28 protein-coding genes and 1 pseudogene (1 of these 29 running past the window's edge) are annotated in these 57,671 nt (G+C 45.2%); 6 read left to right on the top strand and 23 right to left on the bottom strand.

The features are described 5' to 3' along the window. A protein-coding gene (ligA, locus tag PSI23_RS09885; protein WP_273554932.1) for an NAD-dependent DNA ligase LigA crosses the window boundary here: on the bottom strand, positions 1-937 show its start. Its footprint begins 1,082 nt before the window's first position; 937 of the gene's 2,019 nt are visible here — the first part of the coding sequence; the start codon lies at positions 935-937; its stop codon lies beyond the left edge, outside the window. 60 nt (positions 938-997) lie between these two features. Then, positions 998-1,933, bottom strand: a complete 936-nt coding sequence (gene zipA / locus PSI23_RS09880; RefSeq protein WP_273554931.1) for a cell division protein ZipA — start codon at positions 1,931-1,933, stop codon at positions 998-1,000. Between the two features lie 220 nt (positions 1,934-2,153). On the opposite strand from zipA, the gene cysZ reads away from it, so the two are divergent. From cysZ to crr, 5 genes are all read left to right on the top strand, one after another. Then, complete coding sequence (gene cysZ / locus PSI23_RS09875; RefSeq protein WP_273554930.1) at positions 2,154-2,930, top strand: sulfate transporter CysZ; 777 nt, start codon at positions 2,154-2,156, stop codon at positions 2,928-2,930. A 277-nt stretch (positions 2,931-3,207) separates the two neighbouring features. Further along, the gene (cysK, locus tag PSI23_RS09870) at positions 3,208-4,161 is read left to right on the top strand and encodes a cysteine synthase A (RefSeq protein WP_273554929.1); all 954 of its coding nucleotides are present in this window, start codon (positions 3,208-3,210) and stop codon (positions 4,159-4,161) included. Between the two features lie 592 nt (positions 4,162-4,753). Further along, positions 4,754-5,011, top strand: a complete 258-nt coding sequence (gene ptsH, locus PSI23_RS09865; RefSeq protein WP_273554928.1) for a phosphocarrier protein Hpr — start codon at positions 4,754-4,756, stop codon at positions 5,009-5,011. A 127-nt stretch (positions 5,012-5,138) separates the two neighbouring features. Further along, positions 5,139-6,866, top strand: a complete 1,728-nt coding sequence (gene ptsI / locus PSI23_RS09860) for a phosphoenolpyruvate-protein phosphotransferase PtsI (protein WP_273554927.1) — start codon at positions 5,139-5,141, stop codon at positions 6,864-6,866. Positions 6,867-6,913: 47 nt separating this feature from the next. Beyond that, positions 6,914-7,423 (top strand): PTS glucose transporter subunit IIA, encoded by a 510-nt coding sequence (crr, locus tag PSI23_RS09855; protein WP_273554926.1) that lies wholly within the window; start codon positions 6,914-6,916, stop codon positions 7,421-7,423. Positions 7,424-7,584: 161 nt separating this feature from the next. Here crr and PSI23_RS09850 read toward each other — a convergent pair whose 3' ends face one another. The 21 genes from PSI23_RS09850 to PSI23_RS09750 form a co-directional block, all read right to left on the bottom strand. After that, the gene (locus tag PSI23_RS09850) at positions 7,585-8,436 is read right to left on the bottom strand and encodes a 3-hydroxyacyl-CoA dehydrogenase family protein (RefSeq protein ID WP_273554925.1); all 852 of its coding nucleotides are present in this window, start codon (positions 8,434-8,436) and stop codon (positions 7,585-7,587) included. A gap of 82 nt (positions 8,437-8,518) precedes the next feature. After that, positions 8,519-9,265, bottom strand: a complete 747-nt coding sequence (locus tag PSI23_RS09845; protein ID WP_273554924.1) for a GNAT family N-acetyltransferase — start codon at positions 9,263-9,265, stop codon at positions 8,519-8,521. A gap of 70 nt (positions 9,266-9,335) precedes the next feature. Next, positions 9,336-14,390: a beta-ketoacyl synthase N-terminal-like domain-containing protein gene (locus tag PSI23_RS09840; protein ID WP_273554923.1), complete on the bottom strand. Its 5,055-nt coding sequence runs from the start codon at positions 14,388-14,390 to the stop codon at positions 9,336-9,338. A gap of 6 nt (positions 14,391-14,396) precedes the next feature. After that, positions 14,397-21,035, bottom strand: coding sequence for an AMP-binding protein (locus PSI23_RS09835; RefSeq protein ID WP_273554922.1), 6,639 nt, complete (start codon positions 21,033-21,035; stop codon positions 14,397-14,399). A gap of 46 nt (positions 21,036-21,081) precedes the next feature. Then, on the bottom strand, positions 21,082-27,837 hold the full coding sequence (locus tag PSI23_RS09830; protein WP_273554921.1) for a non-ribosomal peptide synthetase: 6,756 nt from the start codon (positions 27,835-27,837) through the stop codon (positions 21,082-21,084). 17 nt (positions 27,838-27,854) lie between these two features. Further along, positions 27,855-29,366: a serine hydrolase domain-containing protein gene (locus PSI23_RS09825; RefSeq protein ID WP_273554920.1), complete on the bottom strand. Its 1,512-nt coding sequence runs from the start codon at positions 29,364-29,366 to the stop codon at positions 27,855-27,857. Beyond that, on the bottom strand, positions 29,359-36,114 hold the full coding sequence (locus PSI23_RS09820; protein ID WP_273554919.1) for a type I polyketide synthase: 6,756 nt from the start codon (positions 36,112-36,114) through the stop codon (positions 29,359-29,361). Before PSI23_RS09820 ends, PSI23_RS09825 begins: the two co-directional genes overlap by 8 nt. After that, positions 36,111-39,611: an AMP-binding protein gene (locus PSI23_RS09815; protein WP_273554918.1), complete on the bottom strand. Its 3,501-nt coding sequence runs from the start codon at positions 39,609-39,611 to the stop codon at positions 36,111-36,113. Before PSI23_RS09815 ends, PSI23_RS09820 begins: the two co-directional genes overlap by 4 nt. A 2-nt stretch (positions 39,612-39,613) precedes the next feature. Next, on the bottom strand, positions 39,614-40,870 hold the full coding sequence (locus PSI23_RS09810) for an ACP S-malonyltransferase (protein ID WP_273554917.1): 1,257 nt from the start codon (positions 40,868-40,870) through the stop codon (positions 39,614-39,616). Then, positions 40,867-45,726 (bottom strand): AMP-binding protein, encoded by a 4,860-nt coding sequence (locus PSI23_RS09805; protein ID WP_273554916.1) that lies wholly within the window; start codon positions 45,724-45,726, stop codon positions 40,867-40,869. The genes PSI23_RS09810 and PSI23_RS09805 overlap by 4 nt, the downstream gene beginning before the upstream one ends. Beyond that, positions 45,719-47,377 (bottom strand): amino acid adenylation domain-containing protein, encoded by a 1,659-nt coding sequence (locus PSI23_RS09800; protein ID WP_273554915.1) that lies wholly within the window; start codon positions 47,375-47,377, stop codon positions 45,719-45,721. The genes PSI23_RS09805 and PSI23_RS09800 overlap by 8 nt, the downstream gene beginning before the upstream one ends. A gap of 63 nt (positions 47,378-47,440) precedes the next feature. Continuing rightward, positions 47,441-48,604 (bottom strand): acyl-CoA dehydrogenase family protein, encoded by a 1,164-nt coding sequence (locus tag PSI23_RS09795; protein ID WP_273554914.1) that lies wholly within the window; start codon positions 48,602-48,604, stop codon positions 47,441-47,443. Then, positions 48,597-48,848: an acyl carrier protein gene (locus PSI23_RS09790; protein WP_273554913.1), complete on the bottom strand. Its 252-nt coding sequence runs from the start codon at positions 48,846-48,848 to the stop codon at positions 48,597-48,599. Before PSI23_RS09790 ends, PSI23_RS09795 begins: the two co-directional genes overlap by 8 nt. A 671-nt stretch (positions 48,849-49,519) precedes the next feature. Further along, positions 49,520-50,401 (bottom strand): cysteine synthase CysM, encoded by an 882-nt coding sequence (cysM, locus tag PSI23_RS09785; protein ID WP_273554912.1) that lies wholly within the window; start codon positions 50,399-50,401, stop codon positions 49,520-49,522. Positions 50,402-50,538: 137 nt separating this feature from the next. Then, the gene (gene cysA, locus PSI23_RS09780; protein WP_273554911.1) at positions 50,539-51,627 is read right to left on the bottom strand and encodes a sulfate/thiosulfate ABC transporter ATP-binding protein CysA; all 1,089 of its coding nucleotides are present in this window, start codon (positions 51,625-51,627) and stop codon (positions 50,539-50,541) included. A 10-nt stretch (positions 51,628-51,637) separates the two neighbouring features. Next, positions 51,638-52,516: a sulfate/thiosulfate ABC transporter permease CysW gene (gene cysW, locus PSI23_RS09775; RefSeq protein ID WP_273554910.1), complete on the bottom strand. Its 879-nt coding sequence runs from the start codon at positions 52,514-52,516 to the stop codon at positions 51,638-51,640. Further along, a complete protein-coding gene (gene cysT / locus PSI23_RS09770) occupies positions 52,516-53,349 on the bottom strand; it encodes a sulfate/thiosulfate ABC transporter permease CysT (RefSeq protein ID WP_273554947.1) in 834 nt (277 codons plus the stop codon). The genes cysW and cysT overlap by 1 nt, the downstream gene beginning before the upstream one ends. Further along, entirely contained in the window at positions 53,346-54,383 is a 1,038-nt protein-coding gene (locus PSI23_RS09765; protein ID WP_273554909.1) for a sulfate ABC transporter substrate-binding protein, read from the bottom strand. Before PSI23_RS09765 ends, cysT begins: the two co-directional genes overlap by 4 nt. Positions 54,384-54,563: 180 nt before the next feature. Then, complete coding sequence (locus PSI23_RS09760) at positions 54,564-54,905, bottom strand: DUF1131 family protein (protein ID WP_273554908.1); 342 nt, start codon at positions 54,903-54,905, stop codon at positions 54,564-54,566. Then, entirely contained in the window at positions 54,835-55,137 is a 303-nt protein-coding gene (locus PSI23_RS09755) for a DUF1131 family protein (RefSeq protein WP_273554907.1), read from the bottom strand. Before PSI23_RS09755 ends, PSI23_RS09760 begins: the two co-directional genes overlap by 71 nt. A 699-nt stretch (positions 55,138-55,836) precedes the next feature. Continuing rightward, on the bottom strand, positions 55,837-56,259 hold the full coding sequence (locus tag PSI23_RS09750) for a GNAT family acetyltransferase (protein ID WP_273554906.1): 423 nt from the start codon (positions 56,257-56,259) through the stop codon (positions 55,837-55,839). Between the two features lie 319 nt (positions 56,260-56,578). Here PSI23_RS09750 and PSI23_RS09745 point away from each other — a divergent pair. Continuing rightward, positions 56,579-57,527 (top strand): annotated as a pseudogene (locus PSI23_RS09745) (tyrosine-type recombinase/integrase). Positions 57,528-57,671: the final 144 nt, after the last annotated feature.

Below are 57,671 nucleotides of genomic sequence, written 5' to 3'. Positions count from 1 at the left end.
AAGCTGTCGCCCAACGTGGTGCTCTGGCAACAAAACCCAATCTTTCTTGTAATCCGAGGGAGTCGACTTTGATTACAACCCCATCAATATCAAAGCCCAGCGTCGGTCGTTGCTGTTCAATGTCATGGTAAAAATCCATCACCTGCTGAGTACCCTGACATAACTTCATTTTGTCACTGACAGGCAGCCCCCACCGTTTGAATTGTATCAGACGTTCGTAGTGACTTGCCGGTAACTCTCCGCCCTCCAGAACACCAACACCATAGCAATAGAAAGTCAGTGGGCGTTTGGCAGTAATACGAGGGTCAAGTTGACGCAATGATCCGGCAGCCGCATTGCGGGGATTAGCGAATACTTTATTTCCTGTGCGGCGCGCTTCTTCGTTGAGTTTTTCAAATCCGCCTTGTTTCATGAAAACCTCACCGCGAATTTCAACGCGGGCAGGAATATTGTCACCTTTCAAGCGCAAGGGAATCGCGCAAATGGTACGGACATTGGCAGTAATATTCTCCCCTGTTGTCCCATCGCCACGGGTCGCAGCCTGTACCAATTCCCCATTTTCATACAGCAAACTGACCGCCAAGCCATCGAGTTTTAGTTCGCAACAAAATACCAAGTCCTGACTGTCTTTCAGGCGATCACGCACACGCTTGTCAAAGGCAAGATAACTTTCTTCATCAAATACGTTATCCAGAGACAACATCGGGATCACATGGCGTACCTGTTCAAACGCCGTTAATGGTGCTGCACCCACACGTTGGGTAGGGGAATCAGCGGTAATTAGCACGGGATGTTGCTCTTCCAGTGCTTTTAATTCCCGCATCAAACGATCATATTCTGCATCAGGGATCTCTGGCGCATCCATAACATGATATAAATATTCATGATGACGTAATGTTGTTTTTAATTCGTTGATTTTTTGAATAATATTTTCCATGACTTCTCACCAGAAATAAAAAAACCCCCGACTGGCGGGGGCTGATACTAAAAAGAGGGGTTATTCACCGACGTTGAGCGTATTGCGGATACGCGCTTTATAGAGTTCGATCATCTGTGGTGTAAGCATTTTGCGTTCACCATCCAGAACTACGCCTCCTACATCAGCAGCGATACGCTGCGCTGCCTGCAACATCAGTTTAAAATTCTGATTGGAATCACCATATGAAGGCACAAGCATAAACATGGAGATCCCAGGAGTAGTGAAATCTGTCATTTGGTCTGGATCAAATGAGCCAGGTTTTACCATATTAGCTAAACTGAACAACACAGCACCACTACCTGATGGATTCAAGTAACGATGGAAGATATTCATGTCACCAAACCGGAAGCCTGCCTGCAAAATGCTTTGAAACAAGACTTCGCCATTCAGTTCCTGCCCATGATGAGCGGCAACATGCAATACCAACACTGTTTCTTTCTGGGGGTGTTCAGATTCAGAAAGCACTTTACTTTCTTCTGTTTTTAACTGCTCTGCCACAACTTCAGAGCCTGACTCCGCTATTCCAGCTTCTTTTGATTCAGCGGATTCAACCAGATCGAACAACCCAAGCTGCGGTTCTTCCTGTTGATCATCGACACCCTTCACTTTGGTTTCGGCTACATCAGATTGATGCTTTGCAAGTAAAGGATCCAAACCATCATCAGGCACTACTGATGACGATTCAGGCGCACGATGTTTGATAACTGGCTCAGCACAATGTTCAGTATGCGGTTTTGCCGACTCCTGAACATTCGATTTTGACGTATTATCAAACAACTCATCGCCATCATTATCCCCTGACTCTTCCTGACGCCCCTGTTTATGACGTTTAACTGGGCGATCACGAAAGAGTGATGAACGCTCTTTACGGCTGGTCCACAACCCATGTAATAGCAAAGCTATTATGGCTATCGCACCAACAACGATTAATATCAGACGCAAATCCTGCATCATTGCTATCTCTGTTGTTTAAATTAATTGCCACCACGGCGGAATATTCTTTAGATAAGAGTATTTGCCAAATAAGACAAGTGCAAGTCTCTACCTACTTTTCTTACCATAAAGTGATATTTCCTCTGTTTTTTCGGATATTTTTTGCCCACAAAACTGCTGGTCAGTAGAAAATCCTGCCTATATCATACCGTTTCAATCATCCAGGAGAGAATAAGAAAATATGACGAATTCGACAAAGTTGCCAAAACATCCAAATGGATTCCATTATATTATGCAAGGTTGGCAACTGATAACCCGCCCTGGTATTAAGCGATTCGTTTTATTACCGTTATTAGCCAATATCTTATTGCTAGGTGGTTCATTTTGGTGGCTATTCCATAAACTGGATGGCTGGATACAATGGACTCTCGATAAAATACCAGATTGGATGCAATGGTTAAGCTATTTAATTTGGCCGCTTGCGCTTATCTCCATTTTATTGGTTTTTACCTATTTTTTCAGCACACTCGCTAATTTTATCGCTTCACCATTTAATGGATTGCTGGCAGAAAAACTGGAAGCTGATCTGACAGGCATTCCAGCACCAGATACTGGCGTTATCGACTTACTCAAAGACACTCCCCGTATTCTGAAACGTGAAATGGTAAAAATTCTTTACTATATTCCTCGTGCATTTGTCTTATTGTTACTTTACTTCATTCCGGTAATAGGCCAAACCATTGCCCCTATCCTTTGGTTTATTTTCAGTGCCTGGATGCTGGCGATCCAATACTGTGATTATCCGTTTGATAACCATAAAGTCAGTTTCACCACAATGCGCAATACCTTGCGCCAAGACAAAATAGGTAACCTTCAATTCGGCGCAACAGTAAGTGTACTGACCATGATACCTATTGTGAATCTGTTTATTATGCCCGTTGCTGTTTGCGGGGCAACAGCGATGTGGGTTGATCGCTACCGTGCTCAGCATGCCCTGAATCACAGCTCATCAAGCTAATTTAGCTTCTGCCGACTAGTTTTTCTTCATCAGCTATTTCTATCAACTATTTTTATCAACTATTTCTATGAACTACAGCAAAGCCCCTGACAGACTATAAATATGTCAGGGGCTTTGCCTAAAAAGTTACACCAATAATTTTAAATACTCCAAATAATATAAAATAGCTATTAAATATTCTTTTATATAATAAGAATAGATTGAAACTTTATTTCCATAAATAAGATGTTAGCGTATGGTTGATCAGTATTTACGGTATTTTAGGGGCAATCGAACAATGAGCAAAATTTATGAAGATAATTCGTTGACTATTGGTCACACTCCGCTGGTACGTTTAAAGAATTTCGCAAATGGTCGCATCTTGGCAAAAATAGAATCCCGTAACCCCAGCTTCAGTGTAAAATGCCGCATTGGTGCCAATATGATTTGGGATGCTGAAAAACGAGGCATCCTGACCCAAGATAAAGAACTTATCGAGCCGACCAGTGGTAATACAGGGATTGCACTGGCCTATGTTGCAGCTGCCCGTGGTTATAAGCTGACATTAACCATGCCTGAAACGATGAGTATTGAGCGCCGTAAGCTACTGAAAGCTCTGGGCGCAAATTTGGTGTTGACCGAAGGCGCAAAAGGCATGAAAGGTGCTATTGATAAAGCTAATGAAATTCGTGACAGCGATCCTGACCGTTTTATCCTCCTGCAACAATTCAGCAATCCAGCCAACCCAGAAATTCATGAAAAAACCACTGGCCCTGAAATTTGGGAAGACACTGATGGCAATGTAGACGTTTTCGTTGCTGGCGTCGGAACTGGCGGTACAATCACCGGTGTTGCCCGTTACTTGAAAAATACATGTGGTAAACAAGTAACTATCGTTGCGGTAGAACCAGAAGACTCACCTGTTATCAGTCAAAAATTAGCAGGCGAGGAACTGAAACCAGGCCCGCATAAAATTCAGGGAATCGGCGCTGGCTTCATTCCTGATAACTTAGATTTAACATTAGTTGACCGTGTATTCAAAATCAGCAATGAAGAAGCAATTCAAATAGCACGCGAAGTTACTGAAAAAGAAGGAATTCTCTCTGGTATTTCTTCAGGTGCTGCTGTTGCGGCTGCCATCAAAATATCCCAAGAGGATGAATACAAAGACAAAAATATCGTGGTAATTCTACCTTCTTCGGCTGAACGTTATTTGAGTACAGCGTTATTTGCTGATCTAAATAGCGATTGAAAACTACTCTATAGAATTTTTCATTACATTGATAAATATTGACAAAAAAGCACCTCAAGGGTGCTTTTTTGTGCATCAGATCAAAGTTTAAAACTTTCCTAGATGATTTATTCAAGTAGCTTTAGTATTTAACCAGTAATTATTTTGATGCACGAAATTAATCGCCAAACAGACAGTAGAAAGGTTATTCAATCCGACCATTATTAGGATAGCGTGTATTAACACCAAATCAACAATTGAGTGCATCAAATATGTTAATTTTTTGATAATGATTATTATAGGCCCAATAAATTTCGAGTTACATTTAACAAAACAATAACTTGAAAGTCGAAGGGAATACGCTTTATATCATTATCATTTTAATGGTTGTACAAGTCGAAGCGAATTCAACTATCCCCAATGGATTTCGAGTTGCAGCGCGACGGCAAGGGAACGAATCCCCAAGAGCATAGCCAACTATGTAGCCACTAACTATGTGGCCGGGATGAGTGAGCGTAGCCAGCAAAGCTGCAATTTAAAAGACGAAGGGTATACACTAACTTTAGAATTCTCTTAGCTTATCAACGAACATTTAAGTTATTGAGGAAATACTATGTTCCAGCAAGAAGTTACCATTACTGCACCAAACGGCCTCCACACTCGCCCTGCTGCACAATTTGTCAAAGAAGCGAAAGGCTTTGCTTCTGACATCACATTAACTTCTGGAGGCAAGTCTGCCAGCGCAAAAAGCCTGTTTAAACTGCAAACGCTGGGATTGACTCAAGGTACAGTTGTAACGATTGCTGCTGAAGGCGAAGATGAGCAACATGCTGTTGAGCATTTAGTTAAATTGATGGGTGAATTGGAATAATCGCCTGCTCAATCAAACCAATCTATTTCATTCAGTTCATCCCCGGGTTTTATTGATCCGGGGATATTCAGAGCCTCCTCCCAAAAGGCTTAATGAAAGGTAATTACCCGCAGTAAGGCCATATAATATGATTTCAGGCATCTTAGTATCACCAGGAATTGCTTTCGGTAAAGCGCTATTACTGAAAGAAGATCCCATCATTATCAATCAGAAAAAAATTATTCCTGAACAAGTCGAACAAGAAATTTCCCGTTTTAAGCAAGGCCGCGATAAATCTTCCGCACAATTAGAAATAATTAGAAAAACAGCCGAAAAAAATCTAGGTGCAGAGAAGGCCGAAATCTTCGAAGGCCATATTATGTTGCTGGAAGATGAAGAGCTAGAACAAGAAATTATCACTCTTATTAAAAAAAATCTGGCAACAGCAGATGCAGCCGTTTATTCCGTAATTGAAGATCAGGCCAAAGCACTGGAAGAACTGGATGATGAATATTTGAAAGAGCGAGCTGCCGATGTCCGTGATATTGGCAAGCGCTTACTGAAAAATATTCTGGATATGCCAATTATCGACTTAGGCACCATTGACGAAGAAGCCATTTTGGTTGCCAATGATCTAACCCCCTCAGAAACCGCACAACTCAATCTGGACAAAGTCCTCGGTTTCATCACTGATCTTGGCGGCCGAACTTCCCACACCTCCATCATGGCTCGCTCTTTGGAATTACCCGCCATTGTTGGTACAACCAACGCGACCAAACAAATCAAAAACGGCAGTTATCTGATTCTGGATGCAGTCAATAACCACATTTATGTGAATCCATCCGATAGCGAAATCGAGAAACTAAAAACCGCGAAAAGTGAGTATCTGACAGAAAAATCCGAACTGGCGAAACTGAAAGACTTACCAGCCATCACATTGGATGGTCACCAAGTTGAAGTTTGCGCCAATATCGGTACGGTACGTGATGTCCTGGGTGCTGAACGCAATGGTGCTGAAGGTGTCGGTTTATACCGTACTGAATTCCTGTTTATGGATCGCGATTCCCTGCCAACTGAAGACGAACAATTTGAAGCCTACAAAGCAGTTGCGGAAGCCGTAGGTAATCAAGCCATCATTATCCGGACGATGGACATTGGTGGGGATAAAGATCTGCCTTACATGAACCTGCCAAAAGAAGAAAACCCATTCCTTGGCTGGCGTGCGATCCGTATTTGCCTTGACCGTAAAGAAATCTTACATTCTCAATTACGTGCTATCCTGAGAGCTTCTGCATTTGGTAAACTTCGCATCATGTTCCCAATGATTATTTCAGTTGAAGAAATACGGGAATTGAAAGCCGAGCTTGCGTTACTGAAAGAACAGCTATGCAATGAAAGCAAGGTATTTGATGAATCGATTGAAGTCGGCATCATGGTGGAAACACCTGCTGCTGCAACCATTGCTAAACATCTTGCAAAAGAAGTTGACTTTTTTAGTATTGGGACAAACGATCTAACTCAGTATACTCTTGCGGTAGACCGTGGTAATGAGCTGATTTCTCATCTTTACAACCCAATGTCACCAGCAGTGCTGAGCCTAATCAAGCAGGTTATTGATGCCTCACACGCGGAGGGTAAATGGACTGGCATGTGTGGAGAATTGGCCGGTGATGAACGCGCTACACTGTTGCTCTTGGGCATGGGGTTGGATGAGTTCAGCATGAGTGCAATATCAATTCCACGCATTAAGAAGATCATCCGTAATACGACTTACGATGATGCAAAAGCGCTGGCAGAACAAGCACTAACTCAGCCAACCGCACAGGAATTGATGGATTTGGTTGATACCTTTACCAGAGAAAAAACACTCTGCTAAAAAATTAGCCAGAATACGGTCCCATTAAAACAATTAGGAGAAGATTCATGGGTCTGCTTGATAAATTAAAATCTCTGGTTTCAGACGATAAAAAAAACAGCGGCAGTATTGAAATTATCGCCCCATTGTCAGGTGAGATAGTCAATATCGAAGATGTTCCGGATGTTGTTTTTGCCGAAAAAATCGTTGGGGATGGTATCGCCATCAAACCAACCGGTAACAAAATTGTCGCTCCTGTTGATGGCACCATTGGTAAAATCTTCGAAACTAACCATGCTTTTTCTATCGAATCAGATAGTGGCGTTGAGCTATTTGTCCATTTTGGTATTGATACCGTTGAACTGAAAGGTGAAGGCTTTAAACGCATTGCCGAAGAAGGTCAGCGGGTACAAAAAGGCGATTTGGTTTTAGAGTTTGATTTGGCATTTCTGGAAGAAAGAGCTAAATCAACCTTAACTCCTGTTGTTATTTCTAACATGGACGAAATTAAAGAGTTAACTAAAGTAAGCGGATCAGTTGTTGTAGGTGAATCAGTCATCATGCGAATTAAGAAATAACAGAAAAAATCATTGAGGGGATATTTCCCTCTTTTTTCTGTTAGACGATTCATTTTAATTGATGAGCTATTTGTGAATCGCCACTGTTTTATCAGGCTGGGCAGTCGAATGTCTGATAAAACAGGGCGGTTATTCATAGATAAATCAAATAACAACAAAATTTAATACGTATAAAAACCCTTACCTGTTTTCCGCCCTAAGTGCCCTGCATCGACCATTGTTCGCATCAACGGACAAACACGATATTTTGAATCCTGAAACATCTGGTAGAGCACATCAAGAGAATTAACGACAGTATCGATTCCAATCAAATCAGCCGTTTCCAGTGGTCCCATTTTATGACCAAAGCATTCCTTAAATATCGTGTCCACATCCACTGGCTGAGCTATGCCATCCTGCACAGTGAACGCCGCCTCATTCATAAATAAATGGGAAATTCGGTTGGAAACAAAACCAGGACCATCTTTCACTACGACAGCATTTTTACCCAGTATCACCAGAATCTCCAAACATCGCTTCTGAGTCTGTTCAGCAGTATTAAGGCCGATAATGACCTCAACCGTCGGTTTCAAATACACTGGGTTCATAAAATGTACGCCAATCACCTGAGACGGTTCATTATGAAACGAACCCAGTTTAGTGATGGGAATGCAGGAAGTATTTGCTGCCAATACAGTATGAGGAGCAATAAATGCCGCCATATTCGCATATAACGCTTGTTTCAGTGCAATATTCTCAGTGATGTTTTCTACTACAAACTCACAATCGGACACAGCCTGTAAATCCTGCGACCAAATGATATTTTGCAGGATCATTTCAGAAGTTTTTCCCTTGGCAAGCGGACTGAACAGTGGAGCATAACTGGCGGTTTCCACAATACTCTCTCTGCTCTGCTGGCAAGAAGGTGTATCTTTTTCGATAACAACTACATCATGCCCCCGCAGAGCGCAGTCGAAGGCAAGGCTGGAACCGATATTGCCGCCACCAACCACAGCTATTTTAAGTTTTGACATAGTGACTATTTTCTTATTGAGTTTAAAATTTGTTGATAAACAACGGATTTCAAGTTGCAGGCTTTATTTAGTACAAGACCGCTTAGTTATTCGAATCAGGGGAAACCAGCTCCCACTTGCCAAACAACACCATACCCGCTGCTTTTGCCAACGCCGAAGACGCAAGGTTATCGAGCTGGCATCGGTATTGAGGTTCATATCCTTGAGCACAGGCATATTTACTGATTGTTCGCACCACTTTTCTGGCATGGCCTTTGCCTCTAAAAGGCGCTAATGTCAGTACCCCCATATCCGCAATTTGTACATCATCCCACGGATACATACTGGCAGCACTAATCAGGTGGTTTTGCTCAAAAGAACCAAATACCGCCCAATGATCCAATTCTACATAAGCACTATCCAAATCCTGCTCAGAAGCGGAAGATTGGAACTCAGCGAAAATATCTTCATCTTCCGCTTCTGTTAACTGGCGCAACTCACCAGCCAGATTTTCTGCTGACAACTTTTCTTGCAACAACCTATTTTTTTCAGCTTCTGAAAAATAAAAAATATAATCTGCGCCATGCAAAGTAATATCTGCCTCATTCAATTTCTGGCGAAAGATTATTTCAGACATCTTTTCTTGGTGGTAAAGTCCCGCTTTTTCGGCAAGTTCAGGCGTCAAAACCGCCATGACCCGACCATCGGTGGTTTCCAGCACCATCAATCGATCATCTTCTTCCAGATTGGCATTAGTGGCGACAGTAAAAACATCATCACTATAAATAATATTTCCATTCAATAATGGCGCTTGCCAAAAGTCAGTTATCGTTTTTGAAAATAAAGGCATACTTCTTACTCGCTTTGGTTAGAATCAGCAAACGCCCACTGGCGCTCATTCAAATAACTGCCGGGTATATTTAAAAATTAAACTCTGAATCAATATCCTGATCGCTCGCTTGGGCGGACGATTCAGGCGCATACCCATAATTGAGGCTCTTGAGCAATTCTTGTATTTCCTCGTCAGGATTAGCGATAACTTCGTTTATCAAAACAAAGAAATAATCAAATACCGCTGTAACCGTAGCCTCACTGAACATTTGTTGGCGAAATTGTATCGTGCAATTAAAAGAGTCTCTGGTTTCGGATACATCCATCGCCAAATCGAACTTGACTGCCTCTAACGTCAATTCAAGCCGGGAAAAACCGCTTTCTTTATTAACTTCATTACTTTCATCTGCACCATTCAGGCTCAAGGGCAGATAACCGAACACCACATCAAACAACGGATGTTTACCCCGGCGTCCCTGAACATGGCGTTCAGCACTGAGATCTTCCAGCAATACACTCATTGGATAAGTTTGATAAGGGACACTTTCAGCCCATTGAGCATTAAGTTGCAGCAGATAATCCGCCATAGGCAGATCGGCCTCCGGCTCGATTTTCAATGCCAGCATGTTGACAAGATAACCAACCAACGCCAATTCTTCCGGCTGCATACGCCCTGTGACCGGAACGCCGAGCAAGAAGGAGTCAGCACGGGAAATTTTTGCCATCAAGACACCAAATACCCCAAGGAAGAAGGTAAATGCAGGCAAACCAAGCTCATCACACAACTGTCTGATTTCCAAGCTGGTTTGTGGAGAAAGATCTTTCTCCAGCATAATGCCTCGATCTCTTTCAGCATCGGTGTGCCAGTCATATCCTTCCACCACAGGCAACGACAACGGCGCAGGTAGCGGCAACAGATTGGCGAGCCAATAAGCTTTTTCCTTCCGTACCTTATCCTCATTTTCAGATTCCAGCCTGTAGCGCCTGTAGGCAGCAAAACTATACTCAGGCGCAGGCAACGGTAATCCTTGCAGTAAACGTTGAAAATCATCAGCAAGGATCCCCAAAGAAACGGCATCACATACGATGTGATGAACAACGATGAGCACTTGGTGGAATGGAAAAGCACCTGAGCCCGTAAGCATCATGGCCCGAATCGGCAGCTCAGTATGCAGATCAAAAGGCATATTGGCGAATTGCTCCAGACGAGCAAAATTTTCCTCCTGTCTCTCTCCCGCCTCGGATACCAACATCCCCACGTTAGTGTCACGCTGAGGCAGCATCATCAAATCAGCCCCCTGCCTTTCAAACAAACATTTCAACACCGGATACCTGTCAGCGACTTGCTCTATCGCCTCAGTAATGGAAGCTGCACTGATCGAACTGGGACACCGGAAAGCCATTGGCATGTTATAGCTGCTGTTGGCAAAAGTGATCTGATGTATATACAGTAAATCCTGATCTGAACTGGCGATAATAGGTTCGGATAAGTCAACGGAAGGCAAAACCGATGGGGAAACATCCTGCTCATCGTTAAGAAACTGTCGTTCAATCTCACGTATGGTTGGTTGTGCAAAGAAATCCTGAATGGCAACCCGCTTGCCTATTTTTTTATACACCTTCTCTGCCATTACAATGGTCTTTAAACTATCTCCCCCCAGCGCCATAAATTTGTCATCAATACCAATGCCGTCAATGCCAAGTATCTGGCTCCATATTGCGGTAATTTCCTTTTGCATCTCATTGGCTGGAGGCTGATAAACAGAATGCAGAGTTTCTGGTCTGGGCTTCAATTTGATGCCGCTGGTTGCTTGTGGCTTGCGATCACCATTGGCAATTCGTCTTCCCCCCCAAGCATAAAGCCGATCCATAAACTGACCAGCAGAGAAGATTTTCTGGTTTTCACGATCATATTCACGCAAGCTGCGTTCAAACAAGGCGGGGAATTCAAAGCCAGAAAAAGCCACTTCATTACGTCCCCAAACAAGCGCATCGTCTCGTTCTTCCTCTGCCAAATGAGGCTTTTCATCAAAATGAATCGTTTCCCAGTTCACCACAATCCAACGGGGATTTTGTGGTCGTCTGTTTTGTCTCTGTCCCCAACCATCCAGAAATAAATTCGCCATCGCATATGGCGCATGAGCAATGCCGCCAAAAAATACCGACATGGAAGACGTCACAAAGCAATATTCAACCGGAATGCTTTCAAATACTTTGGTAAGCACAGCCGCTACCTGAGCTTTAGGCTGGAGTTGCGCCTGATAATGCTCAGCATTAAGCCTGACCAACGGAGAAAAAGAGTCGCCATCCGTTACTCCCGCTGCATGAATCACTGCGTGGATATCTCCCAAGCGATGACGGATAGACTTAAACAGCGTTAACGCATCTTCTTCACTTTCCAGCGCATACGGAAAAATTTCCACCGCACCAGCACCAGCTTCCTGCAACTCCATCAGTAAACGTTGCATCGCCGCTGAGTCTGCGGATTGACGGCTAATTAGCGCCAATTTCCCCTGAAAACGCTGTGCAATGACTTTTGCCATCGCCTTAGCCATTCTGCCGCCAGCACCGGTGATAACATAGGTTTTTCCCATGAAATGAGATTCATCCACCACTTCATTTTCTTCCGCATCCGGACAGCGGAAATCTTCAACAAACAGCCCCTCATGATTCAGTTTCAAAGGGCCATGCAATGGCGTTTGCAGTAATCGAGTCAATGTGGAGGCTATCCCATCTGCATTGTACTTCTGTAAATACTTGAACTTCTGTAAATAATTGTGCTCTTGTAAATATAAGAACGCACATTCGATACCCGGTATCTCTTGTGGGATCACCAAAGCCAATGCCTTGAGCGCTGCCTCGGTTAAAACAGATGCAGCCGAATATCCACCATCACCTGTCATAGCTGGCATGACCAAATAAATATGTACAGAACCAAACGCAGAGAAGTCATTCTCTACCAACACCTTACCCAGATCAGATAGTGTTTGCAGGGAGTCAGGTGCAAAAGAAAATCCATCAGAAGGAAACACCAATGACAACACCAGAGATCGGTTCTTTTGCAAATCATGAGATAGCTCTGCCAGAGCATTTCGGACTTGATCCGAACACAACATATTCAAGCGAATCATCTCAATCTGGCTTTTATCTACCCAATCATTTGCTTGTGATGCCAGTGATTGATCACACAGCAGTACTGAATGGGGTATTTTTTCCTGTGCTTTTTCCTGTACTGATGCTTTCGGTAAACGGACTGGCTTCCAGAATGGCAACAATAAACCCGGCATATTTTTGGATAAGTTATTGTCACCGGTCGCGGCAATAACACTGGCAATTTGTCTCCAACGTTTGTCCGTAATATGCCCTGCACCATGTTCTTCACGCATGAAGGCATATCCGGGGATATCTATCAGCGGTTGTCCATTGAAGGGAGAGAAAAGAAACTTTGCCGGTTCTTTCGTCTGACCAGATATCCAATTGGTGAAGGCGACAAGCACCTCTGAACGCTCATCTGGTAGTACCGCGCCTTTTTCCAAGAATTGAGGAATTAAAGTTAATACATCTTCATCTTCTTCAAACTCCAGATAAGTTTTAATTTGCTGCATCAACACAAATTTTGAGTCTGCCGCAAACATGATCCGACACGGAAAACTGCGCCGTTTACCCAAGGTATGGGATAGAGCCTGAAGATCTAAATGGGATTGCTGCACCAGCCATTGGGATACTGACTCCAATTGCAGTGCCAAAGAAGCTCTGTTTTTCGCCGAGAATGGGAAAAAACAGAGCTTGGCGGTGTTTTCCCCAGCAGCAGAAATATATTGTTGCAGTACCATATGTGCATTGGTTCCACCAATGCCAAAGCTACTCACGCCACCGGTTCTCAATTTCCCTTGCTTTGATGACCACGGTTCGGCGCACGTGTTGATATAAAACGGAGATTGCTCAAACCCCAGTTGTGAATTAGGACGTTGGAAATGCAACGTCGGCGGGATCACACCATATCTGATAGCCATCACCATCTTGATAAAGCCTGCTATACCAGCCGCTGAATCCAAATGTCCAATATTGGTTTTCACTGACCCCAGAGCACATTGATTCAGATCGGCAGAAGGATGGTTTTCACTGAATAGTTTTTCATTGAAAACCTCACACAACGCCATAAATTCAATGCTGTCTCCCAACGAAGTTGCTGTGCCGTGACATTCAATAAAATCCAAATCCGCTGCATTCATCTCTGCCATCTGCAAAGCGGAACGAATCACATCCGATTGCCCCTTGACGCTGGGAGCTGTATAGCCGACTTTGCGGGCACCATCATTATTAATGGCTGAACCTTTAAGGATCGCCCAAATAGGATCATTATCCGCAATAGCATCTCCTGCCCGCCGTAATACCACTGCCCCCAAACCACTGCCGAACACGCTACCGGTCGCTTCTGCATCAAAGGCCCTGGTCTTGCCATCTTTTGAAAACAACATACCGTCTTGATAGGTATGCCCATTCTGTTGTGGCAACAACAGGCTGACGCCACCCGCAACCGCAACATCACACTCACCGCTCAACAAACTCTGTACAGCCTGATGCACGCTTACCAAACTGGTTGAACAAGCGGTCTGGAGGGTAAAACTGGGGCCTTCCAGCCCCAGTTTCCAAGAAATCAATGTACTCATGGCATCTTTGTTGGCTAATTGGGACGCGAGAAAACCACCAACATTTTCAACCTGTTCAGACAACATTGCCTGCATTGTCCACTGTACCGTACTGCGCGCGCCCAGAAACAGCCCGATATTGCGCCCCCGTTTATCTGGATCAATACCGGCGTTCTCCAACGCATGCCAGACGCACTGCATCATCAAACGTGTTTGTGGATCTAACAGTGCAGCCTCTGCCTGACTGTATCCAAAGAACTCTGCATCAAAATAATTTGCCCCTTCCAGCACACCGTTAACAGGGACAAAATCTTTATTGCGTATCTTTTGAATATCATGCCCTGCCTGAAGCAGCTCCTCCTCTGTAAAACGGGAGATGCCATCCACTCCCATCAATAGATTTCGCCAAAATTCAGTGCAATTTTCTGCTCCCGGGAACCGACCTGATAAACCAACAACAGCGATATCCAAATCTTCTCTTATTTCTGCACTCATGATCCCTTACCTTGTTCTGGGTATATGTTCTAGGCATATAAGCTCTGGGTATATAAAGTCATCAGGAGATAATCGTTTAATGAATTCAACGTGATTACCGCTTCGACGCTGAATAGAAGCTTGCCCTTGCAGTTGCTGCATAAGCTCTTTAATACTTTCGGTGTCTGCATCGTCAGAAAAGAACATCTCAACGGGAATAGACTTTGACGACAGCGCCAGAATGCGCTCATGGAATGTCTTGTTTTCGAGGAGTTGATGCTGTAATAGGTAATAGTGCCACTCCTGATGCAGTGCAGGGAATGCCTGCCGTAACGTCTCGACATCAATACCTGCATCAATTACAGCGCTTTCTCCGGCCTGATGGTTAACATCGCGGAAAAATTCAATAAACCTCGCATACAACGTATCTCCATCGAATGGTTCGGTTTTCAGGTTCGGGTCAAAAAACACTAGTTTGTCGATGTTTCGCAATAAATCATTATGCGGCAGAGACTCATGTTGCGACAATTCAGTCAATATCAACGCAGCCAATATTTCTGCACCGAGGGAATAACCTCCCAACCACAATGGCCGGGATTGATGGCTTGCCGGCATTTCAATATATGACTTCAGCGCGTTGAGCAAGGCTTTGTTAAATTCTGTCGCTGATAAATTTTCAACCATCTTCGGTTCTGTTGTTAAAACAGATATGGTCACCCGCCCTGCCAGATTGTTCGCCAGTTCCTGCAATTCCACCAATCCCCCCAACGCTGGTGGCAACAACATTAGTTTTGGAAGGTTCAAATCATCGGTGTTCAGGAACCGTTCCCTTAGCACGGTGTCAGGGTTTTCATCAGAATTTTGTCGTGATTTGATCAATGCCCACTGCCCGCCAATTGTGGCATTGCGGAACACATCAACGGGGCTGAACATAACACCAAACAGCGTTTCTAACTGACTGGCCAGACGTACGGCACTCAAAGATGAACCGGACACTAAGAAGAAATCGGAATTCATTGTCAGCGCCCCTTTGTAGCCCAGACATTTCCTCCAGCAATCAATCAGCTTTTGCAACTCCTCGTTGATTATCGGATCTTGTTCTTCTTGCATCTGTTGCTCGTGTTCGAGCCACTCCCTGAACAGTGCTACAATCCGCTTTCTGTCCATCTTGCCTATTTCAGTGCGAGGCAAACTTTCTATCGGAAATATTGCTGACGGCAGGTGAGAACGGGGATAATGCCGTGCCAAATACTGTTGCAGCCCTGCCTGAATATTTTCCTCTCCTATATTTGCCTCTCCTACAATCGCCAATACCAAACAGGCTTCCGGTGTTCCAGCGAATGCCACCGCAGCACCCGCTGCAATCACGCTCGGATACTGTCCGGCTCGGTTTTCCAGTTCACCCAGACCGATAAAATTGCCACGTACTTTACAGCTATCGTCCATACGTCCTTTGAGGTAAAACAGGCCGTCTTTATCCACCCTCGCCAAATCACCAGAACGGAAGAAGATCCCCCGCTCATCTTGACCAAATTTGCATACAGTCAGCTCTGGATCATTCAGGTAACAATGATGCTCAAAATCTCCATAGATCACCAACTCTCCCCACTGACCGGCTCGGAGTCGGGCACCATTTTGATCAACCACGGCAAAAGCGACATGTTCAAAGGGTTCGCCGATAGAGAGTGCCGTGCCTGATGCCAAACGTGCACAATTTACCATTGAAACGGAAATGCAGGTTTCTGTCGGGCCATAGCCGTTCCAAATTTGTGTGCGTTCGAGCAGATGATTGATATCCCCGACAGCCAGAAAATCGCCGCCGCTGATGCAAATCTTGGGCAAAGGTGCTAAATCCGGCATACGGTTCCAAGCGGCGAAAAGCGCAGGAGTAGCAGAAATAATGTCAGGGCGATAGCGGGTTAAAAACGCCTTCGCTTTGCGTTCATCCAGCAAGCTATAACGATCCGCCACAACACTCGTTCCTTGCAGCGCCCAAGACAACAAAACCTCTTTCAAATAACCATCAAAACTGGGCGATAGCTGTTGGATTATGCGTAACCCTTGCTGTTCTGTTATCGGCGTTGGTTTAAGCCCCAGTGTATTGACGAGCGAGTCTATATACTGTGCGACGGTACTCGCAGTGACGCAAATGCCTTTGGGTCGGCTGGTTGTACCAGAACTGTACAGTATCCATGCAATCGGGTTATCATCACGGGATTTCACACTGTGAAAATTGCGCCAATCCACCGTCACAGCACTGACTTCGGCATCCATATCCGAATTCACAATCAGATCTGGTGCTGCATGGTGAATAACCTCATTAATGCGCTCTTCCGGCGTTCCTACTTCCAATGCCAAATAAGCTGTGCGCGTCAGAAAACAAGCAGCCAGAAATGCTTGCATCTGACTTCCCGCATGCCCCAGAATCAGCGCCCGCCGGATTGTGCCATGATTTAACACTTGCACATAAGCAGCCGTTAATGCTGCAAACTCCCCCCAAGTAACAATACGTTCATCTTCTATGACGGCAGGACGAGCGCCTAATGTCTGAAATGCGGCCAGCAGCATGCTATCAATGGGAGTATAGGAAGTACGCCGTTGTATCGGCCGGAATGCTTTCTGTGTCTCTTCGTCGGACACAATCAATTCATTAATCGGTAAGGCGGCAGGATTATGATGCAGTATCTGTTGAAAAATCGCCTGATAACTGGTTACAAGAGCGGCTATTTGTGCATCAGTGAAGAGATCAAAGTGAGATTCCAGAACCAAGCGACAACCTTGTGCAGTATAGACGACAGAAAGATTAAGCGCCCCGTCTGCTTGCTTAGATAAATGATCCTCATCCGATGTTTCATTGATTTGTTTTCCATCGATTCCTTTTTCACCATCATCCGCTATATCAATATAGGCATAGGAAACATTCTGTAATGGATTACTGCCAAACATTCTCGGATCGCAGCTAAGCAACGCGAAAACGTCTTCAACAGGGAAAAAAAGATGATCTGCTGCCTGCCACTGCTCATCCGCCAGCTTCTTGATAAATTGGTCAAAAGTAACAACGGACTGATCAAAACGGAATGCACTGGGAGCCAATGAGACAAACATGCCTACGGTATCCAGCGCTTGCTTTGGACGCAACGCATTGGCGACGGAAATAGAAAACAGATTGCTGCGCCCCTCACGCGCCACAGTAAGTCCCCATACCGTCAGGAAGAACATAGCTGGAGTCACATTCAATGACTGACACAGCCGTTTCACTTCCGCTTCATGCTCAACCGACACCCTCCAAGACGTGTTCCTCATCTTGCTCCCCACCGCTACAGCGCCATGTCCGAATGGATCAAACTCCAATCCTTCCATGTGATTTTTCCAGAATGTTTCGGCCTGAGCCCAGATAGGGTGCTGACGGGCATCCATCTGTACCATAGCATAGCGCCTGTAACTCAACGCAACCGGAGCCAGCGGGGCATGAACCAATAACTGTTCAAACTCACTCTGGAGAATTTCCAGCGAAGGTTTGTCCATTAAGATATGGTGAATTTGTAGCTGCAAACAGGCCTGTTCCGTGTCCACATCCTGCATATAACCTCTCAACAGAGGCCCTTCCCCCAAATCGAAAGCCTGCATCTGCATTTGTAACCATTGGCTTTGATCATCGACCAGAATCTGGTCAACTAACAGCAACGGCAATGTCTCTGCATAGGGAATGCCTTCGCTGTTAATGCGGTATCGGGTACGCAAAATATCGTGACGATCCAGCAAAATCTGCAATGCCCTTTTCACTGCATCAGCAGAAATTTTATGTGGTAAAGGGATTTTCAGCGGCACAATACAAATGAGTGATTCAGGATGCAGACGATATTGGGCATAAAGTCGCGCTTCCTGCACAGATAGCGGCCCGCGTCCATCAGGCGAAAGCAGAGGGGGAGCTTCCAGCAAACTCAGGAAATCTTCTGTTGTCACTTTCTGATAATCTGTTATCAATTTCTGATCAAAAGTGTTCCGCGAATCAATGAATTTTGCCAACATTTCAATGGAGTCGTTTTGGAAAAACTCCTGCAAAGACACAATCTGACCAAACTTTTGCTGAATTTCTGCCAACACTCTCACTGCCCGCAACGAATGCCCACCCAGCGTGAAGAAACTTTTATCCACTGATAACGTATCGGTTTCCAACTCTAAATGGCGTCCCCAACAGACCACTAACCATTCTTGCGTCGCTCCAGTAGGACGGACATGATGATTGGCTGTCGTTTTTCCCATGAACTGTTTCAACGCTTGCCGATCCAGTTTACCTGTGCCCGTCAGTGGTAATTCAGGTATGAGAACAATCTGGCTGGGTACCATATAAACCGGTATTCGATTTAATAATGCTTCTCTGATATTTTGCTTTGTGATCTGGCTTCCATCTGACACAACAATAAACGCGCCTAAGCGGGCATGTCCTCGCTTATCTTCCAGACCAATCACCGCCACCTCGGATACCATTGGTAAATCCAGTACATGCTTTTCAATAGCATCCAGTTCAATACGGAACCCATTGACTTTTAGCTGACGGTCGCGTCTCCCCAGAATTTCAAGTTCCCCCTGAGTATCCCAGCAGCACAGATCTCCACTGCGATAATATCTTCCTGACAACCATTCCGTATTTAGGTTGATAAATGCCTTTTCAGTGAGATCCGGGCGATTAATGTACCCCTTGCCGACACCGATACCGCCTATCAATAACTCTCCCGGCACACCAATAGGGCAAGGCTCCAAAGTATCGGGAAATACTACGGCACATTGATATCCCCCAAAGGGTCTACCAATCGTGATTTTTTGGTCATTGCGCTCAATAGGTGAATAAGTGGTCATAACGCCTGTTTCACCGGGGCCATAGAGATTAAAGAGCTGATAATTATTCTTTTGAAACGTCCTCAGGCTTTCACCACCAAAATAAAATTGGCGCAGCGTGGGAATATCCCCTTGCTCCATGATGCCTTCGGCAAATACAGTCGTGGTGAACAGCAAATCAATCCGTTTTTCCTGCAAAAACTCGACGCATTTTTTCACATCTACGCGCGTCTCTTCCGGCGCTATGACTAATACAATGTCCTGCGTCAACGCCTGCACACACTCCAGAACGAAATAATCAAACGTGTGGTTGGACAAGGATGCAAAGCGAGAGACAGACGAACCATTCAAAATATGCGTTTCTGTACTAAGATTGAGTAATGCTTGGTGGGTATTGAGACAACCTTTAGGCTTTCCTTCACTGCCGGAGGTCATGACAACAAATAAAGTATCATCAGGACTGACAGCTTCTCCTTTAAGCAACAGTTCTGACAGTAACAGTTCTGCCGATGTCGATTGCACCAGAGAAGCCGGATGATAATCAGGCAAAATAACTACCTGACAACCATGCTGACGGAAAAAATCCGCCATCTGATCAGAATCCTCTTGCGCTGTCTTTTGTAACAATTCGGTCTTCTGTAACTCAGTCCTCTGTAACTCAGTCCTCTGTAACTCAGTCCTCTGTAACAACACGGTCTTAGTGTTATGCAGTTCGATGATATCCAATAACTGCTTTTCCGCTGCGCTATTGGATTGCAGACAAAATGGTTTACCAATGCGCATACACGCCATCGCAGCAAGTGTGGTTTCCACGCCCTTGGCGCCAACAATCAACACACAATCCCCCAGAGATTCCCACAGGGGGAACTGAGGGGCCGTCAGTAATCTCTCCGTATACTGCGCCAATTGGGTAAAGTTAACAGCCTGATCTCCCACCTCCAAAAATGATGCATCCGCCCTGTCGCGAATCGATGCCGTGATAGCCTGTGCCACATTTTGGTATTGCAATGGTTGTGCAGCCACTGGCGCTAATAAAGCGCGTACTCTCTCTTGCTCTTCCTCCGGTATCCAAGACATCGATGTCAGCGGTGCAATCGGTTCAAATACCATCGCGTTCAACAACAAAACCAAGCGTTCCATCAACAACGCAATCAGTTCTGGTTCCACCCTTTGTGGATCAAATCGCATATGCAACGAAGTTTTTTCCGGATGTGCTTGCAGCCAGATATTCAATGAATGGCTGTTCAATAAACGATAAGCTGTATCCTGTTCTTCAGAAGCCGAATACATAAAAGGAGGTAAGGTTTCTGAATAGCCCGCCAAAATTTCCGGTAACTGTGGCATAACCGACGATACTGTTTTTGGGTGTATGTCTGACATCAACGCCGCAACCTGCTTCCAACGGATAAGTTCTTCACCAAACAGGCGTTTTACCGGTTGCTCCAGCTCCTTTTCTGTCAGATGCCATTTAACCGGAACAAGATATCCGCCTTCCATTGACGAGGCATTGCCCACCAAATCACTTCCCCCAAGCGCCCATGTCAAGCTGCCTTCGGGTTCGTGGCAATGCAGAAATGCAAGATATTTGATACTGGCGGAAAATAACGATAAGCGATGCAATGGAGAAGCGGCGGCCATGGTGAAAATTCTGTCATTCAGTTTTTCCGGCAGGGCCAAAGAAGTGGTGACAAACTCCGTAGCCGTCTCCGGTACAGATTGCGCCATCACAAAAAAAGGGCATCCTTGATATTCTGCATCCAACTGTTGGCTAACATACTCTTTTATTGCTTGTTTTCTTGCGTTTAGCACAATAGGGTCATTAATGAACATTTCGTGGCTTCCTACATTATTATTCGTTTCACCCAAATTTTTCGTTTTACCCGACATTCAGCGCGTTTTGCAAAATCGAGTTAAACAACGCCTCCCATGTTTCCACACCTTTTGTTTCCACATTTTCTGTTTCCACATCATTTGCCGCCCTGTTTGCTGTCCTGAACGAGAGCGCTTCTAAATGCACATCAAAACCTGCTGCGTGTTCGGCAATTTCACATGTCAGATTCCAATGCAATTGCCCGCCTGAAATATCCGGTGTCTCTAACTGACGGCAAGGAATACCGGCAATACAGCCGTCAAATCCCTCTTTTTGGAAATAACCGAAAAAGGTCGTGGGCAATAACGCTTGCCTGGACAGAGTTGGATACAACATCGACAGCTCTTCAGCATCGAACAGGTAATGTCGGCAGGCTTCACGCACTACCGTGCTTACAATGGCAAAATCATTAAGGTTATTTTTTGCAAGGCCATCTATTGCAAGATCATTTGCCTCATTCTGCAATTTCACCCGAACAGGAAGCACCATCATCAAAGGGGCAATCACTGTCTGCTGCTCCAGTCGGTCACGGCCATGAAATATCGTAGAGATAAGCTGTTCTGTAAGCCGTTCTATAAATAACTCTGGGGAATTAAGTGAACTGCCGGAATATTCCAGACGGGCTTTAAACCGTAAAAATACCGTCATAAAGAATTCAGGCACACTGATCTTCAAGCGGGAAGTCAGAGTTTCAATCTGCTCTTTTTGTTTGGCATTCACCGCCACCAAGCAAGATCCGGTCATGGTTTGCCCGTCACCAATATAAGCAGGAGGCTGCCAATCCTGTAATTTTGCTCGCCAAAAATCGGTATGCTGTTGTCTCAGGGCCACAAATTCATCGCTGTAGAACAATGCCGAATAGGCCGCCAAACTGACACACGAATAAACTGTGTTATTTTCAGCCGCCAATTCATTGAGTATTTGCATCAAGCCTGAGCCATCAATACAGGCATGGGAAAAATCCAGCAACAACATGGGGTTTGGTTCAGCAACCAGCCATCGACCACGGACGTTCATACTATCCTCCAGCGAAAACGGGCGGATAAAGTCACGTAAATCTTCTTCCAGAGAACCAAGGCTTTGACGCTTTTCCAATCGGAATACGAAACGCTTGGCTGGCTGTAAATAAAGCTCGTTATCAACCAGCATAAATTGCGCACTCAAGCCAACATGACGAGAAAGCACCGATTGCAACAGGTTGCGCAGCATTTTTAGGTCAGGTTCAGCTTCGAACGATAGAGCAATAAAACTATTGTTGCTTAATTCTTTGTTGCTTAAGTCTTTGTTGCTCAAATCTTGGAAGTTCAGTTTGAGTGCCTTATAGACCGCTTTTTGTGTCGGTAACGCCCGAATCAATCCCATAGACTCCGGTTCCGTTGGCGGTGTTGTTGGCGGTATTGGCGATAGATTTTCTCTTGCGGTTTCGACACTGCCCAGCTCAGCATCAATAAGCATCGCTTGTGAAGCCAGATCCAGATGGCTGACTATCGAACTCAGAAGCAGCGAAACCCCGAATTCTTGCTGTATTCGCATCATAAGTGTGACGGCCAGCAAAGAATGTCCACCCGCTTCGAAAAAGTGGGATTGGCGACCCAAAGAGCGGATGTTTAATAACTCAGACCATAGCTGAGCCAATCTTGTTTCCGTTCCGGCACGGGGTGGCTCAATGTCTTCTGGCTGCATCACGGATGCATCAGAGGGGGATGGCAATGCTTTGCGGTCTAATTTACCGTTTGCCGTTAGCGGAAATGCCTCTAACCAAAGGATATGCGACGGAATCATAAACGTTGGCAGACACGCTTGCAGATGTACCTTCAAGGTTTGATTCAATGCGGTCGGATGATTGTCTATTAATGAAGAATCTGCACAGGTTATATAAGCGACCAGCCGGGCATCGCCGGGCGTATCTTCCCGAACCAGCACAACACATTCTTTCACACTGTCATGTGACAGCAGCGCTGTTTCGACTTCCCCTAATTCAATACGCAGGCCACGCAATTTGACCTGAAAATCATTCCGTCCCAAATATTCAATATCGCCATTGGGCAAATAGCGTGCCAGATCGCCGGTGCGATACATTCTATGACCAGAATTTCTATGGCCTGAATTTGGGCTAAAAGGATCTTTGATGAATTTTTCTGCGGTCAATTCAGGCTGATTCAGATATCCACGTGCCACACCGATGCCCGAAATATACAACTCCCCGACGACACCAATCGAGGTCGGCTGACCATAAGTATCAAGAATATAGAGCTGAATATTGTCAATCGGCTTGCCGATGGGAATAACACTTTTCTCAGTTAAATTGCCCACTTTTCCCAGACTGCAATCCCATGCAGTCACATCAATTGCAGCCTCGGTCGGCCCGTACAGGTTATGTAATTCAACATCAGCAAACCGTTCATGAAACCGCAATACACTGCGCGCCGATAATGCTTCGCCACTGCAAAACATCTGCCTGATAGAAGCTCCCACGTCTGGAGACGCATATTCCAGAAAAATAGACAGCATTGACGGAACAAAGTGAAGAGTTGTTATTTTCCGCTGACAAATCAGGGTAGTTAAATAGAGCGGATCTTTATGTCCTTCAGGCTTCGCCACCACCAAGCGCGCGCCATACATCAATGGCCAGAAAAATTCCCAAACGGAAACATCGAAACTGAAAGGCGTTTTTTGCAGAACCGCATCGTCTGCACTTAATGGATAAGCTTTCTGCATCCACACTAAGCGATTGACTACGCCACGATGTTCATTCATTACGCCTTTCGGTCGTCCGGTAGATCCAGAGGTATAGATCACATATGCCAGATGAGATGGCGTCAGACCAATATCCGCCGTGGACAAATCATCACCGCTTTGGGCAGACCACTTGACAGCATCTTCATTCAAATCGATAACACTGGCATCCGTATTTGTGGCGTAGTCAGCCAGCAACGCACATATTTCCGCCGAAATCCCGCTGTGTGATAACAATGCGCGGGGAGCGGCATCATGTAACATATAATCGAGTCTTTCTCTGGGATAGCCGGGATCGAGCGGTACATACGCTCCCCCTGCTTTCAATATCGCCAGCAATGCCACGACCATTTCAATGCTGCGCTCTACGCAAACACCCACCAGCGCATCCGGGCCAACGTTCAGCTCAGTCCGCAGATAGCGAGCCAGTTGGTTGGCTTTTTGATTCAGTTGCGCATAACTCAATGCCTGATCGGCAAATTCTACAGCGATGGCATCCGGTGTCCGCTGAACCTGTGCTTCAATCAGAGTCTGGAGGCAAGAATGGCACGGAAAATCCGATTCAGTCTGATTCCATTCACGTATCAGTTGGTCTTTTACTTGTGTAGGCAGGGTATTAATGCGGCCAATTTTCCGCTCAGGAGTCATTGCCAGCGCAGAGACAATCTCCAGCAATGCGGTTTGCAGATAATCACAGCTCAATTCAGGATCAAGCTCCTGTACAACCTGCGTATTGATTACAAATCCTTGGGTAACCTCGCCTTGGGCAAAATCATCAACGTTGACAGAAATAGGATAATTCGTCCGTTCCATAATGCCGGAGTAGCGAATACCTTCCACGGAGGATGGATTAAGTGCCTGAAATGGCTCTGCCGAAGGAACGTTGAGCACTTCGCTATGGCGATAATTCAGCAATGAAGTAAACAGTGGGGTTGTTCCCGCTGTTTGTACCGATTTCTGCGCCTGAGCCAACGATGCCTGTTCATACTTGACCAACTGCATCAAGATATCCTGCGTACCCCAAAGGCATTCAAGGACAGGCCGATTATTTAAACACATACGGATCGGCAGTGTATTGATAAACTGCCCCATTGCATTGACGGAAGCCTCACCAGCAAACAGCCGTCCCAGTAAAACTGTCCCGAAAACCACATCATCTTGTCCGGTCAGGCAAGCGATCACCTTCGCCCATGCCAGATGAAAAACCGCAGCAACACTGACACCATGAGTTTTAGCCTGTTGGCGTATTTGATCGCCCAACTGCGCTGGCAACGGTCGCCACGCTTCCACGATCATTTCTACAGCCGCCGCATCGCCTCCTAAATATTTATCGATACCAAAAGGGGCTGGCGCAGGTTCGTAATCCCGCAATAAATCGTCGAAGAAAGTCTTTTGCCCACCGACACGGGTTGCATTGAAGAGATCAATCATTGTCTGCCTGAATGACAGTGGAGAAACCTCAGTAAGCGGCGATGAAGTTAACTGTGCCTCTATCTCCTGCTGCATCTTTTCGACTGTCGTGTGATCCACCGTCATATGATGAAGCAAGTGCAACAATACCCATTCATCCTGTTTAGCATCATAAAAATAAAGGCAGCGCTGCAAGGGCGCTTTGGTCAGATCAAAATATTGCATTGCAGGATTGCAATACTGTTTCAATGCGGCCTGTAGATCTTCGCAATCTGCCGTTAAATTCAGCTTTTCCCCCACATCTTCCACCATCAATCCGGCTTCCCGCCAAACCACCTGCACAGGCTGGGAAAGACCTTCGTAATGGATACTGACGCGAAATGCATCATGGCGGGCAATAGTAGAGCGCAAGGCATCAAGATAGGCTTGCAGTAAATCTGCATTACAGAAACGGGTAATTTGCCAAAGTACATAAGGATCACCCGTCGTGTTGGTGAGAGAGTGGTAAACCATGCCTTGCTGTAATGGCCCCAAAGGATAAATATCTTTGATATTGCCCATACCACCGGGAATAGCGGCGGATAACATCTCAATTTCCACTTGGCTCAACAGTGTCCACGGAACAGGGTTTTCCGTTTTAGAACTTGCCATATCAGGCAAATTCTCTTGTCGCGTGCTCTCCTGCAATTGCGCCGCTAATTCCGACAATACCGGATATTGGTATAAAGCATGAGCATTCACCATAAACCCACGGCGACGCAACTCCAGCATCATTTTCATCGTCAGCAACGAGTGACCACCCAACTGCAAGAAATGTGAATTCCGCCCGATCTTTTTCATATCCAGCAACTCACGCCACACTTCTACCAGCATTTGCTCCACTGCATTTTTCGGTGGCTCCACTTCCTGTTGGATCAATTCATCAGAAGCAATAAAAGGAAATGCCTTGCGGTCAATTTTACCGCTGGCAGATAACGGAAAGCGTTCAACAATGACAAGCGCCGCTGGGCACATATAATCTGGCAGTGTATCTTTGATAAATTGCAGAATGTTCTCTTTCACGCCATTCTGCGTCTGGCGCTGCAAAGCCTGTTCAGAAGCAATGACAAAACCGACCAAACGTTTTTCTTCCGCGCTTTCTCCCTGAGCTACGACAACCGCATCCCGTACAGCGGAATGCGTCATTAATAGCGCCTCAATTTCCCCCAGTTCGACCCGATATCCACGTATTTTGATTTGAAAATCGATCCGACCAAGCACTTCCAGCAAACCATCCGGTCTCCATTGAGCCAAATCGCCTGTCCGGTATACACGTTTGGAGGTTTGTTCATAACGAATAATATCGACAAACTTAGCGGCAGTTTCCTCCGGGCGTTTGTGATAACCGTATGCCAATTGGATACTCTCAACACACAATTCCCCCGGCGAACCATCAACAACAATGCGGTTCTCATCATCCAGTAAATGGATTTTGACATTATCAATTGGTTGCCCGACAGCAGGCAGTGCCGGCCAATCATCCGCTTTTCCCTTTAAAGTGTGGGCGGTTACGACATGCGTTTCTGACGGGCCATAATGGTTGTGCAGACGGCAATGGGGCAGAGTTTTGAAAAATTGTCTGATCGCAATGGTGATAACTAGCTGCTCACCTGCCGTTACGACATCAATCAAACTTTCAGGATAATGATCTTCGGTCATTGCCGCCGATGCCAGACTGTTTAACGCGACATAAGGCAGAAATATCCGCTCAATTCGTTGTTCGGACAGAAATGATAACAATGCCAGTGGATCTAATCGCAATTGGTTAGGGATCAGCACCAGCTCTCCCCCACTGGACAAAGTGGAAAATATTTCCTGAAATGAAACATCAAAACTCAATGGAGAAAACTGCAATGTTTTTCTACTGACATAACCGCTGTCAATATCACCATCACCGGGCATTTCACCTTGATTTTTTATCTGCCAAACCAACAGATTCACCAATGCCTTATGCGGCATACAAACGCCTTTGGGTTTGCCGGTCGAGCCGGAGGTATAAATAAGGTAAGCGAGGCTGTCAGAAGTACAGGTTGCCGTTAAATTCTTATCAGGATGATTTTTTTCGGTACAATTTTCTTCGGTGCAATTTTCTCCAGTACAACCACTTTTATAAAAATCACTGGCATCACAGCGGGTCAAATCGTGTTGATCCAAATCGATACATTCAATCGTACCGGGAAGCGAGTGGATAAGATCACCACAGGTAATGACTACTGACACATTGGAATCATGCAAAATATAAGATTGGCGTTCAGCGGGATAATTGAGATCAACGGGCACATAGGCTGCTCCCGCTTTTAACACACCCAGAACGGCAATAACCATCTCTATACCGCGATCTAAATAAATCCCTACCGCAGAAATTTCACCGCCTGAAATATGGCTTAAATTGTGATCTAAATGATGATGGCGGAGATAATGCGCCAGTCTGTTCGCCCGACGATTTAGTTCGTTATAAGATAGCGTCAGCTCGCCAAATCGAATAGCTATGGCATCCGGCGTTTTCGTTACTTGCTGCTCAAACAATTCATGCACAACATATTTATGGCACTCAGATAATAACGACTTATTACACATAACTCGCTTCCTTTAACTCAATATTTGCCACTGGATTTCACTGCGCGGAAAAAGAACAGGTTGAGAACATTGGCAAAGAAAATCAGCCCCACCGCTGCAACAGGCAGGCTTAAAGGCCCCCAAACCAGCAAATTTGACCAACTCCACCCCAATAACCATGAAGGTGCAATTGCAAGCAGAGATATCAGCAGCGTGTTCAGGGCAGTGAAGGCAATGATGAAGGATTCGCCGATATTCTTTTTCCTTCGTTTATAAATGGTTGCCAGTAGAAACAGTGCGCCCCCTAACCAGAAAATGGTCGCGGCCACAGTGGAAATGCCATCATTCACATCGCCAGAAAAGCGTTCCGGCAGGATTTGCGGAGAAGCACCGCGCAAATATTCGAATATTGCCTGCCCCAATTCGATGATCTGAGGGCTGTTGCTATTCCCCAGTAAGGCAATCCCGACGCCTTTCTGTGGATCAAAAGCGATATAGGTAGCCGCATTGGGGTTTTGTCCCGGATGGCTCCAATAAGTGGTTTGATCGGTTATAACATCCCAGCCATAAGCGTATCCTTCATTGCCATCTCCCGCATAAGGGAGTTTCGCCTGTTCCAGTGCCGCATATAGTGTAGAAAGCGAGCGTCTATCGCCTTTTTTTAATAGCAATCCATTCAGTGGTAACCCATTCGATGGCAATTTATGTAATAAAAATTGCAACCAAATTGCCATATTCTGTGGGGTGCTGAGTACATAACCAGCAGGCGTATTTTGCAGGTAACGCGGCGCATCATAGGGTTGTGCGACAGTAAAGCTGATTTTATACCCCGGAATAAGTATATTTGCGGTATTGTTCGCAGAAATACTTCCTTCCACCATTGTGTTCATCATGCCTAAAGGGATAAAAATCTTTTCCCTCAATAACACCGAAAATGATTTACCGGTCGCCCGTTCAGCGATTAAACCCAGCAAACTGTAATTCAATGTGGCGTACTCTTCCTTAGTTCCAACGGCATAAGCCAAAGGCACTTCTTGTAGTAATGCCGGCAGTTGTGATAAAGCATCAGGGTTCGTGTTAGGTCGCAGAAGATCGATGGTGTTTTCTGCAATACCACTGCTATGGAACAACAAGTCTTGAATCTGAATGGTGGAATAACCCATTTGAGGGTACTCTGCCAACTCCGGAATCCACCTCGTAATCTCATCGTATCGGTTGAGCACCCCTTCCTGCTCAAGCAAGGCAATCAACAACCCCGTAAAGGCTTTAGTTGTGGAAGCCAGCTCAAACCATCCCTTTTCTGCTTTACCCAAGCGCAAAGCAAGAACTTGGTCGTCAACAACAATACTCAATCCGGCGGTAGGAACCTGTTCAATATCCCAACGACGGGATAATTCATTGACTATCTGCTCCAGCTTCACCTGTGTTTTCTGACTGGCCTGTTTTGAATTGATTACAGATGTACCCGTTATCGCGGGTGTTCCCATCATCAATGCAAACCCAATGATGGCAAAAAAAAATCCCTTGCGAACACGTTTAACGTTAATCATTGGTTTCGCTCTCTTGTCCTGCTGCTGTGCTGCGCAATTTACGACGAGCTTGCAATGAACGTCGCTTATCCCCCAACCCTGATTGTGGCGCTTGCAATTCTTCTGCAACGGATTGCGATGGGGCCAGCTCTTTGCTCAACTCTCGTAAAGACGCTGCCTTAAACAGCAATGCCACTGGAATATCCTGTTCCAAACGCTGTTCCAGTCTCTTGGCAAATTGAATCAGATCCAGAGAAGTTGCCCCTAAAGTGAAAAAACTGGCATCCACATCCAAACCTTCAATGCCCAAAAAACCTTCCAGCATGGAACGCATCGCCTGAAGCAGATCCTCTGTGTTTGCGCCTTTCAACGATGAATTGGCTGTATTATTGGCGGTATTCGACACATTCAGTGCTGAGCCGGCACTGAACAACATCTGTTGGGTATGCAGTTGTTTTTCCAGAACAGAACCAATGGGAAGTTTGGATACAGCAAAATAGGGCAACGAAGTTTGATGAACCAAAGTTGCCATTGCCATAGCTATTTGAGTGCCTTCGGTATTGGACAAACCTTCCGCCTGCAATTTTTCAACAAAACTGCGTGCCTTACTGCGTTCCTCCATGGCAATGACAATCTTGCCGATATGTTTTCCCTGAGCCATATACTGAAATGCCTCAGAAATTTCTTTGGCGGGATAAACTTTAGTTGGCAAAGGCTTAAGAATTTCCTGTGCGAACAGTGCCGTTACTTCGGCCCAAGCCTCTTGATAGGCAGGATGTTCTGCCCCTGCCTGCACGGCATGGAAGCTGCCGCCTTCGGCAAAAATCGAGAGTCCCAATTGCCAGTTTTGCAAAATATCCCGCAAACCCAGCTCCAGAAACCGGCCTTGTGGTGCCAACAGGGATATACTTTCTTCCAGCAACTCTCCCGCCAATGCGTTGAGGATGACATCGAAAGGCCGCTCTCCCAGTTCATGGCGGAAAACGTCCCCGAACTCCCGCGTTCTGGAATTCGCCGCACCTTGAGCCCCCATATTTATCAGTAATTGACGTTTCTCTTCACTGCCTGCCGTAACCCATACTTGCGCCCCCAGATACAGGGCAATCTGCATGGCTGCCATACCAACACCACCCGCAGCGGAATGAATCAGGATACGTTGCCCCTTTTTCAAATTGGCTGCGTGTTTCAAGGCGATCCAAGCGGTTGTAAAGGCAACGGGAATACCGGCCGCTTGTTGGAAACCCAGAGTCTGCGGAACGGATGCCACAACATGCCGTGGCATCACAACATGCTCAGCCAGACAACTGTGTCCGGCACACATCACCCGCTCACCCACACGAATATCCGTGACCTCTTGCCCAATGCGGGTCACGATGCCAGCGGCTTCTTGACCAAAAGTCATGGTGGGATCAACAGGTGCCGGCAGTACACCAAGTGCGATTAACACATCCTTAAAGTTAATTCCTGCCGCCTTAACCTGAATTTCGACATCCCTTGGGCCTAACTCTTTACGCGCCTCAAGCCGTGAAATAAAAGCAAAGTTTCCTCCGCCAGATTCGCCGTTATGCAGGCGCATAACATTGTGCAATTCTGCATCACTCTGCCCAATTTCAGCTTCTCCAGCTTCTTGCATTGTTTCTGTTTGGCTCGCCAATGCCGTGGCGGCATCGACCAGTAACAGGTCATCCATTGTTACCAGTAGATTGCCCGCTTCTGAGTAAATATTTACCTGCAATAATCTGCTGGTGCCGGTCTCCTGTATCTGAACATGGCTTTTCACCCGGTCACACATAGGCGCAAATTGAGTAAAACCGCCGATTGAAACAGGGGCAAATTGCACATCTTCATCTTTCGGGGAGGCAATCAGCGTCGCAGTGTCCAATAACGCAATATGCAGGCCGGAGGTTTCTGCTTCTCCCTGATAAGCGGCAGGAAGCTGCAACAGGTTCAGTACTTCATTGGGGGCAGTTTGATCGACAGAAATAACATTTTGCCAGCGAGGGCCAAAAGTCAAAGCCGCCTTTGGACTGACGCCAATGTTATTTGTAATGTTATCCGTGGCGCTGAACAGATTCTGAATGACTTGGGTAGGGAGAGATTTATCAAAAGGTATAACCTGATCGTTGCGAGGAACGACTTTACCGCTCGCATGTTTAATCCACGAGTCATGGGAAAATTCGCCATTACCCGAAAAAATCTCAAAGGAATTCCGTGTCTCCGCAAAAACCACAGCGATATCAAGATCAACCCCGTCAGCCACAACCAACGGTCTTTCAATGGTGATCCCCTGTAACGAAAAAGCACCCTGCGCTTCGGCATGCAACTCACTTACAGCACGATGAGCCAGAACAACCATGCCCATAGCAGGCATAACGGTGGTCGATTCATCGATCCGGTGTTCGTCGAGCCACCAATCATTTTTAGCACTCAAGCGCTGGCGCCATAAAGAAATATTGGTTAATGAAACTGCGGTTGTTTCAGTTTTCGATGGATATTTAATAGCTTGATCCAGTTGCTGCGCTGAACGTGTCGCCATGCCGGATTCCGCCCAATCATCCCACGCAATCGCCAACGCTTTGCCACCTTTATTGCGAACGTGTTCCGCATAGGATTCTAAACAGGCGTTAGCGGCAACGTAAGCAATCTGACCAACTTTCTCCTTCGGCAATAAATTACCCAGACTGGAAAACAATAGCAGTGCCGGATTTCCTAAGCGGTTCAAATTATCGCAGAGGAAACGGGTGCCAATGACTTTAGGAGCCAGCGTCGCAATGGATTCAGCCTCAGAACGCATTTGCAGCATAGCGCCCTCGCCCCGTCCGGCAGTATGGAATACGTAATCTATCCCAACGCCACGCGCAGCTAATTGAAATACGGGCGAAAATGCCTTTTCCAGCGATTGACTACTCCCCAAATCCGCATGTACAAACTCCACCCGGCTACCTTTGACTTCAAGATTCAAAGCCCATTGCAACAGTGAGGCATGGGGGCTGTTATTCTTAATCTCTGACTGCCAATCCCGCTTTTTCGGCAAAGTCTGGCGCACCAGCAATAACAGGTTGCAGTGATAAACACGCGCTAAGTATTCGGTAATTGCAGCTCCCATGCCGCCATTGGCTCCGGTGATCAATACCCAACTGTTACGGCTGATGTTCGGCAATGTGTGGGACAAAGCCCGTTTTTGCACACGTGAAGTTATCCGGCGATGCCAAAAGCTGTCTATTCTAAAATTGTCTTTTCCAAAACCGCCTTTTCCATACTCATCCTGACGGAAACAATAGAATTGACCACCTTGCCAATCTTGCTCTCTCCACGGCTGCAATCCACGGGCAACAGTTTCCGCATCTGAATGTTTAAAGTCGATGCAAAGCGTGGAGATATGGGGGTATTCTTCCGGCAGGATCAGCAATGGTCCCTGAAGTTGATTTTTTTCAGCATTCAGCACCTCCGTACTATCCCATGCCACCATTTGTCTGGCAGGGAAAAACAGTTTCATCTTCGGTGCGGGGTTTTGTGTTGCGCTCCATCTCGCCAGAGCCGTAGGCAGCCAGAATGCCCAGAACTGTGCCTGCTGTGCGTTCAAATCATCCAACAGCCCTGTGATAATCACATCTATCTCTGCCGGAGCTTTTATCTCTTGTCGTTCTAACCGATCTTGTTTTAACTGATCTTGTTTTAACTGATCTTGCTCTGTCCAACTTTGTGTCAGCCAGTCAGATAACGTCGTATAGATATTTGAAAAATCAGTATTGGATAAATTAGCAATTTCACTCAACTTCAATTCATCGCTATTTATTGCCAGCATCTTAACCAAACTCTGTTCTCTGGCTGTAACCTGCGGACAAATTATCCATGTTAGTGGCACGGTGTCCCGTTTATGCTCACTCGCCAATGCAGCAACATTGGCTTTTTCCCAATCGAACCCATAGTAATGTGAACCGAAAAACAGCGATGAGAGCGTTGATGTCGTGCTTGCTTTTGAAGCTGAATTCAATGGTGAAGAAGATTCTTGCGGCAGGCAGATATCTCGCTCAAACGCATGACCCGGTAGATGAATTTTCTTGTCAGTAGCGATTTTTTTATTAGTAATGTATGGCTGTGTGTGAATTTTTGCCCATTCAATATTGCCACCATGTGTCCAGACCTTGGCAATAAACTGTAATATCGATTTCACTTCGCGCTCTGCGCCTTGCATCCCTAACGTCGAGCTTATCCTTTCCACATTCAGTTGCAGCCATTTACGCGCGTGTTGCAACAAATCCATGCCCGTGCCAATTTGTGCAAAGAGTGACACCGGATGGTCCTGTTCCATTTGTTTTAATGCAGAACCAAATTGCACAGGGGATAACATTTGCTTGACCCAATATTGGGGATCGCACATCTCATCAGCCGAAATTTTCCTTCCCAATGCCGTTGAATAGATCGCGCACTGCGCAGGTTTGAGATGATAATTTTTCAGTAACTCGCCAAACGCTTTTGCGGCGGGTTCAACCATCGGTGTGTGAAAAGCATGGGATACTGCCACTCGCTTAAACGTGAAACCCTGCTGCGTTAACCAGTTTTCTGCTTCTGCGACTAACCCTTCCTCGGTTGCCACCGTCCACATTCTTGGGCTGAGTTCTGATATACACCACAATATGGATGGAAAACACAATATGGATGGAAAACACAATGTGGATGGAAAACGTCCATCAAATTCTTTTTTGCTGGCTCTCTGACTGACCGCAAAAACTGCCCCTTTTGGCATAGAATCCATCAGCCTTGCGCGGGCAATCACCAATTCCATCCCTTCATCAAGACTAAATACTTCCGCAATTGCCGCCGCAGCAAATTCCCCTAAACTAAACCCACATAAGGCGGTGGGGCGGCAACCAAGCCGCTGTAACCAAACGCCCAAGGCTGCCTGGGAAGCATATAAAATCGGCTGGAGGTGATAAGTTGACAGCTTTTCAGGTTGTTCAATCCATTCTATGATGGTTTTTCTGTCAATTGCGATACCATCCTCTGCGGACAATAAATTGGCAGCTTTATCCAGCAATCCCAAGTAGATATCTCCGAATTCTGGATAGGCGGTCGCAAGGTGCAATCCCATTTCTGGCGATTGCGAACCCTGCCCCGGAAATAACCAGACTTGCTCTTCCAGTGCTACATAAGCACCGTCCATCAATGACCAATGCTCAAGCTGTTGTTTCCAGTCATCGCTATTTGAAGTGACAAAAGCGGCTCGGCTTGGATATATGGCGCGATTTTCCTGCAATTGATGGGCGATGACTGCCAAATCAGACGATTTTATTTGAACGACACTGAGATGGTTCGAATACGCCGCCGTTAATTTTGCCAGAGCCAAAGGTGACTTAGCGGAAAGAGGCAATATCTGCACGGGTAAGCTGCTTTCTAATCCTCTGCTTTCTGAACCCCAGCTTCCCGCCATCTCTGCTTCTTCACAGGCCGTTTCCGGCGGCTGCTCAAGCAATATATGGACATTCGTTCCGCCAATACCAAATGAGCTAACGCCAGCACGCCGGATCATCTGTTGTTCTGGCCAGTTGGTGACTTGAGTTGGCACCCAGAAAGGAGTGCGATCCAGCTCCAGATGCGGGTTTGGTTGATTGAAATGCAGGGAAGGTGGAATCGCACCAAAACGGACACTTAAAGCCGCTTTGATCAGTCCGGCGATACCCGCTGCGGAATCCAAGTGCCCCATATTGGATTTGACACTCCCCACCGCACAACGGAATTGGCTAAATTCGTCGGGGGATAGCAGTTCTTGAGCAACTCTGTTTAATGCCTGAATTTCGATGGGATCGCCCAGTACTGTCGCGGTGCCATGCGCTTCAATCATACCCAGACTTGAAAACGGGATATCTGCCAACTGATAAACCTGCGAAATCACTTCTGCTTGTCCCTGAACACTGGGGGCTTCAAAGCTCACTTTCCTATCGCCGTCATTGTTCATGCCAGATTCGACGATCACCGCATGAATAGGATCGCCATCCGCTATTGCATCTTCCAGCAGTTTTAACAATACCACCGCGACCCCGTTACCATTCACAGTCCCCTGCCCATCTGCGGCAAAGGTTTTGCAATGCCCATCAGGAGACAAGATCATGCCATCCTGATACAAATAACCTCCCGCCACAGGATCAGTAATGCAGGCTCCTCCCGCCAAAGCCAGAGTACACTCTCCCGCCAGCAACGCCTTATAAGCCAAATGCACTGCGGATAATGAAGTTGAACAGGCGGTTTGCACATGTACTGCCGGCCCGTTCAATTTCATGCGATAAGCAATTTGCGCTGCAAACGAAGCCGGATCGTTATAATTACCGACATCGAACATTTCCGAAATATCCTGACTGGCTGCCGTGAATTGCCCCAATCGAGCTAAGTTCAATGTGGAACCGATAAACACTCCTGCATTTAACATTGAAGCACCAGGTGAAATACCCGCATCAAGAAAGGCATTAAAACTGACTTCATGCAGCAACCGAAGTTGCGGGTCCATTTTTCGCGCTTCCCGTTGCGAGTAACCGAAAAAGCCATAATCAAAGCATTCAACATCTTCAAGGGCGGCTTTGGCGGGTACATAATTGGGCTGATCAATTAGCTCAGGGGGAACACCTGTAGCCAAAAGCTCTTCCCGGGAAAAAAAAGACACCAATTCCCGCCCTGCCAGCAAGTTTTGCCAAAAACTTTGCCAATCAGGGCTGTGAGGAAATCGACAAGAAATGCCAATAATCGCGACTTCATTACCGCTATATTCACGCTTCATAATGCTGAACTTCCTTTTGCTTTACGCCGCCGATCCGCCAGTCGGTTTTTACCGGATCGGGCCAATGACAAAGTGGATTCTTGGGGTGATTGCTGGCTGGAATCAATGCGCATTGCCCCTGAATTTTCTGTATATTCGGGCGATAAGTGGTGCTGCTGTTTTATCCAGCCTGCAAAAGAGGCGATAGTCGGGTACTCAAATAAGACAGCGACACCAATGTCCTGATTGAATGCCTGCTGCATCCGGGATTGCAGTGCGATGATCTTGAGCGAGTTCCCACCCGCATCAAAGAAATTCACATCGGTAGCGACAATCTGGTTTTCCAGAACTTCATTCCAGATCGCTTGAACTTGGGCTTCGACCGGATCGGTCAACGGTGCATGGTGTTTTGTGACTTGTTTTTGTTGCCGCTCAACCGCAATGGCTTGAAGTCGTTTACGATCAATCTTTCCCGTAATCGTGCGTTCAAAACCGTCCACGACCACAATGAGCGCCGGACTCCAAGATTCTGGAAAATGTCGGCGGATATGTTCTCTTACACGGGTTTCCAGCATTGCCGGTGATTCTGCGCTATCAACAAAAAGATGCCATTGGCGCTTGCCTGCCTGCACCGCAGGTAACAAATAGCAGGCTTTTACCGGCTCCAGCATTTCGACAGTCAGTTCCAATTCTCGTGGTTCAATTCGTATGCCATTGACTTTCACTTGATCATCAATTCGTCCGAGATAACGAAAACCGGATTCACGAGAAAAAATGACCGCATCGCCTGTACGATAGAAATTTGCATGATAAGAATTTGCGTGAGAGAAATATTTAGCCAGATTCTGAGATTCAATAATGCCTTCGGCATGAACAAAATATTTGGTGGATTCAACCGGATTGGTGGTGTAACCATGAGCAACAGCCCGACCTCCCACCCACAATTCACCGCGAATACCTGCGGGCAGTGGTTTGCCAAATACATCCGCACAATAGGCAATCACATTTTGAATTGGCCAGCCAATGGAGATATCGGTAGTCAAAGATTGCCTGACTGTAAGGCAATCTACGGTTGTCTCGCTGGGGCCATAATGGTTTCTGACAGCATAGCCCTGCTGTAACAAATCATCCTTGAGGTGTTTCGGCAGCTCTTCACCACCAAATATCCATAATCGCATAGCAGGAAAGAAAGGTGCGTCCTGAATAAGCTGTGCGATGGCTCCCGGAATAAAGTCAATTAACGTGATAGACTCATTTTGCAATAGTTCAATAAATGCCTGCCTTTCCAGCAAAACATTGGGCACCGGATAGACCAGAGTGGCACCGACCACAAAGGTGGCAAACAGATCTTCTACGCTGGGGTCGAAATTCAGGTCAGTCAATCCAAGTACCCGATCGGCGGCTGTCAGGTTCGTTTCTTTCACAAACCAATCCAACAAATTCGCCACTGATTCGTTACGGATGGAGATTCCTTTGGGAGTACCGGTGGTTCCTGAGGTAAAGATGAAATAAAACTCACCGTCAGGTTGCCGGTTACGATACAGTGCGGGTGCTGCGGTTTTTATTGATACGGCACTTAACGATTCAATATCCAACAACAAATAGCGCTCGCTATCATTGCCGAATTCCCCGCTCAGAGCCATATTACTTAAATCTGTATTGCATAAATCTGTATTACATAAATCTGTATTACATAGAACAATGTCACAATCGGCCAAAGCCAGCAGGCTTTTTTTACGTTGCAACGGATCTTTTGGGTTGAGATAAAAATAACTCCCGCCGCTGAATAAAATTGCCAATATTGCCTGAGTGGACAACAGCCCTTTTTCGAGATGAACAGCCACTCGATCGCCCGGAATAAAACCCGCTTCCCGCAAATGCGCCTGTAAGACACCTACGCCTCGCAGCAATTCACCATTGCTAATGCTGTTCCGATTGTCAATCAGACTGACTTCTTGAGGAAATTCATCAAATCGGTGATAAATGCGAGATAAAAACTCGTTGATATCGGGATACTGTTCTTTTAGCTCTCCCACCACCAAAGAGGTTTCTTGAGCGGCATCCATCCCTTTTATTGCTTCTGGTATTGCTTCTGGATTGCCTGAACTGAGCGTGAATACCCGATCTTCAATCGGACTATTCGCGGCATGTTCCAGCAAGTCAGTCGCCAACGATTCAAATGCATTAAATGCCATTGTGACGGCAACAGGGTCTCCCTTGTAAGTTTCTCCCGCACTTAATTCAACATGCCATCGCTCCACGCCAGAAACGGTTAATGTCAAACCAAAATGCGTGCTCTCTTCACTGTGTAGATCCGTCAAATATGTACCGTGGCGGCTGTCCTGTAGCGTGACATCAATTGGATAATTATCGAAAACGACAATCGAGTCATACAGGTCTTCACGAATTCCCGTTTCTTCCCTGATGAGCAGGGGCGGTGTTTTTTCGTGTTGCTGCACTTGCTGCAAGGTTTGGAAAATGGCACGCAGTGCAGCTTCCAGACTCCATTTGCCATCAAGTACCAAAAACAATGGCACAGTATTGGTAAATAATCCCAGCGGTTGGCGGTCGCCATCTTGTGTTAATGCCGCGCCTCTGCCTGAAAATGTGCAGCCAAACGCAACGGTTTTCTGGAAAGTTAATCTGGATAATATCAACGCCCAGCATAGATAAATGAAACTTGCCGGAGTCACGCCAACCCGGCGGCATAGTGTCTCTATTGCCGCCTTGCGTTCCTCGTTCCACACCCGGTTTGCCGCTATTCTTTCACCTATTTCTTCATTGTCATTCGACTTGTCGGTAGGATGTCCAGAGGAGCGGAACAGAGGTTCAGCCAATAGTTTTGTTATTACTGAATCTTCTCCGTCGGGCAACTGTTGTAATGTTTTTTGCCAATATTGACGGCTGGATGCCTGTTCTTCCTTGCTTAATCCCCGCCAAAGTTGCTGTGCGTATAAATGCGCCGCCAAAGGCGCAATTTTTTGCTTACGCAATCCCTGCAACCATAAAGAAATCAGTAACGAGCTACTCCAACCATCCATCAAGATATGGTGAAAAGAGAACGCAATATTTAACGTTCCTGCGTGAATATCGTGGAAAACCACAATACGGAACACTTCTTTGTTCAGTGCAAATGGCGTTGCTTTCGATTGTGCCAGCCAGTCAAGTGATGGCTGTTTAATTGATCGATTTTTAATTGACGGTATAGCATTGATTGAATCAATGCAGATATATTCCAGCGGAATGCGCGGCGACGCATATATCATTTGATGAGGAACCCGAATACCTTGCCAAACAAATACGGATCGTAAAGCGGGCTGTGATACCTGTATTTGGTGCCATACGTTGAAAATATCTTCTTTTTCAACATCGGATTGCAGGCTGAATGCCACGCCGATATGGTAGGCGCTGTTTCCATCTTTTAAGGCATGAAACAATAAACCATTCGCTTGTGGCGTCGCCTGTAGCAACTCTTCAATAGGGTTATGTTTAATAAAATTGTGCTTAAAGTCCGCCATAATCAACGCCTCACCGCATCAAAGAGACTTTGTAGCTTTGCTTTCTCCACAAAATTTGTTTTCTCCGCAAAAAGAGAAAAACTTCTGTTTGTCTCAACAATCTCCAGCCATTGCCGTGTGAGTTGATAGAGAGAATCACATTCTTCAACGTTCAGACGTGATCCGTTGATCATTTGTTTGGCTTCTTCTCGAATGCGGTGCAATTGTTCCAGCGCGACAGGATCTGCAATATCAGGCAACCTCTGGCTGTAAAGATGGAAACAGCAATATCTGGCAAACTGTTCCTGTCGGTTCTCTCTGGTACTCAATTCCTGGGTGGCCGTGAACATTTTACCGGATTCCCACAGGGAACGCATAGGTAACCCGGAACGCTGAGTGAGGTAACTCAATACATTTTTAGGTGAAATTTCCAGATAACGGGTGACACCGTTTTGCGCAACATACTGTAAGCTCGGCAACCATTGCACCGGAGAAACGAGGTGTTGCAAAATCGACGACTTCAAGTTCTCCGCTGGTAGTTCCGTACCACTGACATTGCAAACCAAACGGGATAACAGAGGATTTTGCTGGCCTGATTCCGGCAGAAAATCCAGCAACTCGTCTATTTTTTCTTTCGCCTCCGCCATTAAAGGAGAATGGAAAGGCCCCCCAATTTTCAACGGATACACTAATCCCCCCAGTGCCTCCATGCGCGGTGCAAAACGTCGGATATCGACCATCTCACCGGAAATAGTTGCCTGATCAAACGCATCAATCGCGGAGACATATATGGCGATGCCATCATCAGTGCGGGCTTTATCGACCTCCCGTACCACGACTTCTGCGGGAATGTGCAAGACCCAACACATGTCCCCCTGCTGGTAATCGCGTGCGCAGATCTCTACCACTTCGGAACGAATATTGACCACTCGTGTCAATGTTGCTAAATCAAGGTAGCCGGCAGAACACAGTGCGGGATATTGCCCCAAGCTGTGCCCCATCATAAATTCGGGAACCCATCCACAATGCAGGCGCAATATATTAGCAATGGCAACAGTAGTCGCTGTAAGTGCCAATTGTGCAACTCGAACCTTCTTCAACGTGTCGCGGCGTTCGCCGTGGATAACATCAAATAGATCAATTTGTGACAGATCGGATACTTCGTCCAAACATGCCCGATACTCAGGATATGCTTTGAACTCAGCAAACATATCCGGTTGCTGCGCACCCACGCCGGGAAATAAAAAGACGGTTTTGGCTGAGTCGATAGCTGTTCTCATACTGAGGCTCCATGAATAATGAAATCGAGCTCCGATTGTGAGAGCTGACAAAGAGGAAAATCCGCGGGGACCAGTGATCGTTCCTGACAATGAACAGACTGCCCATCATGCAGTTCATCCAGACTGGCACGACACCATGCCGATAGCCTGTCATTTAATTGAGTTAGATAATTCAGGGCATCATCAGCATTGCCACCAGAAATCCCCAATCTCAATTCGACCAAAATAGAACCCGATTCTCGGCAATCGTGAATGAGTATGTCGAAATCAGCACTATTCTTTTCATCAGGATGACGAAAACCGCCTGAGAGAGATTGAACTAAATTAATGTGCTGCCACGTCTCGTTATTGCCCAAGCCGAAGCCAATATCATTGATGCAAATCAGAGGTCTTGTACTGGTGCTATTCAGCCCCAATTGTTTTTTCCATGCTGAGTTATCTTCATGCAGGTGTGTTTTCAATGTTTGCAAAAAGCTCAACGAATGATCGGAAGTCACATGAAGCTGCAATAATTGGAAACCCGTAAACCATCCCACAGCATTCGCCATTGCTGAATTCCAAGCAGCAGGCATTTGGGTTTCAGAGAATAAGCGCCCGTGATTTTCAAACAACACGCTGGGCCGTTGTAATTGTGATAACCGTGGTAACAAGCCGTTATCCTGTATCACCTCCAGCAATGCTGCTGCAATTAACGACGATCGACTGGCTTTTTTGTCTTGTTCCATCAACTTGAAGCCATCATTGGAAACTGACAGCGTTAATATGATAGGAGCCGTGGCTGGTTGATGATCGGTATCATCATCAAGTGAAGGTTCCACATCAGCCAGGTTTTCCTGTAGCTGGTTTTCCCGTGCTGTTTCTTCCTGTACTGTTTCCTGTAACAGTTTGTCCGCAAGCCATTTACCCCACAGGAACGCGCCCTGTTCTGCATCTCCTTCGGTAACGGTATTCGTTTTAATGGCAGATTTGCCCAGTGCTTGATCCAATTCATCCAATAAGAAAATCCATGAATGCACATCACAAATCAAGTGATGACAAACCCAAATCAAATAGTATTTATTTGCAACCGGATCGAGTACCACCTCATGCACACTAGGCCGTTCTGCCAGACAGACTTCGCCTTGCAAACGCTCAAGCCTGTTTTCAAGATGTTCGCCTGATGCCAATACTTTTCTGCGGCTTTGTGTCTCCCATTCGATATCCTTCAATTCCCGTGCGGAAGGCAAGAAATAAAACTCGCTCAGATCCTGATTGGCTCTCAAGGAAAATATTTTATGTTTGGCTTTGACTGCAACAACCGCTGCATTGATATGTCCGACAGGTAAGGAAGAGCTTAATTCAAGCACTACCCCTTGCTGCAACCGATCACTATGTTTAAAGCGATGATGTTGAAACCAGCGAACGCTGGGTAAATATTGTAACCAATCGGCGGTTAACTCTTCTAGCGTCTCTTCTAATGTTATGGAATCTGTTGCGGTATTTGCTGATTGTTCCACACAGGATTTTTCCAGTACTGCGCCCAACGCGGTCGGAGTCAGCAGGGCATTTACTCCGATCCTCACGTCTTTTTTCGCTAACAATGCAACAAGGCGAATGGCTTTGATCGAGTCTCCCCCTTGTTCAAGAAATGAAGCAGTCAGATCTACAGATTGAGGCCAAATCGGCCTGAGAAATTCCGCATCTAACCAGTCAGGGAGTAGGTAATTTTCTGGTTCTTCCTGAGTTTTTTTATCGGTTAAACAGCACTGTGCAGCATCAATCAATGCCTTTCGGTGCGCTTCAGCAGCAGCAATAAGTGGCGCTATATCAACCTTACCGTTGGCATTCATCGGCCAGGGCTGCACAGTGCAATACAAATTCGGTAACCAGGATTCAGCAATTTTTTCTTTTAATCTGTTTTGAAATTCATGGCTTTCATGAGGAACAGGCTGGTTGCTGCATAAGACAATCATTTCATGACCTGCCATGCCATCGACTTCATTAATGACCAGTTTCAATGCCTTCAACTGCCAACCGTGATCATTTGATTGTCCAAGCTGTATCAGCACATCTTCCACGGCTTTCTCAATTTCCACCGGATGAATTCGATGACCACGCACCTTAAACTCATCGTCGATACGTCCGAGGCAGTGGAATATGCCCTGTTCATCCTGCATTCCCAGGTCGCCCGTGCGATACCAACGATGTTGCTTATTGGCACTGCATACAAAATTTGCTTCTGTCTGGGCGCTGTTATTCAGATACCCATCCGCCAATATAGGCCCGCTGATCCAAATCTCGCCACTAAACCCACGGGGCATGATTTGTCCCCAGCTATCCCTGATCGATATTTTCGCTTTACCCAGCGCTGTGCCAATCGGTGTGATGGCTGTGATAGATCTGGCAGCGGTGATAAAAGAGGTAACCGGGGTAACAGAATTCTCTGCTTTTTCTCTTTCCTCAAATTTGCTTACATCATTGCTTATTGAATAAATACAGCATCCGACGGTTGCCTCTGTTGGCCCATATTCATTGATGATTTTGCTGCCCAACGGCAAACAATCGAGAGCCTTATTCACCAACGAAGCCGGCAAGTTTTCCCCACCCACAATAAAGGTCAGCGGATTCCGTCTCTTGGGATTAAGACCATGTTCAATCAATAAGGAAAGATGAGATGGCGTACATTTAGCACCCGTCAGCGATTCATCCGCGAGAAGGCTGCGTAATAATTCAGGATTATCACGAATGTCCTGTTCATGAGTCTGGATAAATCCCCCAGACAAAACCGGCACTAAAATAGCTGTCTGTGTCAGGTCAAATCCAAAGGAGGTAAATAGAGGCATACTAAATGGCGTTTTATCAGCATATTCCGCTTTGGCTGCCAGCGCGTAATTTGCCAATGCAAAGGGAGAAATGGCAACGCCTTTCGGTTCTCCAGTCGAACCTGAGGTATACAGAATATAAGCGGGATTACAAGATGTTAGCTGTGACTGAATCTCAGGAGACGATGCAACTTCAATGTTTTTCTGAGTAATGCCTTCCTGATCCAAAGAAACTCGCAACAGAGGCAAACCCAACGCCTCTGCCAGATTTTGGTCAGCCTCGGTGTAGATACATAGGGAAACACCCGAATTACGGATAATGGTTAATAATCTCTCCGTCGGTGTTGTCGTAGAGCAAACAGGAACAACAGTCACATTTTCAATAAGGCAGGCCAGATAAGCCAGCAGCGTTTCAGGGGTGCGCCTGCCTAAAATCAACACTGGTTTATGTTCAACACGCAACTCGTTTATGTCACGTAATTGCCCACGAAGTTGGCTAATCCACTGTAAGCCCTGACGGTAAGTCAAATCACAGGTTTTCACATTTGACTTAACTACATTTGACTTAACCTCATTTGACTTAAATAGTGCGCTATCGTCATGGCATTCAAACGCTTCAAGCAAGTGAACACCTATTGGTGCGGTTTGTTCTTCTTCTACCTGTTTCGCTTTACTCTGTTCTGTAATTACCGTTTCCTGCCCCATTACCTCAACAGCAGCGTCTATTGCATAATCAAGTGCGGCTTGCAAAAAGGCGTGACATTGTTCGGGTGACCATATTTTGCGGAAATCCGCTTCAAGCACGAAGCAGCCATTTTCAAAACGGTCATGAATGTGGATGGTGGCGAACAGAGATTCGACAGCCTGAATGTGATCAATGGTGATCTCTGCGCCCGCGACCGTTTTCTGAAATTCGCCTGTTTGATAGGAAACCCCAAAAGCCGGAATAATCCGTTTCCAGTCTGGTGATGCCAACTCTCCCCAACGGGTCGCAGGGGCATAACGGGAATGCACAATCGCTTTTTGTAGCTGTTTTTTCAGGATTCGATAACAATCCGCTACCATCTGCCCTGTTTGCCGGAACACAGGCATCAAAATAGGCGCTACGCCCATCGAGACAGATCGTTTCTCCGTCTCGCTCCAACGGCTTACAATCGGTGCCTGCAATAACGCACAATTTCCGTCTTCAATCACCATTTGTGTATATGCAACCGCAGTGAAAAATAACCGGAAAATGGAGCCACCACTGTTTTTAAATCGGCTCAATATCTTATTTTGCGATTCAGTCACAGTTGCTTTTATACGCAGGGATCGCGGTTCCAATCCACGATAATCACCTATCGGATAACGGCAGGCTATGTTTCGGGCATTTACCGATGCTGTTTCACCAAAAAGCGCCTGCCAGTACGCCGCATCTCTTTCGATACGCCGAGAATGCTCATAATTTTGTTCTTCCTCAGCACTGGCAGAAAATAAGGAGGGTTCTGTTTGTTCTATATCTGAACCTGATTCCTCTTGTTCCAATTCCTTGATCAAGTAATCCTGCAAGATCGCCAAGCTCATTCCATCCAGCGCGGCGTGATGAGCTTTCAAAAAACATCCTGATTGATCTTGCTGAAAACGCACTGCAAAAATTCGTAGTGGTGTGAATGATAAATCTTCTTCCATCAGTAGCTGACGTTTAGCCCAATGCTCAAACGCCGCCTTGGGATCGGGATATTTGCTGAAATCGACTTTCTCTACTTTTATCTGAGGGCTGTCATGTCGAATACCAAACCATTTCATTTCCGCGGATTCGGTTTCCAATAATGCATCTTCCGCCAGATCCCCGTGCAGTTCGTTATTAATAAAAACGTTATTAATAAAACCTATGCGAAAAACATCTTGGGTATTGAGGATCCGATCAGCGACACGAACAAGCCGCTCCAGAGAAATCATTCCTTTCAAGCGCATTACGCCGCCCAAATAGAATTGATGGCCAGACAGATTGAACAAACCCATTTTGAAAACGGCCTGTTGTGACCGAGTTAATCCAAAAATTGATTTATTATTCATGATGTAAGCCATCATTTTGATTGAAGAACAGATCACGCATATTTTGGGCAATCACTTTCCGATCCAGTTTTCCCGAACTGGATCTGGGCAGGTATGGAGCCTGCCAATAACGCGCAGGCAACATATAAGCCGGTATCTGTGCTGAAAGAAATTGCCTGATATCTTGCGGATTCAATTCTTCTTGCCCCGCCACGATAGCCGCGACTAACCATTGCTCTTGTTCATCATCTTCGACAACACAGGCAACTGCTTCGGTAATGGAGGCATAGTTGAGTAAATGATGTTCTATCTCCCCCAACTCGATCCGCAATCCACGTAGTTTGACTTGGGTATCTTTTCGTCCCTGACAGAAAAAGCCCGTTTCTTTTTCATACCAGCCAAGATCACCCGTCAGATAGATTCTTTCCTGAAGTTCTGGATGGAAAACAAACACCTTATCGGTCAAATCCTGTCGGTTGTAGTAACCCTCTGCCAGACATATCCCACCGATGGCGATTTCGCCTTTTTCCGAATCCGCTTTTAAGGCCAAATTATCCGGATCGACTATGTATAATTTGCATCCGGTGAGAACCTGCCCGATGGGAACGAGGTTCGATGAAGTTTCCATGCAATCATATTCCAGACAATCATATTTCAGGCAATCATAAAAACTGACATCGATAGCGGCTTCTGTCGGGCCATATAAATTGGTTAACACGCAATTGATCAAAAAACCGTTCGTCGATAAATCATGAGAATTGAACATGTTGTGAAATTGGGTAACTAAGCTGGCAAGTAGTGATTCCCCGCTCACATATACTCTGCGCAAGGCTGGCAATGGTGAAGTCAGATCCACATGATTCTCTTGAAGTTCTTGCAATACTGGCTTTAATAAACTGGGGACAAAGTGGACAACTGTAATTTTTTCACTTGCTAATGCCGCCACAATAGCTCTGGGAAAGGATTCCAGTCCTGATTGCAGCAGATAGTTGCTCGCACCATTCAAGGCAGGCAAAAAAAGTTCCCACAGTGATACGTCAAAAGTCAGTGCGGTTCTCTGTAGGATAATGTCTGAATCCGTCATCTCACTGTGTAGCTGATGCCATTCCAGCCGATTGATGAATGCGCCATGATTGACCAATACCCCTTTAGGTGTCCCCGTCGTGCCGGAAGTGAAGATTAAATATGCCGGATCAGTCGCTTGCAATTGAGGTGCATTTATCTGAGGCGTGCTGTGACACTCATTCTCTGAGCATGGCAACGTGGTGATCTCTTCCAGTTGCTCACGGCTGAGTAGCTCCAATTCAGTATGCGCCTGAGTAAACAGATTTTTCTGGTTTATATTGCAGAAGGCGATACGGCATTGAGCCGTTACAAGCATGGATGCCAAGCGGGCAACAGGGGTTTTCGGATCTACTGGAAAATAAACACCACCTGCCAGTAGAACCGCATATGCCGCCACCAGAAATTCCGGGCTACGTTCAAGCCCGATGACAACACATTCCCCCTGACGCAGACTACGCTCGTTGAGCAGGTAATGAGCTAATCTTTGTACTCTTACGTATAACTCTTCCCAAGATAAAGTGTTGCCGTGGCCCCAGCGTATCGCCGGGTTTTGGTTATTTCTCGCCGTGCTTTCGAAATAGTCAGTGATAAATCGACCTGTTTTCATGACGCCGAAGTCCTCAGCCAGACAAAGTGTCTTGCTTTTCAGGTAATAAAATTGGGAATCAGTTTATGGATGAGTCAGTGCAGTGTTGTAGCTGTACCGATTACAGACTTGCTTGCCAATCAGCATTTTTTGCAGTTCATTGCTTCCTTCAACAACTTGCAAAATCTTTGCATCCCGATAAAGTCGGCTGATGCCGTTTATTTCATCACAGCCATGACCGCCATGGATTTGAACCGCCTTTGCAGCCCCCACGCCAGCTTCCTGTGATGCGAAAAGTTTGGCTTGAAGGATTTGCTCAAGAGCATCTTCATCCTTGGCTTCTTTGGCTTTTGTCGCTGATAGGCAAATAAGTTGAGAGGCGAGCAGACTACTGGACATTTCTGCCAAATAACCACGAATAATGCCTTGGTCTGCAAGCAATGTACCGAAGGTAGCGCGAGAATTGGCCCTGTGTGCTGACGCCGACAATGCCGCTTGCTGTATTCCTACCGCCGCCCAAGCCACACTGATGCGTCCGTAGTCCAATGCACTGTTAGATATGAGGTTTTGTCCAAAACCGGGCTTCCCGACAATATTCGTCTTAGGAACCCGACAATCATTGAAATCCAATGTTGCCAGATAGGCACTCTTGAACCCCAACATATTTTTCTTGGCCGTTACTTTTAATCCGGGTGTGTTTTTAGGAACCAACACAGCGGTGTCCAAACCCTGGTATTTACCAAATACCAGAAACAGATCTGCGACTTGGGCGAAAGTAATCCAGCTTTTCTGCCCATTAATACTCAGTTCATCCCCGTGATCTTCAAACTGGGTTGATAGATTTTTAGAGTCACCACCTGCGGAAACTTCCGTTTGGGCAAAAGCACCAATAATTTCTCCCTTTACCAGCGGAGCCAAAAAGCGTTGTTTTTGATCTTGGGAACCCCAATCCTCAATGGTTTTTAACATCATTGAGTGCACATTCAGCAGGCCAGTGAGCGATCCGCTTCCGGCTCCGATGGCCATATTCAGCAATCCGAATGTGGTGGTGTCAAATCCCAGCCCGCCATTTTCCGTTTTTGCCAATCCCCCCAACCAACCGTTGCGCGCCAGTTGCTGCACTACGCTGACTGGTGTTGCTTCGGACAAATCCCATTCATCAGCATAAGGGGCAACTTCTGTTGCTGAAAATTGCTCAAATGCCTGTAGCCACTCTTGCTGTACAGGTGATAAAAAGCGATTAAACATTTGCCACCACCTTTTTATCTAAAAAATCGCAGACAGCTTGAATACTAGAAAAATTGGCATTGTCGAGATCATCAATTTCGACCTTAATTTTGAAGTTTTTTTCTAGAAAGGAAATGAGTTGGATTGCAGCCAGAGAGTTAACCAAGCCTGTTTCGAAAATATTAACGGTATCACCTAAATCCTGCTTACCAGAAAGTTTACCGAGATATTCAGACACTAATTTATTACGCTCAGATACATTCATCACGACTTCCCTCTACCGGCTTAATTTCATTGGTTTTTTGTTTGTAATATTTATCTGGACGATTTATACAATAGCTACCGCACAGGAGTGTTATCGCCAAAAAATAATAAAAATTTAAGATATACATCTAGTAAAATAAATAATTAAACGGAGATTAATAACAATCTATCTCTTTTTCCATAATATAAAATATTACTTAAATTATTCTTAGTAAGAAGATAGCTATTGAAGTTCAAGAAAACGTTTCGAAGAATAATATTCCTTTTACAATCGTTTTTTCCATTTTTTAGCTGGAGCCATAAATAAAATTCATATAATATATAAATAACTTTTTAATATAAAGACAAAATAAGGAATAATATTAAAAATCACTCTATTGAATAGTCAATCAATCAAGAAATATAATTAATGCAACACCTCCATTAAATCTTAAACAAACCTACATTAACTTATAATAAAACCGTCAATAAAATTATATGTTAGAAACATTACCTTATCGTGTAATCTCTTGGTCGCATTTTTAATTGAGCGTTTTTGAATAGAACAGTTTTTGAATAGAGCAGTTTTTTAATATATTGCTAATATACCCAATGGATTTCAAGCCATAGCTCCACCAACAAAACTACAGCTTGAAACATGAAAGGAGAGATAACAGGTGAGAAGGAGTCGAATTAATTAAATACACCAGTCGATAAGTACCTGTCACCACGATCACAAATAATCGCTACAATGACTGAACCCGGGTTTTCGGCTGCAGTGCGTAATGCGCCGGAAACGGCACCACCAGAACTGACACCGCAGAAAATGCCTTCCTTTTGCGCCAATAAACGCATTGTAGCTTCCGCTTCTGTCTGGGTAATATCCAGGATCTGATCCACCAGCTCTTTCTGATAAATACCGGGCATATAAGCCGGAGACCAACGGCGAATGCCGGGAATATGGCTATTTTCTGTAGGTTGTAATCCGATAACCTGCACTTTTTCTGACTGAGATTTCAGATAGCGGCTCACACCCGTCACTGTGCCTGTGGTTCCCATGCTGGAAACAAAATGTGTAATCCGCCCTTGTGTTTGCCGCCAGATTTCTGGACCAGTGCTCTTGAAGTGTGCCAGTGAATTATCTGTATTATTAAATTGATCCAGAACTTTTCCTTCTCCATTTTTCTCCATTTCTTGCGCCAGATCCCGAGCACCTTCCATTCCCAATTCTTTACTGACCAAAATTAATTCAGCGCCGTAAGCCTGCATTGATGCCTGTCTCTCAAGGCTCATATTTTCAGGCATCAATAATTTTAGGCGATATCCTTTTACCGACGCGATCATCGCCAGTGCAATACCGGTATTGCCACTCGTTGCTTCGATCAGAACATCGCCCGGAGCAATTTCTCCGCGCAATTCCGCTTGCTGGATCATTGAAAGTGCAGCCCTGTCTTTCACGGAACCCGCGGGGTTATTGCCTTCCAGCTTCACCCAAATTTCCGCATCAACACCTTCTGTAATTCGCTGTAATTTTACCAGCGGTGTATTACCTATAAATTCTTCCAAGCTTGCCACAGCATTACCTAATCTATATAAGAATGGATAATCAAATAATCATATTAAGGAAACTGTAGCAAGATATTAAGCAAAAAATCCCTGCTCCCTTGCCGCCGCAACGTCTCTTGAAATCCATTGGGTATAGATTAATTAAATCAGGCAGATTCAGCGAATTGCAAAACCTTTAATGACAACTCACCTGCATATAAGCGAGCACCTGTACCCCCAATAAAATAGCGATTTCCCCTGACTGGAATGGATGAATCCTCCTGCCAAATCACTGACAAGTATTCATCACCCCATCCTATCGGCTGAACGGATAATAGTGAAAAATGGCCGCGCGGATTGACTTCCACGATTTGCACTGGCAAAGGACAGGAAGCTGTTTGCTTGGTGCTCAATGTCATATCCCAAGGGCGGAAAAAGACATCAACATTGCCTTGATGCAGTGGGGTGATATCCAATGGAAAAATTTTCCCGCCTATCCAGAGTTGGGAACCTTTAATTTCACCATTCAGTTTGTTTATTTCACCCATAAATTCAAGGACGAAGCGGCTTTCCGGCTCATGCCATACTTGTTGAGGAGTGCCGACCTGTTCAATGCGCCCCTGATTCATCAGCACTACCCTGTCAGCCACTTCCATTGCTTCTTCCTGATCATGGGTGACAAATACACTGGTAAATTTCAATTCTTCATGAAGCTGACGCAGCCAACGACGCAATTCTGTGCGTACCTGTGCATCCAATGCGCCAAAAGGCTCATCCAATAAAAGGATCTGCGGCTCAACGGCCAATGCCCTTGCTAATGCCACACGCTGTTTTTGCCCACCAGAAAGCTGCGACGGATAACGTTCTGCCAAATGGGAAAGTTGCACCATCTCCAGTAATGTCATGACCTTGCGACGCAATACTTCAGCGACGGGACGCTGGCGACGGGGAAGTACTGACAGGCCAAAAGCCACGTTATCAAATACCGTCATATGACGAAATAAGGCATAGTGCTGGAACACAAACCCGACACGCCGATCTTTTGCATGTAATCGGCTGACATCCTGCCCGTGAAATTTCAATTGGCCTGTACTCTGCTGCTCAAGCCCCGCGATGATCCTCAACAATGTCGTCTTTCCTGAACCCGATGGGCCAAGCAGGGCTATCATCTCGCCGGATTCAATATCCAGTGAAATTTCATTCAGTATCTGAGATCGACCAAAAGATTTACTGATATTACTGATTTCAATACTCATACCTCACTCCTTAACTGCCCTTGTGGCGGCTTAAACGCCATTGCAATGCACTTTTGACAATCAGAGTAATAAGCGCCATCACCGCCAATAAGGCCGCGGCCGTAAATGCGCCAACCGTGTTGTAATCTTGATACAACAGATCAACCTGCAAAGGCAGCGTATAGGTTTCACCGCGAATTGCCCCCGACACCACAGACACAGCACCAAATTCCCCAATCGCCCGGGCATTGGTCAAAACAACTCCATATAACAATGCCCAGCGAATATTTGGTAATGTCACGCGCCAGAACATCTTCCAACCAGATGCTCCCAATAATATGGCGGCTTCATCTTCTTGGTTGCCTTGACTTAACATCACCGGCACCAATTCACGAACAACAAACGGACACGTTACAAATACCGTTACCAGCACCATGCCAGGCCATGAAAACATCAATTGAATGTCATAGCTCCCTAGCCAACTACCTAACCAACCCTTGTCACCATAAAACAGAAGATAAAGTAGTCCCGCCACAACTGGCGAAACCGCAAACGGAATATCAATTAATGTCAGCAATAATTGCCTGCCGGGGAATTGGAAACGTGTCACCAGCCATGCCGTCGTAACCCCGAAAACCAAATTGAGGGGAACAGTGATAAGTGCAATCATCACGGTCAACCAGATAGCATGCAGCATATCGGGATCGAAAAGGTTCTGGGCAACCATGTCGATTCCTTTGGAAAAGGCGGTCAAGAAAATCCATGCTATCGGTATGACCAACAGCAGAACCGAAAAAAGTACGCCAATGCCGATCAGTAACCATTTTCCCCAATTGATGGAGGGACGTTGTGCTACTGTATGTCCAAAAACCGGGTGTTCAGAAACAGAATGTTCGGAAAATCCAGTCATCAATGTCCTCCTATCCGTTTACCGAAGCGGCTTTGCAATATATTGACGCTAAATAACAATAATAACGACGCGGCAAGGATGACCGAAGCGATCGCGCTGGCAGCCGGATAATCAAATTCTTGCAGGCGGACAAAGATCATCAGAGAGGCGACTTCAGTTTGCCAGGCAATATTGCCCGCAATGAAAATCACCGCACCAAATTCCCCCAAACTACGCGTAAAAGAGAGTACGGTTCCGGCAACTAATGCAGGCGAAAGTTCAGGTAAAATGACCCGCTGAAAAGTTTGCCAACGACTTGCTCCCAATGTCTGTGCTGCTTCCTCATATTCGGGGCCTAATTCTTCAAGAACAGGCTGAACAGTGCGAACAACAAAAGGCAGGCTCGTAAATGCCATCGCAACTGCAATGCCCAGCCAAGTATTAGCAACTTTGATATCGAGGTTGCCAAGCCAGGCACCATACCATCCGGTCGCAGAAAAGAGTGTTGCCAGCGTTAAACCCGCAACGGCTGTCGGTAAAGCAAATGGCAAATCCATCAAACCATCAAGTAAACTGCGTCCCGGAAATTGATAGCGCGTTAATATCCAAGCCAGCAACATGCCAAAAACCATATTAAAAAAACTGGCAACTGCGGCGGCCAGCAATGTCACTTTGTAAGCAGCAACAACCTGCGGGTTGATGATAACCTGCCAATATTGCTCCCATGTCATATTGGAAAGCTGTACGACCAGAGCGCTTAATGGCAACAGCAGAATAAGGCAGACATAAAATAAGCTATAGCCCAGACTCAGCCCAAATCCGGGCAAAACACGTTTGCTGAATACCGACATTATTTACGCCCTTCTATCAACAACTGATCGAGCGTGCCACCAGTATTAAAGTGAGTTTTCATCACTTGAGGCCAACTACCAAATTGTTCTTCGAGGCGAAACAGTTTGGTTGCAGGAAAACGGGATTTCTGTTCTTTCATAACATTTTGATCAATCACACGATAATTAAAGCTGGCGATAATTTGCTGGGCAGCCGGACTATACAGATAATTTAAATACGCTTTGGCAGCCGCTTCAGTACCGTTTTTCTGGACATTTTTATCCACCCAAGCCACCGGGAACTCAGCCAGAATATTCACCGGAGGCACAATGATTTGGTAATTGTCTTCACCATACTGTTTGCGAATGTTGTTGACCTCAGATTCAAAGCTAATCAGCACATCCCCTATTTCCCGCTCGATAAAGGAAGTTGTTGCCCCGCGACCTCCGGTATCAAACACTTCCACATTCTGTAAAAAACTCAGCATCAGTTGGCGAACTTTAGCGGGATCATGCGGATTTTTTTGCTGAAAAGCGCCCCATGCAGCCAGATAGGTATAGCGTCCATTACCTGAGGTTTTGGGATTTGGGAAAATTAACTTCACATTATTTCGCACTAAATCTTCCCAAGTCTGGATGTGTTTGGGGTTACCTTTGCGTACCAGAAAAGCCATTGTCGAATAATAAGGGGAGCTATTATTCGGCAAACGCTGCTGCCAGTTGGCGGGAATGAGATTGCTGTGATCGTGCAAAACCTGAACATCAGTGACTTGGTTATAAGTAACAACATCAGCCCGCAATCCATGCAAAATGGCTAACGCTTGTTTAGATGAACCTCCATGTGATTGTTTGATGGTCAATTTATCCTGCGGGTTCTGCGCATTCCATTGTTTTTTGAATTCAGAATTCAAGCTAGAGAATAGTTCTCGCCCAATGTCGTAAGAACTATTCAACAGCTCGACAGCCAAGGCGCTGGCGCTATAAGCGTTGAGACTGGCAAAAAGCAATAAGGTAGCCACTCTGCCCAATAATTTATTTTTTATTGCCATTATTTTCATCCAACACCTTACTCATCACGCTATTTGACAACCCTTTCTTTACTGTATCCAGAATCTTTATAACAAGGTAGTTTACTATCCTATGTTTTATATACCGAATTTTTATGAGAAATGATGAAAAGCGATAAGGTGTAGAAAAAAACTTTTTTACTTGATATCAAACCATTTTTTAGAATTTTATCAGGATTTCCAAACAATACGCGAAATTTTCCAATTCTTCAAAACATCATCAGAAGGCATTAATCCTTCGGGGCCATCCCAAGTTCCGGTAAAAACATAGCTGATGTGCTGGCTTTGCGGAGCAGTACAAACGACGGTAGGCTGTGTAGTGACATCATAAGAGCGCTGGCATTCCCCAAATGCCTTTTTATACAGATCAGAGAAAGGGGTTCCTATTTTCGTCCCCCAAACTGTTTTAATCCCGTCATCCAATATGTCAATACGATTAACTTTACCATCGACCAGACCGTGAAATTCCAGTTTCACCTGACCATCTTCCATGCCCTGAACCACACTTACCATCTTCCATGCCCTGAACCACACTTACCAACTTACCATTCTGCATTTCCATGCCACTACGCAGACGGTATTTTTCCGCCAAACTTTGTTCGATCGCGGATTGAGTCATATCTGTTTGTTTATTGATTTGCCCCATTCCCTGCTCAGAAACACTCAAGGAACTGCCAAACCAGTTAAAAGGAGATAAGGCAGCGGGCCATGATGCTCTTAATGTTCCAGCGCAGGCCGTTAACAACAAGGAACAGCTTATTAAGCTAGCCGCTGCCATCATCCTTTTATATTTTAAATGCTTATGTTTTAAATAGTTATGCTTGGAACACTTAAATGCAAAAATTTTATTCATCACTATTTTCTTACCATTAGCTCTGTGGAACTACCATTTAATGTCTATCAGACCACATTTTCAAAAAAACATTCAATTGTGAATACACAACCGCTCATAAACAAACACACCATAATCACGTTTAAAAAATCTTATTTATTAAGCGTTGCGCATCTATTTACAAAATAAACGGTATGCTTAAAAGGCATTAAATTTCTATCTATTATTTGCCATCTATCTGCAACATTTTATTTTCACCACCAATTATTTTGGTATACAAATCAGGAGAAAAATCATGTTGGATTTTAATTATACAAAAAACATTGATTACCAGAATGAGTCTAACTGGATTGTATTGAAAAGCAATTCCAAACAGAAATATCAATGTTATTTGATATGTAAAAATAAGAAAGGGGATATTAAAGTGACTCCTCACACTAATCACATTAACAAGGGCAAGAAAAAAACTGTAACTTTAGAAAATCGCCTTGTTGTAAAAAACAGATACATGAGAAAACTGGTCAATTACATTAAGACCATAGCAAAAAAAACAATAGCCAAATAGCATATTACTATTCAGCCATCTCATGGTTTATATATTTAATAAGCAATTCAATCAATAATCAAGCGCTTGCTAAACATCATATTTTCTTGGCCTAAATAATCATATTCCATCTTTTCACACATACAGATTGTTGCATCATTCTCTTCTGGAACCAGAATTAAAATATTTGGACAACCTCTTGCCAATAATTTTTTTTCAAGGCGGGAAATCAGCGCATTAGCTATTCCGCGACCCCTGAATTCAGGATGAACTCCCAGATAATAGGCATGACCACGATGCCCATCATAGCCGCCCATCACTGTACCAACCACTTCCCCCGCAATTTCAGCAACCAGAAATAAATCAGCGTCATGGGTGAGTTTACGCTCAATATCTATTTCTGGATCATTACCAGAGTTAATCAAATCACAACGTTCCCAAAGTGTGATAACGGCTTCAAAGTCGTCTTGCCGAAATACCCGAATTTCCATAGTTAGTAAGCCTATTTAATAAGCAATTGAATCAACGTTAATTATCACTGATTTTATTTTGGAATCAATATGAAAATGCGTTTGTTGGTACTAACAGGTATACTGCTGGTCTTCATAACTAACCAAAATAAAAGCAGAAATGAATATACCTAATATATATTAGTTTCATGTTTCGGTGTTTGTCGATGTTTATTATTTTTATATAAAAATCAAATAATTAATAATCCAATTAACTGTATATTGTTCCAGTGCTTATTGACGTTTTCCTACTCTTGCAGCACATTACGTATAAACATTTGTATAAATATATTGGGTGATCATGGCTGCCGAACTAAACAAGCTCAGTGACAAAAAACTTAAAACCCTACACGGAAAGGAACAAGATTGAATTTTTTGCCGATGGTGCTGGATTAAGTGCAAAAGCATCTAAAGCTGGTGGTATTAGTTGGGTTTTTACCTACCGACTTGATGGTAAAAAGTTAAACCGCCTTACCATTGGGCGCTATCCTGATATGCCCCTCAAACAAGCTCGTGAAACACGGGACAAATGCCGTAACTGGTTGGCCTCTGGTAAAGATCCAAAGCTGCAATTTAATTTAACGATGCAGGAATCATTAAAACCAGTCACTGTAAAAGACGCTATCGAATATTGGATAGAACACTATGGCAGAGAAAACCGAGTAAATATTGATAGCCTCATTCGTCAATTAGGAAAGCATATTTATCCCCACATTGGGGAAATGGCATTATCTGACTGCGAAATAATATATTGGCTGCAATGCTTTGATAAAATGAAAAAAGAAGCTCCGGTGGCTTCTGGTGGCATACTTCAATTGTGCAAGCAAGCCCTGAATTTTTGCCGGGTAAGAAGGTATGCAATTAGCCATGTATTAGATGATTTAACAATTCAGGATATAGGAAAAAAACAAAATAAAGGCCAGCGGTATTTAGAAGATAATGAACTTGGTCAATTATGGAAATCCATCAATGAAGATATTTACCTACCTTATTATAATAATTTATTGAAAATTTTTTTTGTATTTGGTTGTCGAACACGAGAGATCAGGTTATCTAAATGTTCAGAATGGAAAGTAGCTCCACATATTGTAGATCAGCTTTTAGGCCATATTTTACCGGGCGTCATGGCGATATATAATAAGAGCCAATACCTACCAGAGAAGCTAGACGCCTTAAAAAAGTGGTGTGAGCGACTAGATGTATTGTCGGGTAATTATGAGAATGTCGTTGTATTAAAAATAGCTCAATAGTGGGAATTAATGAGTTCAATAATGAGTGTGATCATTGATGTGGTTCAATGATTTTGGTCACCGTTATAGAGGTGATATGCTCACTTCGATAATTCAACAGGTGACATGATGAAAAGAAGTTTCAGCCCCGAATTTAAATTGGAG

It is taken from the genome of Xenorhabdus yunnanensis, from assembly GCF_028598805.1.
GTDB lineage: Bacteria > Pseudomonadota > Gammaproteobacteria > Enterobacterales > Enterobacteriaceae > Xenorhabdus > Xenorhabdus yunnanensis.
The sequence above is the reverse complement of the archived record's forward strand: the minus strand, read 5'-3'. Positions and strand labels throughout refer to the sequence as shown.

Excerpts from the sequence above, each read along its gene's own strand:
- zipA (WP_273554931.1), bottom strand. The coding sequence starts at position 1,933 with ATGATGCAGGATTTGCGTCTGATATTAATCGTTGTTGGTGCGATAGCC.
- cysZ (WP_273554930.1), top strand. The coding sequence starts at position 2,154 with ATGACGAATTCGACAAAGTTGCCAAAACATCCAAATGGATTCCATTAT.
- cysK (WP_273554929.1), top strand. The coding sequence starts at position 3,208 with ATGAGCAAAATTTATGAAGATAATTCGTTGACTATTGGTCACACTCCG.
- ptsH (WP_273554928.1), top strand. The coding sequence starts at position 4,754 with ATGTTCCAGCAAGAAGTTACCATTACTGCACCAAACGGCCTCCACACT.
- ptsI (WP_273554927.1), top strand. The coding sequence starts at position 5,139 with ATGATTTCAGGCATCTTAGTATCACCAGGAATTGCTTTCGGTAAAGCG.
- crr (WP_273554926.1), top strand. The coding sequence starts at position 6,914 with ATGGGTCTGCTTGATAAATTAAAATCTCTGGTTTCAGACGATAAAAAA.
- PSI23_RS09850 (WP_273554925.1), bottom strand. The coding sequence starts at position 8,436 with ATGTCAAAACTTAAAATAGCTGTGGTTGGTGGCGGCAATATCGGTTCC.
- PSI23_RS09845 (WP_273554924.1), bottom strand. The coding sequence starts at position 9,265 with ATGCCTTTATTTTCAAAAACGATAACTGACTTTTGGCAAGCGCCATTA.
- PSI23_RS09840 (WP_273554923.1), bottom strand. The coding sequence starts at position 14,390 with ATGAGTGCAGAAATAAGAGAAGATTTGGATATCGCTGTTGTTGGTTTA.
- PSI23_RS09835 (WP_273554922.1), bottom strand. The coding sequence starts at position 21,035 with ATGTTCATTAATGACCCTATTGTGCTAAACGCAAGAAAACAAGCAATA.
- PSI23_RS09830 (WP_273554921.1), bottom strand. The coding sequence starts at position 27,837 with ATGTGTAATAAGTCGTTATTATCTGAGTGCCATAAATATGTTGTGCAT.
- PSI23_RS09825 (WP_273554920.1), bottom strand. The coding sequence starts at position 29,366 with ATGATTAACGTTAAACGTGTTCGCAAGGGATTTTTTTTTGCCATCATT.
- PSI23_RS09820 (WP_273554919.1), bottom strand. The coding sequence starts at position 36,114 with ATGAAGCGTGAATATAGCGGTAATGAAGTCGCGATTATTGGCATTTCT.
- PSI23_RS09815 (WP_273554918.1), bottom strand. The coding sequence starts at position 39,611 with ATGGCGGACTTTAAGCACAATTTTATTAAACATAACCCTATTGAAGAG.
- PSI23_RS09810 (WP_273554917.1), bottom strand. The coding sequence starts at position 40,870 with ATGAGAACAGCTATCGACTCAGCCAAAACCGTCTTTTTATTTCCCGGC.
- PSI23_RS09805 (WP_273554916.1), bottom strand. The coding sequence starts at position 45,726 with ATGAATAATAAATCAATTTTTGGATTAACTCGGTCACAACAGGCCGTT.
- PSI23_RS09800 (WP_273554915.1), bottom strand. The coding sequence starts at position 47,377 with ATGAAAACAGGTCGATTTATCACTGACTATTTCGAAAGCACGGCGAGA.
- PSI23_RS09795 (WP_273554914.1), bottom strand. The coding sequence starts at position 48,604 with ATGTTTAATCGCTTTTTATCACCTGTACAGCAAGAGTGGCTACAGGCA.
- PSI23_RS09790 (WP_273554913.1), bottom strand. The coding sequence starts at position 48,848 with ATGAATGTATCTGAGCGTAATAAATTAGTGTCTGAATATCTCGGTAAA.
- cysA (WP_273554911.1), bottom strand. The coding sequence starts at position 51,627 with ATGAGTATTGAAATCAGTAATATCAGTAAATCTTTTGGTCGATCTCAG.
- cysW (WP_273554910.1), bottom strand. The coding sequence starts at position 52,516 with ATGACTGGATTTTCCGAACATTCTGTTTCTGAACACCCGGTTTTTGGA.
- PSI23_RS09765 (WP_273554909.1), bottom strand. The coding sequence starts at position 54,383 with ATGAAAATAATGGCAATAAAAAATAAATTATTGGGCAGAGTGGCTACC.
- PSI23_RS09760 (WP_273554908.1), bottom strand. The coding sequence starts at position 54,905 with ATGGTAAGTGTGGTTCAGGGCATGGAAGATGGTCAGGTGAAACTGGAA.
- PSI23_RS09750 (WP_273554906.1), bottom strand. The coding sequence starts at position 56,259 with ATGGAAATTCGGGTATTTCGGCAAGACGACTTTGAAGCCGTTATCACA.